This window comes from Allobosea sp. TBD101, from assembly GCF_059817965.1.
In genome coordinates this window covers 3,273,400-3,329,994 of the sequence record NZ_CM187543.1, presented here as the reverse complement: position 1 = coordinate 3,329,994, position 56,595 = coordinate 3,273,400, and the positions used below count along the sequence as shown (strand labels likewise).

At 66.8% G+C, this 56,595-nt stretch carries 49 protein-coding genes (2 of these 49 cut by a window edge); 26 read left to right on the top strand and 23 right to left on the bottom strand.

What is annotated here, in order from left to right; translation table 11 throughout:
* The 4 genes in view from AC6RIC_RS16265 to AC6RIC_RS16250 are tightly spaced (each overlapping or abutting the next) and all read left to right on the top strand, a layout consistent with a single transcriptional unit that may run on beyond the window.
* Window positions 1-703, top strand: the final stretch of a protein-coding gene (locus tag AC6RIC_RS16265) for an FAD/NAD(P)-dependent oxidoreductase (protein ID WP_499733107.1). Its footprint begins 716 nt before the window's first position; only the last 703 of its 1,419 coding nucleotides appear in the window; its start codon lies beyond the left edge, outside the window; its stop codon occupies window positions 701-703.
* Window positions 700-1,830 (top strand): NAD(P)/FAD-dependent oxidoreductase, encoded by a 1,131-nt coding sequence (locus AC6RIC_RS16260; protein ID WP_499733106.1) that lies wholly within the window; start codon window positions 700-702, stop codon window positions 1,828-1,830. Before AC6RIC_RS16265 ends, AC6RIC_RS16260 begins: the two co-directional genes overlap by 4 nt.
* Window positions 1,827-2,771 (top strand): ABC transporter permease, encoded by a 945-nt coding sequence (locus AC6RIC_RS16255; protein ID WP_499733105.1) that lies wholly within the window; start codon window positions 1,827-1,829, stop codon window positions 2,769-2,771. The genes AC6RIC_RS16260 and AC6RIC_RS16255 overlap by 4 nt, the downstream gene beginning before the upstream one ends.
* Window positions 2,768-3,637: an ABC transporter permease gene (locus AC6RIC_RS16250; protein WP_499733104.1), complete on the top strand. Its 870-nt coding sequence runs from the start codon at window positions 2,768-2,770 to the stop codon at window positions 3,635-3,637. Before AC6RIC_RS16255 ends, AC6RIC_RS16250 begins: the two co-directional genes overlap by 4 nt.
* Window positions 3,638-3,788: 151 nt before the next feature.
* On the opposite strand, the gene AC6RIC_RS16245 is transcribed toward AC6RIC_RS16250, so the two are convergent.
* Window positions 3,789-4,694 (bottom strand): LysR family transcriptional regulator, encoded by a 906-nt coding sequence (locus AC6RIC_RS16245; protein ID WP_499733103.1) that lies wholly within the window; start codon window positions 4,692-4,694, stop codon window positions 3,789-3,791.
* 97 nt (window positions 4,695-4,791) lie between these two features.
* On the opposite strand from AC6RIC_RS16245, the gene AC6RIC_RS16240 reads away from it, so the two are divergent.
* Together AC6RIC_RS16240 and mdtI are read left to right on the top strand one after the other, a co-directional pair.
* Window positions 4,792-5,130: a DMT family transporter gene (locus AC6RIC_RS16240; RefSeq protein WP_499733102.1), complete on the top strand. Its 339-nt coding sequence runs from the start codon at window positions 4,792-4,794 to the stop codon at window positions 5,128-5,130.
* Between the two features lie 2 nt (window positions 5,131-5,132).
* Window positions 5,133-5,462, top strand: a complete 330-nt coding sequence (mdtI, locus tag AC6RIC_RS16235) for a multidrug/spermidine efflux SMR transporter subunit MdtI (RefSeq protein WP_499736615.1) — start codon at window positions 5,133-5,135, stop codon at window positions 5,460-5,462.
* Window positions 5,463-5,500: 38 nt separating this feature from the next.
* Here the strand turns inward: mdtI and AC6RIC_RS16230 are convergent, their stop codons facing one another.
* On the bottom strand, window positions 5,501-6,379 hold the full coding sequence (locus tag AC6RIC_RS16230; protein ID WP_499733101.1) for a LysR substrate-binding domain-containing protein: 879 nt from the start codon (window positions 6,377-6,379) through the stop codon (window positions 5,501-5,503).
* Between the two features lie 106 nt (window positions 6,380-6,485).
* Here AC6RIC_RS16230 and AC6RIC_RS16225 point away from each other — a divergent pair, with 106 nt between their 5' ends.
* The 7 genes from AC6RIC_RS16225 to AC6RIC_RS16195 all read left to right on the top strand — a co-directional run bounded on the left by AC6RIC_RS16225 (window position 6,486) and on the right by AC6RIC_RS16195 (window position 15,209).
* On the top strand, window positions 6,486-7,631 hold the full coding sequence (locus AC6RIC_RS16225; RefSeq protein ID WP_499733100.1) for a 2-aminoethylphosphonate--pyruvate transaminase: 1,146 nt from the start codon (window positions 6,486-6,488) through the stop codon (window positions 7,629-7,631).
* A 17-nt stretch (window positions 7,632-7,648) separates the two neighbouring features.
* Window positions 7,649-8,896, top strand: a complete 1,248-nt coding sequence (gene phnA / locus AC6RIC_RS16220) for a phosphonoacetate hydrolase (protein WP_499736614.1) — start codon at window positions 7,649-7,651, stop codon at window positions 8,894-8,896.
* A 1-nt stretch (window position 8,897) separates the two neighbouring features.
* Window positions 8,898-10,349: a phosphonoacetaldehyde dehydrogenase gene (gene phnY, locus AC6RIC_RS16215; protein ID WP_499733099.1), complete on the top strand. Its 1,452-nt coding sequence runs from the start codon at window positions 8,898-8,900 to the stop codon at window positions 10,347-10,349.
* 108 nt (window positions 10,350-10,457) lie between these two features.
* A complete protein-coding gene (locus AC6RIC_RS16210; RefSeq protein WP_499733098.1) occupies window positions 10,458-11,477 on the top strand; it encodes a putative 2-aminoethylphosphonate ABC transporter substrate-binding protein in 1,020 nt (339 codons plus the stop codon).
* 123 nt (window positions 11,478-11,600) lie between these two features.
* Complete coding sequence (locus tag AC6RIC_RS16205; protein WP_454657229.1) at window positions 11,601-12,683, top strand: putative 2-aminoethylphosphonate ABC transporter ATP-binding protein; 1,083 nt, start codon at window positions 11,601-11,603, stop codon at window positions 12,681-12,683.
* Window positions 12,680-14,395, top strand: coding sequence for a putative 2-aminoethylphosphonate ABC transporter permease subunit (locus AC6RIC_RS16200; RefSeq protein WP_499733097.1), 1,716 nt, complete (start codon window positions 12,680-12,682; stop codon window positions 14,393-14,395). Before AC6RIC_RS16205 ends, AC6RIC_RS16200 begins: the two co-directional genes overlap by 4 nt.
* 82 nt (window positions 14,396-14,477) lie before the next feature.
* The gene (locus AC6RIC_RS16195) at window positions 14,478-15,209 is read left to right on the top strand and encodes a metallophosphoesterase family protein (protein WP_499733096.1); all 732 of its coding nucleotides are present in this window, start codon (window positions 14,478-14,480) and stop codon (window positions 15,207-15,209) included.
* Here AC6RIC_RS16195 and AC6RIC_RS16190 read toward each other — a convergent pair.
* Window positions 15,201-16,088, bottom strand: a complete 888-nt coding sequence (locus AC6RIC_RS16190; RefSeq protein WP_499733095.1) for a LysR substrate-binding domain-containing protein — start codon at window positions 16,086-16,088, stop codon at window positions 15,201-15,203. The two genes, AC6RIC_RS16195 and AC6RIC_RS16190, sit on opposite strands and share 9 nt — an antisense overlap.
* A gap of 299 nt (window positions 16,089-16,387) precedes the next feature.
* Between AC6RIC_RS16190 and pbfA the strand changes: the two genes are divergently transcribed.
* Both pbfA and AC6RIC_RS16180 read left to right on the top strand, forming a co-directional pair.
* A complete protein-coding gene (pbfA, locus tag AC6RIC_RS16185) occupies window positions 16,388-17,749 on the top strand; it encodes a (R)-1-hydroxy-2-aminoethylphosphonate ammonia-lyase (protein WP_499733094.1) in 1,362 nt (453 codons plus the stop codon).
* Window positions 17,750-17,759: 10 nt separating this feature from the next.
* Complete coding sequence (locus AC6RIC_RS16180; protein WP_499733093.1) at window positions 17,760-18,770, top strand: 2-hydroxyacid dehydrogenase; 1,011 nt, start codon at window positions 17,760-17,762, stop codon at window positions 18,768-18,770.
* A 2-nt stretch (window positions 18,771-18,772) separates the two neighbouring features.
* Here AC6RIC_RS16180 and purU read toward each other — a convergent pair whose 3' ends face one another.
* From purU to AC6RIC_RS16160, 4 genes are all read right to left on the bottom strand, one after another.
* A complete protein-coding gene (purU, locus tag AC6RIC_RS16175; RefSeq protein WP_454657223.1) occupies window positions 18,773-19,678 on the bottom strand; it encodes a formyltetrahydrofolate deformylase in 906 nt (301 codons plus the stop codon).
* A 115-nt stretch (window positions 19,679-19,793) separates the two neighbouring features.
* Complete coding sequence (locus AC6RIC_RS16170) at window positions 19,794-22,214, bottom strand: GcvT family protein (protein WP_499733092.1); 2,421 nt, start codon at window positions 22,212-22,214, stop codon at window positions 19,794-19,796.
* 74 nt (window positions 22,215-22,288) lie between these two features.
* Window positions 22,289-23,059: a DeoR/GlpR family DNA-binding transcription regulator gene (locus AC6RIC_RS16165; protein WP_499733091.1), complete on the bottom strand. Its 771-nt coding sequence runs from the start codon at window positions 23,057-23,059 to the stop codon at window positions 22,289-22,291.
* A gap of 14 nt (window positions 23,060-23,073) precedes the next feature.
* Window positions 23,074-24,540, bottom strand: a complete 1,467-nt coding sequence (locus AC6RIC_RS16160; RefSeq protein WP_499733090.1) for an NAD-dependent succinate-semialdehyde dehydrogenase — start codon at window positions 24,538-24,540, stop codon at window positions 23,074-23,076.
* Window positions 24,541-24,775: 235 nt separating this feature from the next.
* Here AC6RIC_RS16160 and AC6RIC_RS16155 point away from each other — a divergent pair, with 235 nt between their 5' ends.
* On the top strand, window positions 24,776-26,086 hold the full coding sequence (locus tag AC6RIC_RS16155) for an amidase family protein (protein WP_499733089.1): 1,311 nt from the start codon (window positions 24,776-24,778) through the stop codon (window positions 26,084-26,086).
* Between the two features lie 84 nt (window positions 26,087-26,170).
* Here AC6RIC_RS16155 and AC6RIC_RS16150 read toward each other — a convergent pair whose 3' ends face one another.
* On the bottom strand, window positions 26,171-26,752 hold the full coding sequence (locus AC6RIC_RS16150; protein ID WP_499733088.1) for a hypothetical protein: 582 nt from the start codon (window positions 26,750-26,752) through the stop codon (window positions 26,171-26,173).
* Between the two features lie 45 nt (window positions 26,753-26,797).
* Here AC6RIC_RS16150 and AC6RIC_RS16145 point away from each other — a divergent pair, with 45 nt between their 5' ends.
* Complete coding sequence (locus AC6RIC_RS16145; protein WP_454657217.1) at window positions 26,798-27,259, top strand: hypothetical protein; 462 nt, start codon at window positions 26,798-26,800, stop codon at window positions 27,257-27,259.
* A 55-nt stretch (window positions 27,260-27,314) separates the two neighbouring features.
* Here AC6RIC_RS16145 and AC6RIC_RS16140 read toward each other — a convergent pair whose 3' ends face one another.
* Window positions 27,315-28,010, bottom strand: coding sequence for a transposase (locus AC6RIC_RS16140; RefSeq protein ID WP_454657216.1), 696 nt, complete (start codon window positions 28,008-28,010; stop codon window positions 27,315-27,317).
* Window positions 28,011-28,591: 581 nt separating this feature from the next.
* Here AC6RIC_RS16140 and AC6RIC_RS16135 point away from each other — a divergent pair.
* The 4 genes from AC6RIC_RS16135 (at window position 28,592) to AC6RIC_RS16120 (ending at window position 34,958) form a co-directional block, all read left to right on the top strand.
* Complete coding sequence (locus AC6RIC_RS16135; protein ID WP_499733087.1) at window positions 28,592-29,368, top strand: hypothetical protein; 777 nt, start codon at window positions 28,592-28,594, stop codon at window positions 29,366-29,368.
* A gap of 131 nt (window positions 29,369-29,499) precedes the next feature.
* On the top strand, window positions 29,500-31,485 hold the full coding sequence (locus AC6RIC_RS16130; protein WP_499733086.1) for a hypothetical protein: 1,986 nt from the start codon (window positions 29,500-29,502) through the stop codon (window positions 31,483-31,485).
* Window positions 31,486-31,513: 28 nt separating this feature from the next.
* Window positions 31,514-33,595: a type I secretion system permease/ATPase gene (locus AC6RIC_RS16125; RefSeq protein ID WP_499733085.1), complete on the top strand. Its 2,082-nt coding sequence runs from the start codon at window positions 31,514-31,516 to the stop codon at window positions 33,593-33,595.
* A gap of 22 nt (window positions 33,596-33,617) precedes the next feature.
* Entirely contained in the window at window positions 33,618-34,958 is a 1,341-nt protein-coding gene (locus AC6RIC_RS16120) for an HlyD family type I secretion periplasmic adaptor subunit (protein WP_499733084.1), read from the top strand.
* A gap of 124 nt (window positions 34,959-35,082) precedes the next feature.
* Here AC6RIC_RS16120 and AC6RIC_RS16115 read toward each other — a convergent pair whose 3' ends face one another.
* The 11 genes from AC6RIC_RS16115 to AC6RIC_RS16065 all read right to left on the bottom strand — a co-directional run bounded on the left by AC6RIC_RS16115 (window position 35,083) and on the right by AC6RIC_RS16065 (window position 45,640).
* Window positions 35,083-35,925, bottom strand: a complete 843-nt coding sequence (locus tag AC6RIC_RS16115; RefSeq protein ID WP_454657211.1) for an IclR family transcriptional regulator — start codon at window positions 35,923-35,925, stop codon at window positions 35,083-35,085.
* Window positions 35,926-36,020: 95 nt separating this feature from the next.
* Window positions 36,021-37,226, bottom strand: a complete 1,206-nt coding sequence (locus AC6RIC_RS16110) for an amidohydrolase/deacetylase family metallohydrolase (protein WP_499733083.1) — start codon at window positions 37,224-37,226, stop codon at window positions 36,021-36,023.
* A 1-nt stretch (window position 37,227) separates the two neighbouring features.
* Window positions 37,228-38,100, bottom strand: a complete 873-nt coding sequence (locus tag AC6RIC_RS16105; RefSeq protein WP_499733082.1) for an ABC transporter permease — start codon at window positions 38,098-38,100, stop codon at window positions 37,228-37,230.
* Entirely contained in the window at window positions 38,100-39,041 is a 942-nt protein-coding gene (locus AC6RIC_RS16100) for an ABC transporter permease (RefSeq protein ID WP_488847940.1), read from the bottom strand. The genes AC6RIC_RS16105 and AC6RIC_RS16100 overlap by 1 nt, the downstream gene beginning before the upstream one ends.
* Before the next feature lie 62 nt (window positions 39,042-39,103).
* Complete coding sequence (locus AC6RIC_RS16095; RefSeq protein ID WP_499733081.1) at window positions 39,104-40,627, bottom strand: ABC transporter substrate-binding protein; 1,524 nt, start codon at window positions 40,625-40,627, stop codon at window positions 39,104-39,106.
* 82 nt (window positions 40,628-40,709) lie between these two features.
* On the bottom strand, window positions 40,710-41,909 hold the full coding sequence (locus AC6RIC_RS16090; RefSeq protein WP_499733080.1) for an aminotransferase class V-fold PLP-dependent enzyme: 1,200 nt from the start codon (window positions 41,907-41,909) through the stop codon (window positions 40,710-40,712).
* Window positions 41,910-41,972: 63 nt separating this feature from the next.
* The gene (locus AC6RIC_RS16085; RefSeq protein ID WP_454657205.1) at window positions 41,973-42,461 is read right to left on the bottom strand and encodes a RidA family protein; all 489 of its coding nucleotides are present in this window, start codon (window positions 42,459-42,461) and stop codon (window positions 41,973-41,975) included.
* Between the two features lie 7 nt (window positions 42,462-42,468).
* The gene (locus AC6RIC_RS16080; RefSeq protein WP_499733079.1) at window positions 42,469-43,281 is read right to left on the bottom strand and encodes an amino acid ABC transporter ATP-binding protein; all 813 of its coding nucleotides are present in this window, start codon (window positions 43,279-43,281) and stop codon (window positions 42,469-42,471) included.
* Window positions 43,282-43,293: 12 nt separating this feature from the next.
* Entirely contained in the window at window positions 43,294-43,929 is a 636-nt protein-coding gene (locus AC6RIC_RS16075) for an amino acid ABC transporter permease (RefSeq protein ID WP_499733078.1), read from the bottom strand.
* A 4-nt stretch (window positions 43,930-43,933) separates the two neighbouring features.
* Window positions 43,934-44,602 carry an amino acid ABC transporter permease gene (locus AC6RIC_RS16070; protein WP_499733077.1) on the bottom strand — a complete coding sequence of 223 codons (669 nt, stop codon included), beginning with the start codon at window positions 44,600-44,602 and terminating at the stop codon, window positions 43,934-43,936.
* A gap of 165 nt (window positions 44,603-44,767) precedes the next feature.
* Entirely contained in the window at window positions 44,768-45,640 is an 873-nt protein-coding gene (locus AC6RIC_RS16065; RefSeq protein ID WP_454657201.1) for a transporter substrate-binding domain-containing protein, read from the bottom strand.
* 401 nt (window positions 45,641-46,041) lie between these two features.
* Here AC6RIC_RS16065 and AC6RIC_RS16060 point away from each other — a divergent pair, with 401 nt between their 5' ends.
* Window positions 46,042-47,568 carry an ABC transporter substrate-binding protein gene (locus AC6RIC_RS16060; RefSeq protein ID WP_499733076.1) on the top strand — a complete coding sequence of 509 codons (1,527 nt, stop codon included), beginning with the start codon at window positions 46,042-46,044 and terminating at the stop codon, window positions 47,566-47,568.
* Between the two features lie 281 nt (window positions 47,569-47,849).
* On the opposite strand, the gene AC6RIC_RS16055 is transcribed toward AC6RIC_RS16060, so the two are convergent.
* Window positions 47,850-49,175 (bottom strand): NAD(P)/FAD-dependent oxidoreductase, encoded by a 1,326-nt coding sequence (locus AC6RIC_RS16055; protein WP_499733075.1) that lies wholly within the window; start codon window positions 49,173-49,175, stop codon window positions 47,850-47,852.
* A 54-nt stretch (window positions 49,176-49,229) separates the two neighbouring features.
* Entirely contained in the window at window positions 49,230-50,105 is an 876-nt protein-coding gene (locus AC6RIC_RS16050; RefSeq protein WP_499733074.1) for a GntR family transcriptional regulator, read from the bottom strand.
* An 86-nt stretch (window positions 50,106-50,191) separates the two neighbouring features.
* On the opposite strand from AC6RIC_RS16050, the gene AC6RIC_RS16045 reads away from it, so the two are divergent.
* Genes AC6RIC_RS16045 through AC6RIC_RS16030 form a run of 4 tightly spaced genes read left to right on the top strand, consistent with a single transcriptional unit; the run spans window position 50,192 to window position 55,728 of the window.
* Window positions 50,192-51,205, top strand: a complete 1,014-nt coding sequence (locus AC6RIC_RS16045; RefSeq protein ID WP_499733073.1) for an SIS domain-containing protein — start codon at window positions 50,192-50,194, stop codon at window positions 51,203-51,205.
* Window positions 51,206-51,220: 15 nt separating this feature from the next.
* A complete protein-coding gene (locus AC6RIC_RS16040; RefSeq protein WP_499733072.1) occupies window positions 51,221-52,057 on the top strand; it encodes a PfkB family carbohydrate kinase in 837 nt (278 codons plus the stop codon).
* 15 nt (window positions 52,058-52,072) lie between these two features.
* Entirely contained in the window at window positions 52,073-54,124 is a 2,052-nt protein-coding gene (locus tag AC6RIC_RS16035) for a hydantoinase/oxoprolinase family protein (RefSeq protein WP_499733071.1), read from the top strand.
* The gene (locus AC6RIC_RS16030; protein ID WP_499733070.1) at window positions 54,124-55,728 is read left to right on the top strand and encodes a hydantoinase B/oxoprolinase family protein; all 1,605 of its coding nucleotides are present in this window, start codon (window positions 54,124-54,126) and stop codon (window positions 55,726-55,728) included. Before AC6RIC_RS16035 ends, AC6RIC_RS16030 begins: the two co-directional genes overlap by 1 nt.
* A gap of 178 nt (window positions 55,729-55,906) precedes the next feature.
* Here AC6RIC_RS16030 and AC6RIC_RS16025 read toward each other — a convergent pair whose 3' ends face one another.
* Window positions 55,907-56,595 carry the 3' portion of an ABC transporter ATP-binding protein gene (locus AC6RIC_RS16025; protein WP_454657193.1) on the bottom strand. 409 nt of this gene lie beyond the right edge of the window, so 689 of the gene's 1,098 nt are visible here — the last part of the coding sequence; its start codon lies off the right edge, out of view — the gene reads right to left on this strand; it ends in the stop codon at window positions 55,907-55,909.

The window sequence follows — 56,595 nt, the reverse complement described above, 5'->3', positions numbered from 1 at the left end:
CGACGGGCGCCTCGAAAGCCTGCGCTACCGCACGCAGGACGGCCGGGAGGCACAGGTCGCGGCCGAGGTGCTGCTCGTCCATGAAGGTGTCGTGCCGAATATCCACGCCCCGCTCGCGCTCGGCTGCGCGATGCAATGGAATGCCGGGCAGCATTGCCAGGTCCCGGTGCTTGACGCCTGGGGCGAGACCTCGCAGGCGAAGATCTTCGTCGCCGGCGACGGCGCCGGCATCGGCGGGGCCGAGGCTGCCGAACCGCGTGGACGGCTCGCAGCGCTGCGTGTCGCGAGCAAGCTCGGAAAGCTGGACGAGGGCGCCGCTGAAACCACGGCACGAACCGAACGGGCGACGCTTGCGCGTGCGCTTGCGCTACGCCCCTTCCTCGACGCGCTCTATGCGCCGCGCCCTCAGGTCTTCGCGCCGGCCGACGAGACGCTGGTCTGCCGCTGCGAGGAGGTGACCGCTGGGGAGCTGCGCAGCCGCGCGGCACAGGGGCGGCCCGGCCCGAACCAGCTCAAGGCCTTCACCCGCGCCGGCATGGGGCCGTGCCAGGGACGGCAATGCGGCTACACCATGGCTCATATCGTCGCCGCGGTTCAGGGCAGGCCGGTCGAGCAGGTCGGCTTCTACCGCATCAGGCCGCCGCTGAAACCGGTGACGCTGGGCGAGCTTGCCAGCCTCGACGAACGGGAGCCCGCCGCATGAACGCGGAAAGCTTCGACGTCGCGGTCGTCGGTGGCGGTCTCCACGGCCTTTCAGCCGCGCTGCATCTGGCCCGCGCCGGCCGGCGCGTCGTGGTGATCGAGCGGCGCTGGACCGGCCGGCACGCCTCGGGCGCGACGGCGGCCGGCGTGCGCACGCTCAACCGCGACCTCGCGGAGGTACCGATCTCGCTGGAGGCCATGGCGATGTGGCACCGGATCGAGGAGATCGTCGGCGACGATTGCGGGTTCCAGGCGCAGGGTCAGCTCAATGTCGCGGAGCGGGACGAGCACATGCCGGCCCTCGTGCAACGCGAAGCGAGGATGCGCGGCCTCGGCTATGCGCATGAGGAGCTGATCGACGCGAGGGAGCTGCGCCGCCTGGTGCCCGCGCTGAGCCCGCATTGCGTCGGTGCGCTGGTGGCGCGGCGCGACGGCGCCGCCGATCCGCACCGGACCATCCTGGCCTTTCGCCGCGCTTGCGAGGCGGAAGGCGTCGTCATCGCCGAGGCCTGCGGCGTCGAGACGGTCGACCGGCAAGGGGAGGACTGGCTGCTCGTTTGCGGCGCCCGTCGCTTTCGCGCGCCCGTCGTCGTCAATGCGGCCGGCGCCTGGGCGGGGCGGCTCGCGGCATTGTTCGGCGACGACATCGCGCTCGGCGTGCGCGCTTCCATGATGATCGTGACGGAGCGCCTCGCGCCGCTGCTCGACCCCGTCGTGAGCGTCGTCGGCCGGGCGCTCTCCTTCAAGCAGGCGAGCCAGGGCACGCTCGTGATCGGCGGCGGCCTGCAGGGCGCGGCCGATCTCGACCGGGAGCGCAGCACGGTCAATTTCCGCGAGCTCGCCAAGGGCGCGCGCGCCGCCAGCGACCTCTTCCCGGCCGTGCGCGGCGTGCGCATCGCCCGCTGCTGGACGGGAATCGAGGCGCAGACGCGCGACCGCCTGCCAGTGATCGGCGCCTCGCCCCGTGTCGCCGGGCTGGTCCATGCCTTCGGCTTCTCCGGCCACGGCTTCCAGCTCGTGCCGGTCGTCGGATCGATTCTCGCCGAGCTCGTCGTCGAGGGCCGCACGCGCCGCGAGATCGTGCCCTTCGCACCGCAACGCCTGATGCAGGAAAGGGTCGCCGCATGACGGGCTTCTTCGTCAGACGTCTTCTGCTCGCCATACCGACGCTGTTCGTGATGCTGACGGCGATCTTCGTGCTGGTCCGGCTCGTGCCGGGCGATGCCGCCACCGTCATTCTCGGCGACCAGGCGAGTGCCGCCTCGCTCGCGGCGCTGCGCGAGAAGCTCGGCCTCGACCAGCCGGTCTATGCCCAGTATCTCGCCTTCATCGGCAAGATCCTCACCGGCGATCTCGGCCAGTCGCTCAGCAGCGGCCGCAACGTCATCCATGAGGTGCTGCTCGTCCTGCCCTCGACCATCGAGCTGACGGTCGCCGCCATCGTGATCGGCCTCGCCTTCGGCCTGCCGCTCGGCGTCGCGGCGGCGCTCGCCCGCAACGGCTGGGTCGATTACGTCGCGCGCATCGTCTCGCTGGTCGGCCTGTCCTTCCCGGCCTTCGTCTCGGGCATCCTGATGCTGATCGTCTTCGCGATCCAGCTCGGCTGGTTCCCCGTGCTCGGCAATACCAGCGGCTCCGGCGATCTCGCGGAGAGACTGCGGGCGCTGGCGCTGCCGGCGCTCAACCTCGGCATCATCATGACCGCCTATGTGATGCGGGTGACCCGCGCGGCGATGCTCGGCGTGCTGACCGAGGACTATATCCGCACCGCCCGCGCCAAGGGCGTCAGCCCCGGCCAGCTCGTCGTGACGCATGCGCTGCGCAACAGCCTGATCCCGATCATCACGGTGGTCGGGCTCTATTTCGGCACGCTGATCGGCAATTCCGTGCTGACCGAGATCATCTTCAACCGTCCGGGCCTGGGCAAGCTGATCATCGGTGCATTGAACGCCCGCGACTACACGCTGCTGCAGGGGCTGATGATCATCTTCGCCATCTGCGTGATCGTCGTGAACACGCTGACGGACCTGGCCTATGGCCTCGTCGATCCGAGGGTGAAATACACATGAGCGCCGTCGCCACCACGACCGTCGATATCCGGCCGGGCGGCCTCTGGCTCGCCTTCAGCCAGAACAGGCTCGCCTGGATCGGTCTCGTCCTGCTCGCGTTCATCATCGGCGTCGCGGCGCTCGCGCCCTGGATCGCACCGCATGATCCCCTTGAGCAGAACATCGTCGCCCGGCTCGAGCCGCCTTCGGCCGAGTTCTGGCTCGGCACCGACTCCTACGGGCGCGACGTGCTCTCGCGCCTGATCTACGGCGCCCGCATCTCGCTCTTCGTCGGCTTCTTCGCGATCCTGATCGCGATGCTGGTCGGCACGGCGATCGGCGTCGCCGCCGGCTATATCGGCGGCCTCTTCGACCAGATCGTCATGGGCGTGCTCGACGTGATGCTCGCCTTTCCGACACTGCTGCTCGGCCTGATGATCGCCGCGATGCTCGGGGCGAGCCTTGAGAACCTGATCATCGCGATCGCGGTGACCGAGATCGCGCCCTTCGCCCGCGTCGCCCGCGCTCCGACGATCACGCTGCGCCAACGCGATTTCGTCGAGGCGAGCCGCTCCTATGGCTGCGGCCCGTTCCGGATCATGACGCGGCATATCCTGCCCAACATGCTCTCCGACGTCGTGGTGATGAGCTCGCTCTGGTTGGCCTCGGCCATCCGCACCGAGGCCTCGCTGAGCTTCATCGGGCTCGGCGTGCCGCCGCCGGCGGCGACCTGGGGCGGCATGATCCGCGAGGGCTTCGAGAACATCCTCGACGCCTGGTGGCTCGCCGTTTTCCCGAGCCTCGCGATCCTGCTGACGGTGTTCGCGCTCAACCTGCTCGGCGATGCACTGCGCGATGCCGCCGATCCGCGATCCCGCGCGCGATGACGGCGCGATAAAACAACGACCTGGAGTGCATCCGCGCTTGGAAGAATCGCGGATGCACTCCAGCGCTCAATCGTCGCTTGTTCCCTCGGCGTCCAGGATCTGCTGGACCTCATCGGAAAAGCGGTTTTGTACATATCCTTGCGGTCGGAGCCTATGAAGCGCCGTCCGGATCAGCCCAGCGCTCCGCATTCTCGCGGAGCAATTCGCTGAAGCGCGTCTCCACCCATTTTTCCGGCGGGCGCAGTTGGCGCCCCTGGCGCCAGAGCATCCGCACCGAAAGTGGCGGCAAGGCGAGGGATGGGCAGTCGACCGAGCAAAGAGGCGTCGAGCCGTTCGCCGTCGCCGCGATGTTGGTCGGCAGGATCGCCCAGCCCAGGCCGTCCGCCACCATCTCCGCGATGTTGTAGAAGCTGTCTGAGCGCCAGACCTTGGGACTGTAGGCGATCGCCTCGACATCGTCGGCATGGATCATGAGCTGGCGATGACGGGCGAGGTCCCTGCGGCCGACGGGCAGGCGGTCCAGAACAGGGTGCCCGGCCGCGACGAAAACGCCCTGCGCGACCGTGCCGATATGGCGCCCATCGAACTTGGCGCGCAACGGACCGCGCTCGAAATGGATGGCGAGCTCGGCGCGCTCCTGGTCGATATAGTCCGTGACCTCCGTGGGCGTGCCGTTGAGCAGCGTCAGCTCCAGCGTGGGGTAGCGCGCCGACAGCTCCCGGATCAGCCTGTTCACGGCGGGGCGGGGCAGGGCCTCATCCAGAGCCAGGGCGACTTTGGCATCATCGCCATTGGCCAGGAACTGGGCGCGCTGGCCCAGCTCCTCGGCCTGGCGCAGGACTTCCGTCGCTTCGAGCAGCAGGAGCCGACCCGCATCGGTGAGCTGGGCGTTGCGCCGAGAGCGATCGAACAGTTCTACGCCGAGGTCGATCTCGAAGAGCGAAATGGCGGTGCTGACGGCCGATTGGGCCCTGCCGAGCTTGCGAGCCGCGGCACTGAACGAGCCGCATTCCGCCGCCGTCACGAATTGGCGCAGCTGATCCAGGGACCATTCCATCCCGACAATCTATCGAAATTGATGATGCATTCCATCTTTTTCAATCGGAATGATTGGTGCTTCTGGCCGCCATTGTGAAACTCTATGGGGCTCCTCGATGGGCGCGCGTCCGTGGTTGTTCTTGCTTGCTGCGATCGGTGCCGAGCTGATCGGCGTAACGACGATGAAATTGGTGGCAGATAGTGGTGCGCCATCCGCCGTTGCCCTTGTGTATATCCCGATGGGGCTGAGCTTCTTCTTTCTTTCGCTCGCGGTGAAGGTGCTGCCCGTCGCCATGGCTTACGCGACCTGGGAAACGGTCGGCCTCATTGCCGTGACGGCTATCAGTTATCAGGTCTTCGGCGAGACCCTGGGCTGGCTGAAGCTGGGAGGGATCGCCTTGCTGGTCCTGGGCGTGGTGCTCGTCAATGCCGGCGCGCCGAAAGAGGCGGCGTGACCATGCAGAACGCCCAGTTTGTCCACATTGCCTGGATGGTTGGCGCCATCGGGCTGGAGGTTGCGGCCAACGTCTTCATCAAGCTGTCCGATGGGTTCCGGAAGCTCGCCGCCGGGTTTGCGGGAATCGGATGCATCCTGCTCTCCGTGGCGGCGCTGTCCCAGGCGATCCACGGGATCGATCTGTCGGTCGCCTACGCATTGTGGGGCGGGGCCGGCATCGTCCTGACGGCGTTGGCTGGCTTCGTGCTTTTCAGGCAGAGATTGGCGGGGCGCGGCTGGATCGGCATCGCCTTCGTGGTGGCCGGAATTTCGGTCCTGAGACTGGCTTAAGGGCTGTTCCGGGCGGGAGGACCATCGCACCGTCAGCCTCAGCGCGCGTCGATCACGTCCTGGACCGTTTCGAAGAAGCTGCGCACCAGCGGCAGGCGCTGGCGCTCGGCTCGGCAGACAATGTACTCGCCGACGTCGAAATCGGCCCCTGTGATGATGATGCGCTTCAGGCCGGCTTCCGGCCTGAATTCGGCGGCGAAGACCACGCCGATCCCGAAGCCGAAGGCGACGGCCTCGCGGACCGCTTCGCGCGACTGCACCTCCAGCAGATTAGCCGGCTTGATGCCAGCCGTGGAGAGCCGGTTCTCGAAGACCTCGCGCGTGATCGAGCCGCGCTCGCGCAGCACGATGTCCTGGCCGGCGAAGGCCTCTATCGGAATCTGGTCGTGCCGCGCCAATTCATGCTGGTCGGAGACGAAGGCGACGAGATCGTCGGAGCGCAGCCGGACGCTGTGGATGCGCGGATCGGAATTGGCGCGGGCCGTGATCGCCACATCGGCGGCGAAATCCATGATCTGGTCGACGACTTCCGAGGAGTTGCCGATCGTCAGAGAGAAGGTCAGGCCGGGATAGCGCTCGCGCATGCGGGCGAGTGCCGGCATGACATGGGTGGCGCTGTCGGCGGCGATCCGCAGATGGCCGCGCTGGAGCGTGCGGCTGCCGGCGAGAAGCGATTCCGCCTCGTCCTCCGCAGAGAACAGTTTGGTCGTGATGACGAAGAGGCTCTGGCCCAGCGGGGTCAGCTTCACCTGCCGGCCGGCCCGGTCGAAGAGCCTCACGCCATAGGCATCCTCCAGCCCGCGCACCTGGGCGGAGAGGGTGGGCTGGCTGACATGGCGCGTCTTCGCGGCACCGGTAAAGCTCTGCGCCTCGGCGACCGCATGGAACGCGGCAAGGCCGGAATAGCTGATGGCCATTTTCCATAGATCCTATCTATATGAGATATGGAAACGATGTATTGGACCTATGTCAATCGCGGTCCTAGCGTCCGAGTCACCCGCCGCAACACATCGCGAGACCATCATGGCCCAGGCCCGCCGCCCTGCCTCTTCCGAAACCGGTGATCCGCTTCTCCTGACCCCCGGCCCGCTGACCACCAGCAAGGCCATCAAGGAAGCGATGGTGCATGACTGGGGTTCGCGCGACGCGACCTTCGTCGGCATCAACAAGGCGGTTCTGGAAGAGCTGCCGAAGATCATCCATGGCGGCGAGGATTTCGTCACCGTGCCGATGCAGGGCTCCGGCACCTTCGCCGTCGAGGCGATGCTGACCACCTTCGTGCCGCGCGACGGCAAGATCCTGGTCCTGATCAACGGCGCCTATGGCCAGCGCGCCAAGCGTATCCTGGAGATCGCCGGCCGCGCCGTCGCCGTGCACGAGACCGCCGAGGACACCCCGCCGGATCTTGCCGAGGTCGACCGCATGCTGGTCGCCGACCCCGCGATCACCCATATCTTCACGGTCCATTGCGAGACGACCAGCGGCATCCGCAACCCGGTTGAGGCGATCGCCGCGCTGGCCAAGCGCCATAGCCGCCGCTTGCTGGTCGACTCGATGAGCGCCTTCGGCGCCCTGCCGCTCGACAGCCGCGAGGTCTATTTCGACGCCGTCGCCGCCTCCTCGAACAAGTGCATCCAGGGCGTTCCCGGCCTCGGCTTCGTCATCGCCCGCAAGAGCGCGCTGGCCGAGACCCAGGGCAACGCCACCACGCTGGTGCTCGATCTCTACGACCAGAATGCCGGCTTCGAGCGCACCGGCCAGTACCGCTTCACCCCGCCGATCCACGTCATCGTCGCCTTCCACGCAGCTTTGCAGGAGTTCTGGGCCGAAGGCGGCGTCGCCGGCCGCGGCGAGCGCTATGCCGAGAATGCCCGTATCCTGATCGAGGGCATGGAAGGGCTCGGTTTCCGTACGCTGCTGCCGGCGGCCCGGCAGGCGCCGATCATCGTCACCTTCCACATGCCGGAGGATAAGAACTTCGTCTTCCAGCGCTTCTACGACGCGCTGAAGGATGCCGGCTACGTCATCTATCCCGGCAAGCTGACGGTCGCGGACAGCTTCCGCATCGGCTGCATCGGCGCGCTCGGTTCGCAGGACATGCGCGCCTTCGTCGCCACAGTGTCGGATGTCCTTGATGAAATGGGCGTCGGCCTGAAGTCGGCCGCGTAAGGAGCCCTGAGATGACAATGCACACGAAGATCGGCGCGGATGTCGTTGCGAACGGCCGCAATTATGCCCGGCCGCAGCGCCCGACGGTGGTGATCTGCATGGACGGTTCGGAGCCGGCCTATATCGAGGCGGCCAGCGCCAAGGGCCTGACGCCGAACCTCGACCGGATCATGAAGACCGGCGCCAGCACCCATGCCTATTCGGTGATCCCGAGCTTCACCAACCCGAACAACCTCTCGATCATCACCGGCAGGCCGCCGGCCGTGCACGGCATTGCCGGCAACTTCTTCTACGACCGCGAGGCCAAGGAAGAGGTGATGATGAACGACGCCCGCTTCCTGCGGGCGCCGACCATCCTGGCCGAGTTCCAGAAGGCCGGCTTCAAGGTCGCGATGGTCACCGCCAAGGACAAGCTGCGCACCCTGCTCGGCAAGGGCCTCGATTTCTCGTCGGGCAGCGCCATCGCCTTCTCCTCGGAGAAGGCCGACAAGGCCAACAAGGCCGAGAATGGCATCGAGAACGTGCTCGATTTCGTCGGCATGCCCGTGCCGTCGGTCTATTCGGCGGATCTCTCGGAGTTCGTCTTCGCCGCCGGCGTCAAGCTGCTGGAGACGTTCAAGCCGGACCTGATGTATCTCTCGACCACGGACTATGTGCAGCACAAGGCTGCTCCCGGTTCGGAGATGGCCGATAGCTTCTACGCCATGTTCGACGGTTATGTCGGCAAGCTCGATGCACTCGGCTGCACGCTGGTCATCACCGCCGATCACGGCATGAACGACAAGCACCTCGCCAATGGCGAACCGGATGTCGTCTATCTCCAGAGCCTGATGGACGAGTGGTACGGCAAGGGCACGATGCGCGTGATCCTGCCGATCACCGACCCCTATGTGGTCCATCACGGCGCGCTCGGCTCCTTCGCCACGGTCTACCTGCCCGATGGCGCCAGCCAGGAAGAGGTCGCGGCCCGCATCTCCGGGATCGAGGGCATCGCGCTGGCGGTGACCTCGGCGGAAGCCTGCGAGCGCTTCGAACTCCCGGCCGACCGGATCGGCGATGTCGTGGTCGTCTCGACGCGCCAGAAGGTCATCGGCACTTCGCCGGACAAGCACGACCTCTCGGGCCTGACCGAGCCGCTGCGCTCGCATGGCGGCATCACCGAGCAGCGCGTGCCGATGATCGCCAACCGGCCGATCACGGTGCCGGAGGGCCGAATCTTGCGCAATTTCGATGTCTTCGACGTCGCCCTGAACCTGGTGAACTGAGATGAACGCGACGGTGAAGCCGCCGGTGCGGCGCGAGGCGATGCGCATCGCCGGCAAGCTGGTCACGACCGACGACATGGTCGAGGTCAGGAACCCCTATGACGACAGCCTCGTCGGCCTGATCCCGGCCGCACGGCCGGAGCATGTCCGCGAGGCCTTCGCCAAGGCGAAGGCGTTCAAGCCGACGCTCTCGCGCTACGAGCGTCAGCAGATCCTGCAGAAGACCGCCGAGCTGCTGCGCGACCGCAAGGAGCTGTTCGCCAGGCTGATCACGGCGGAAGCGGGCCTGTGCTGGAAGGACTCGCTTTACGAGGCCAGCCGCGCCTACGACGTCTGGTCGTTCGCGGCACAGCTCACCATCAAGGACGATGGCGAGATGTTCTCCTGCGACATCTCGCCGAACGGCAAGGCGCGCAAGATCTTCACGACGCGCCAGCCGCTGCTCGGCGTGATCTCCGCGATAACGCCCTTCAACCATCCGCTCAACATGGTCAGCCACAAGCTGGCTCCGGCGATCGCGACCAATAACCGCCTCGTGCTGAAGCCGACGGAACTCACCCCGCTGACCGCGCTGGCGCTCGCCGATGTGCTCTATGAAGCCGGTTTGCCGCCGGAGATGCTCTCGGTCGTCACCGGCAATCCCTCGACCATGGGCGACGCCATGATCACCGACCCCGACGCGGATCTGGTGACCTTCACTGGCTCCGTCCGTGTCGGCAAGCACATCGCCGACAAGGCCGGCTACAAGCGCATCGTGCTCGAACTGGGCGGCAACGACCCGCTGATCGTCATGGAAGATGCCGATCTCGACAAGGCGGCCGAACTTGCTGTCACCGGCGCGACCAAGAACTCGGGCCAGCGCTGCACGGCGGTGAAGCGCATCCTGGTGGTCGAGAGCGTCGCAGACGCCTTTTCCAAGCTGGTCGTCGAGAAGGCCAAGAAGCTGAAATGCGGTGACCCGATGGATCCGGAAACCGATGTCGGCTGCGTCATCAACGCCCGCTCGGCCGCGCTCTTCCAGGCCCGCGTCGACGACGCCGTGACCAAGGGCGCAGAGGTGCTCCACGGCAAGCGGGCGGAGGGAGCGCTGTTCCATCCGACCGTGGTCGACAAGATCCCCTACACCTGCGAGCTGGTGCATGAGGAGACCTTCGGCCCGGTGATCCCGATCATCCGCGTGCCCGACGACATCGCCGAGGTCATCAGGATCTCCAACTCCACCGCCTATGGTCTCTCTTCCGGCATCTGCACGAACCGCTACGATTACATCCAGCGTTTCGTCGCCGATCTCGAGGTCGGCACGGTCAATCTCTGGGAAGTGCCGGGCTACCGGATCGAGATGTCTCCCTTTGGCGGCATCAAGGATTCCGGCCTCGGCTACAAGGAGGGTGTCGTCGAGGCCATGAAATCCTTCACCAACGTCAAGACGTGGTCGATGCCCTGGACCGCGTGAAACAAGAAAAGCCAACGCAGGCGGAGCGATCCGCCTGCGTTTTCGTCTGTCAGGGGAAGAAAACGTCGCAAGAGCGTTCAAACCAATCGAAAAACAGGGGATGAGAACATGAAGAACTGGCTTGCTTCCTGCGTCATCGGGGCTATCGCGCTCGCGCTTCCCGGTATGGCTCACGCACAGAAGACGAAAGTGACCGTCTACACCGCCCTGGAGAACGACCAGCTCGCGCCCTTCAAGGCCTCGATCGAGAAGGCCGTGCCCGAGGCGGAGGTCGTCTGGGTCCGCGACTCCACCGGTGTCATCACCGCCCGCTTCCTTGCCGAGAAGGACAATCCCCGTGCCGACATGGTGATGGGGCTGGCGGCGTCGAGCCTGCTGATGTTCGAGAAGGCCGGCCTGCTCGAGACTTACAAGCCTGCCGGCGCCGACGCGCTGAAGCCGGTCTTCCGCGACAGCAAGGAGCCCTATACCTGGACCGGCATGGACGCCTATCTCGGCGTTGTCTGCTACAATACCGCCGAGGCCAAGGGCGTGGCCGTTCCCAGCTCCTGGAAGGACCTGCTGAACCCGGCCTTCAAAGGCAAGATCGTGATGCCGCACCCGGCTTCGTCGGGCACCGGCTACCTCATGGTCGCCGGCTGGCTGCAGAGCATGGGCGAGGCCGAGGGTTGGAAGTTCATGGACGGGCTTCATGAGAATATCGGCGCCTACCTTCATTCCGGCTCGGCGCCTTGTGTCCAGGCCGCGCGCGGCGAGCGCACGATCGGGCTGGCGCTCGACATGCGTGGCGCCTCCGAGAAGAGCAAGGGCGCGCCGATCGAGGTCGTGATCCCGAAGGAGGGCGTCGGCTGGGAGATGGAAGCCAGCGCCATCGTCAAGGGCTCCAAGAACCTCGCGCTCGCCAAGAAGATCGCCGACTGGTCGACGACCAAGGACGCCAACGAACTCTACTCCAAGACCTATGCGATCGTCGCCGCGCCGGGCGTCGGGACCAAGCCGGCGAACTACCCCGCCAACGCCGAGGCGGGCATGATCAAGAACGATCTCGGCTGGATGGCCGATAATCGCGACCGCGTGCTCGCCGAATGGTCGAAGCGCTACGAGTCCAAGGCTGCGCCGAAGAACTGAGCCTCAGCCATGCCGCCGTCCGTGCGGGCGGCGGCATGGTCTGTGCAAGACGCAAGAGAAGCCTCGCCGCCAGTGCGGGGCGGGTCTCTGCCCGTTCATATGAAGGCCGGCACGATGTCCACGATGACGACCCCATTTCTTTCGGTCCGCAACCTCGCCAAGAGTTTCGGCGCGTTCCGGGCGCTGCACGACATCGACCTCGACATCCATCGCGGCGAGTTCGTCTGCTTCCTCGGCCCGTCCGGCTGCGGCAAGACGACCTTGCTGCGGGCGGTCGCCGGCCTCGATCTCCAGGATAGCGGCACCATCCATATGGGCGGCCGCGACGTGTCGCGGGCGAGCCCGTCCGAGCGCGATTTCGGCATCGTCTTCCAATCCTACGCGCTCTTCCCCAATCTCACCGTCGCCGACAATGTCGGCTACGGGCTGGTCAACCGCCGCCGCACCCGCGATGAGATCACCAAGCGCGTCGCCGAGCTGCTGACGCTCGTCGGCCTGCCTGAGCAGGGCAAGAAATATCCGGTCCAACTCTCGGGCGGCCAGCAGCAGCGCGTGGCGCTGGCGCGTGCTCTCGCCACCTCGCCGGAACTGCTCCTGCTCGACGAACCGCTCTCGGCGCTCGATGCCAAGGTCCGGGAGCGCCTGCGCGACGAGATGCGCTCGCTGCAGCAGCGGCTGGGGGTGACCACGATCATGGTGACCCATGACCAGGAGGAGGCGCTCGCCATGGCCGACCGCATCGTCGTGATGCGCGACGGCGCCGTCGAGCAGGTCGGTTCGCCCGAGGAGATCTACCGCCGCCCCGCAACGCCCTTCGTCGCCGATTTCGTCGGACACATGACCTTCATGGATGCGATCGTGACCGGACCCGGCAAGGTAAGGGTCGACGAACTCGACCTCGTCGTCGCCAATGCCGCGCCCTTCGCCGCAGGCACGCCGGTGCGGCTCGCGATGCGGCCCGAGGAGGTCCGCACCCGCGGCATCGGCGCGGAGACGCCGAACCGCTTCGAGGCGACGATCGGGGATCTCGCCTTCCTCGGCTCCTTCTGCCGGGCGCATCTCCAGCCTACGGGCTCGCGCGCGACCCGGATCGCCGCCGACTTCTCGTCCAATGCCATGCGCGATCTCGGGATCGTGCCGGGCCAGGTGCGCACCGTCGCCTTTCCGCCCGAGGCCCTGCACGTCTTCGCCGGGGAGGGACGATGAGCGATCTCGCACAGCCCCTGCCGATGACCGATACGCCCGTGAAAGTCTCGGCGCCGCGGATCAGCGAACGCCATGTCGCCGGGGCGCTGATCCTGGCGCTCTGCGCGGTGCTGGTCCTGATCATCGCGCTGCCGCTCTGGGCGCTGCTCTCCAAGAGCCTGGAGAACACGGACGGCAAGTTCGTCGGGCTCGCGAATTTCGTCAGCTACGCGACGACGCCCGCGCTGTTCTATTCGCTGCTGAACAGCTTGCTCGTCGCCGGCGTGACCACGGCGATCGTGGTGCCGCTCGCCTTCCTCTATGCCTATGCGCTGCGCCGCAGCTGCATCCCGGCCAAGGGTGCCTTCTATGCCGCGGCGATGGTGCCGGTCTTCGCGCCCTCGCTGCTGTCGGGCCTCGCGCTGATCTATCTCTTCGGCAACCAGGGCATCCTGAAATCCTGGATGATGGGTGCCTCGCTCTACGGCCCCGTCGGCATCATCGCCGCCGAGGTGCTCTATTGCTTCCCCCACGCGATGCTGATCCTCGTCACGGCTTTGGCGCTCTCCGACGGGCGCCTGCGCGAGGCGGCGGATGCCATGGGCACCTCGCGCTGGCGCATCTTCCACACGATCACCCTGCCGGGCGCGCGCTATGGCGTGATCAGCGCGACCTTCGTCGTCTTCACGCTGGTCATCACCGATTTCGGCATTCCCAAGGTGATCGGCGGGCAGTTCAGCGTGCTGGCGACCGACGCCTACCGACAGGTCGTCGGCCAGCAGAACTTCCCGATGGGCGCTGTCGTCGGCATCATCCTGCTGGTGCCGGCCGTGCTCGCCTTCTTCGTCGACCGGGTGGTGCAGCGGCGCCAGAGCGCCATGCTCTCGGCCCGCGCCGTGCCTTACGTCCCCAAGCCGGATCGGCGCCGGGATCTCGCACTGCTCGGCTTCGTCAGCGTGGTCGCACTCGCCATCGTCGGCCCTTACGCGGTCGCTTTCTGGGGCTCCTTCGTCAAATACTGGCCCTATAATCTCTCGCTGACCCTGGGCAATTACGACTTCTCCACGGTCGAGCCGGATGGCTGGGGGCCGTATCGCAACTCGCTGCTGCTGGCTTCGCTGACGGCGGTGATCGGCACGGCCTTGATCTTCACCGGCGCCTATCTGATCGAGAAGGTGAAGCTGTTCCCGCGGCTGCGCGGCTTCGCCCAGTTCCTGGCGATGCTGCCGATGGCGGTGCCCGGCCTCGTGCTCGGCCTCGGCTATGTCTTCTTCTACAATGCCGGCTGGAACCCGCTCGGCTTTCTCTACGGGACGCTGGCGATCCTGGTGATCAACACCGTCGCGCATTTCTATACGGTCGGCCACATCACGGCGCTGACCAGCCTGAAGCAGCTCGACGGCGAGTTCGAGTCGGTCTCGGCCTCGCTCAAGGTGCCGTTCTGGTCGACCTTCCGCCGCGTGACCGCGCCGATCTGCCTGCCGGCGATTCTCGACATCGCGGTCTATGTCTTCGTCAACGCGCTGACCACGGTCTCCGCCGTGATCTTCCTCTACGGGGCCGACACCAAGCTGGCCTCGATCGCGATCGTCCATATGGACGAGGCCGGCGCGATGGCCTCCGCCGCGGGCATGGCGAGCGTCATCATGGTCACCGCCATCGCCGTGAAGCTCCTCCATGTCGGCCTCGACCAACTGGTCTTCGGCCGCCTGCAGCAATGGCGCCAGCGCTAGGCATGGGTTGCGGCAGCGGGCATTGCCCTGCCGCCGCGGCTCGCTAGGCTGCGGAACCGAACCACTGGGGATAGAGACCAGCGTGCGCCTTGGAGTGATCGCCGATATCCATGGAAACCTGCTGGCGCTCGAAGCGGTGCTGGCGAGGCTCGACGAGATGTCCGTCGATCGCCTGATCAATCTCGGCGATTGCGCCTCCGGCCCGCTCTGGCCGGCCGAGGCGGTCGCCTTGCTGCGCTCGCGCGAGATCACCCATGTCCGCGGCAATCACGACCGGGCGTTGGGCGCGGCCTCGGCCCTGGGGCTCGGCGAGTCGGACAGCTACGCCTGGCAGGCGCTCGACCCGGAAGCCCGCGCCTGGCTCGCCGGATTGCCGGTCGAGATCACGGTCGAGGGCGCGCTCTGCTTCCATGCCAGCCCCGGGGATGATGAAACCTACCTGATGGAAGAGGTGCATGACGGCCATCTCATGCCGTCGCCGATCGCCACGATCGAGCAGCGCCTCGCCGGGCGGACGGCGCCGCTGATGCTCTGCGGGCACAGCCATCTGCCGCGCGCGGCGCGCCTGAGCTCCGGTGCGATCGTGCTCAATCCCGGCAGCGTCGGGAACCCCGCTTATCGCGACACGAATCCGGCCCATGTCTCCGAGAGCGGCATGCCGCATGCCCGCTTCGCCGTGGTCACGTTCGGCGCGGAGATCGCGATCGAGCACCATCTCGCCGTCTACGACTGGGCGCATGCCGCGCGTCGCGCCGAGCAGAACGGTCGCGCCGACTGGGCGCATGCGCTGCGGACGGGCAGGGTGCTACCCTAGCGTCGGAGACTGGCCGCGCAGGGACCGCGCCAGCGCGAAAAAGGCCTGAATCGCCTTGCTGTTGCGGCGTTCGTGCAGGCAGATCAGCTTCTCGTGCATCAGCAGCGCCGGCCCGTCGAGTGGGATGCGGACGAGCCGCGGATCGTCCTCGCCGAACTCGGCAGCCGAGACGAAGCCGATGCCGCCGCCCGCCACCACGATGGCGCGCACCGCTTCGCGGCCCTCCGCCTCCACTGCGTAGCCGAGCGCAACACCCTGTTCCGCCGCGCGCTGCTCCAGCAATTGCCGCGTGCGCGATCCGCGTTCGCGCATAACTAGCGGCCAGACCGCCAGTTCTCGAATGGAAAGCATCGGACGCCCCGCCGCCGGGTGGTCCTTCGCCGCGAAGGCAATGATCGGTGAGACATTGAGCGGCAGCACTTCGAACGGCCGCTCGTCGGCGAGTTCGCCGAGCACGCCGATCTCGGCATCGTAGCCGATCAACGTCTCGACGATGCTGCCGGTATTGCCCTGCGAGATCGAGACCTGGATGCCGGGATGGCGCTCGCGGAAGGCCGTGAGCACATCAAGCACATGATGCACGGAATCGGCGACGATCCTGAGGGCGCCGGTCCGCAGCGAGCGCTCCTCCTGCAGCAGTTCCAGCGCTTCGCCCTCGGCCCCGAACAGGCGATGCGTGACGGCGAGCAGCCTCTGGCCGGCCGGCGTCAGGACGACCTGTCGATGGCGACGGCTGAACAGCGCGACATCGTATTCCTCCTCCAGCTTCCGGACCTGATCGGAGATCGCCGGCTGGGTGAGGTTGAGCGCGAGCGCTGCTTTCGAGAAGCCGCCGGATAGCGCGACCTGATGGAAGGCCCGGAGCTGGACATAACGCATGGCGGGCGGAACCTCGGAAAAATCGATCCGGAATGATATCGCTAGAATTTATACTTGGATATGAAATAGCGATTTTTCAGATCAACGAAGCAAGGGCATTCTGAGACGAGAGAGTCCCCCTGGAGCCTGCTGATTTCCGACAGAACCACCGCGTCATCCCGGGCAAGCGGCGAAGCCGCGCAGATCCGGGATCCATTATGGGGCTCCGGAGCCCTCCGATGGATCCCGGGGCAAGCCCGGAATGACGCCGTGGTTCCGAGAGAAATCATCAGGCGGCAGGGACAAAACGGGATCCTGCCATGCGCGCCGAAACCGCCGCCATCGTCCATACCGAGGGCGAATCCAACACCTCCGCGGCGCGCAGCGATTGGTCTGCCGGGATCGGCGATGCCGGAACCCGCGCATTGCTCGCGCGCGACTCCGCCGCCTTCCTGCATCAGAGCCTGTCGAGCCCCTGCCTCACCGCCATCGCCAAGGCGGAGGGCATCTGGATCGAGGATACGATGGGGCGGCGCTACATGGATTTCCATGGCAACAGCGTCCACCATATCGGCTACGGCCATCCGCGCCTGAAGGAGGCGATCAAGGCACAGCTCGACAATCTCTGCTTCGCGCCGCGCCGCTTTACTTGCGAACCCGCCGTCGAACTGGCCGAGACGCTCGGGCGGATGGCGCCGGGCGATCTCGGCAAGGTGCTCTTCACCACCGGCGGCTCGGATGCGATCGAGGTGGCGCTGCGGCTCGCGCGTGCCGCGACCGGCCGGTTCAAGACCCTGTCCTTCTGGGACGCCTTCCATGGCGCCGGCTTCGGCGCCTCCAGCGTCGGCGGCGAGGCGACCTTCCGCTCCGGGATCGCCGGACCGCTCCTCCCCGGCGCCGAGCATGTCGCGCCCTGGGGCACCCGCAACTGTGCCTATGGCCATGACAATCTGGAGGATTCGGCCCGCGCCTGCGCTCGCATGATCTCCTATGTGCTGGCGCGGGAAGGGGATGTCGCGGCCGTCGTCGCCGAGCCGATGCGGGCGACGCCCTATCCGCCGGCGCCGGGCTTCTGGAAGAGCGTGCGCGAGGCCTGCGACCGTCACGGCACGCTCCTGATCTTCGACGAGATCCCGACCGGGCTCGGCAAGACCGGGCGCTTCTTCGCCCATGAGCATGACGAAGTGCAGCCCGATATGGTCGTGCTCGGCAAGGCGCTGGGCGGTGGCATCCTGCCCATCGCGGCGGTGGTGGCGCGGCGCGATCTCGATGTCGCCGGCGGCTATGCGATCGGCCACTACACCCATGAGAAGAACCCGGTCACCACCCGCGCGGCGCTGACGACGATCAACATCATCCGCGAGGAGGGGCTGACCGAGCGCGCGGCCGAACTGGGCGCCTATGCGATGGAGCGCCTGCGGAGTTTCGGCGCGGGCTGCCCGGCCGTCGGCGACGTGCGCGGGCGCGGCCTGCTCTTCGGGGTCGAGCTCGTTTCGGATCGCGATGCCTGGACGCCTGACAATGCCTTGGCTGAGCGGGTCTATTACCGCTGCCTGGAAGCGGGCCTGAGCTTCAAGATCAGCCAGGGCAACGTGCTGACCCTGTCGCCGCCGATGGTGATCGCGCGGGCCGATCTCGAACGCGCGCTCGGCATCGTCGAGCAGGCGATCCTGGCGGGCTGAGGAGGCGGTGATGAAGGCTGTCCGCACCGACCGGGAACTGGAATGCCCGGAGATCGACGCAGGGCTTCGCGCCCGCGGCATCGAGCTCGTCACGCTCCCCGACGGGATTTCCGAGGAGGCGCTCGTGCGAGAGGTCGCCGACGCCGATCTGCTGCTGATGTGCTACACGCCCATCACTGCGCGGGTGATCGCGGCGGCGCCCAAACTCAAGGGCATCGTCAAATACGGCGTCGGCATCGATGCCATCGACATCCCCGCCGCGAGCGCGCGCGGCATCCCCGTCGTCAACGTGCCCGAATACGCCGAGGAGACGGTCGCTGAGGGCGCCTTCGCCCTGATGATCGCGCTGGCGAAGCGCCTGCCGGAGATCGGAGGCGCTATTCAGAGCGAGGGCTGGATCTGGCCGGCGGCACGCTGGCTAGGCCGCGATATCGCCGGCGCGACGCTGGGGCTGGTCGGCACTGGCAAGATCGGGCGCAGCATGGCGCGGATGGCGGGGCAGGGGTTCCGGGCGCGCGTCCTCGGCTACGATCCGTATGTCGATGCCGCGACCATGGCGGCGGCCGGGATCGAGAAGGTCGACGACCTCCACGCGATGCTCCGGCAATGCGATCTCGTCTCGCTGCACAGCGTCCTGAACGACGCGACACGCCATATCATCGGCCGGGCCGAGTTGGCTTGCCTCAAGTCGGATGCGATCCTCGTCAATGTCTCGCGCGGCGCGCTGATCGACGAGGTGGCGCTGGTCGAGGCGGTGCTGGCGGGGAAGCTCGGCGGCGTCGGGCTCGACGTCTACAGCCAGGAGCCGCTCGCCCGCTCCGGCCACCCGCTCAGCCCGCTGTTCGGCCGCAATGACGTCATCCTGTTCCCGCACCTGACCTTCTTCACGCTCGAGGCGATGCGGCGCCTCTCCGACGACACGCTGGCGCGCTGCTTCGAGATCCTCGACGGCAGGCCGGTCCAGATCCGCTCGCACGACCCGCGCCTGCGGGCGCAGACGCGGAATGTCGCCTTCGCCTGAGCCTAGCGGAAGATCACTGTGCGGCGGCCGGCCAGCATCACCCGGCGCTCGATATGGAGCCTCAGCGCCCGCGCCAGCACGACGGCCTCGATGTCGCGGCCGGCGCTGACCAGATCGTCCGGCGCCAGCGAATGGTCGGCGCGGCCGACGTCCTGGTCGATGATCGGGCCTTCGTCGAGATCGGGCGTGACGTAATGCGCGGTCGCGCCGATCAGCTTCACGCCGCGATCATAGGCCTGATGATAGGGCTTGGCGCCCTTGAAGCTCGGCAGGAAGGAATGGTGGATGTTGATCGCCCGCCCATCCAGCGCCCGGCAGAGATCATTCGACAGCACCTGCATATAGCGGGCGAGCACGACCAGCGATGAATTCGTCTCCGCGACGATCTCCAGCAGGCGCGCTTCCTGCTCGGCCTTGGTGGCGGGCGTGACCGGCAGGTAGTGGAAAGGAATGCCGTAGCTCTTGGCCAGCGCTTCAAAATCACGGTGATTGGAGACGATCGCGGGAATTTCGATGTTGAGATTGCCGGTCGCCTGCCGGAACAGCAGGTCGTTCAGGCAATGGCCGAAGCGCGAGACCATCAGGAGCACCCGCGCCGGCGCGGCAGCGTCGATCGCGTCCCAATCCATGCGGAAGGTGCCGGCGACGCCGTCGAACTCGCGCCGGAACGCGGCTTCGTCGAAGCGTTCGCCCGTCGCGAAGGCGACGCGCATGAAGAAGCGGCCGTCGCGCGGATCGCTGAACTGCGCGCTTTCGAGGATGTTGCAGCCATGGCGGTAGAGCACACCGCTGACGGCATGGACGATGCCCGGCCGGTCCTCGCAGGACAGCGTCAGGATGCGGTCGGGCTTCTGCACCTTGAAGTCCCGCCCGAGGGCCGGGGCATGCGCGGAATGGGCCTCAGTCATGGTCTCGTTTCTCTAGTGCATCGGACCGAAAAGTGGAATCCACTTTTCGGATAAATCCGATGCAACGCCAATGAGATAGATCATCGTGATCGCGTCCTTCAGGACGCGCGATGATCTAGAGCGCCTTGCGATCGAGCGGCGCCGTGAGGCTCGCGCTGACCGGAACAGTGGTGCCGGCGAGGTCGATAGACCAGCTCCGTGCATCGAGCCAGCCCTGGTCGATCGGCTGGTCGCTTGAAGCCCAGCCCAGTGCCACGATGCCATCTAGGCTCGCGCCGAACGCGGCCGAGGTGATCTCGCCGACCGGCTTGCCATCCGCCAGGATCGCTTCGCCGCCCCAGGCCATCTGCCCGTTCGGGCGCGGTCCGACAAGAGCGATCAGGCGTTTGGTGCGCGGCGCGGCCTTGGCAGTGATGAGTGCCTCGCGGCCGAGGAAGTCGCCCTTGCCGAGCTTCACCGCGAAGCCGAGCCCGGCCTCGTAGGGGTTCACATCCGGCGTGAGTTCGCGACCCCAGGCTCGAAAACCCTTCTCGATGCGCAGCGAGTCGACGGCGTAATAGCCGGCATCCACCAGCCCGAGATCGGCCCCGACCTCGTGCAGCGCGTCATAGATCGCGGCGGTGAACTCGACGGGGGCATAGAGCTCGAACCCGTCGCCGAGATAGGAGCGGCGGCAGGTCCAGGTCGTGGCATAGCCGATCGTGATCTTGCGGATCGCGTTGGCCGGGAAGTCCGCGAGGTCGAAGGAGGTCGGCGAGAGGCGGGCCAGAAGCTCGGGTACCTTCGGCCCGGCAAGCGAAAGCACGGCATAGGACGATGTCACGTCGGTCAGCGTCACGCCTTCAGGCAATTGGCGCCTGATCCAGTGGGCGTCGCGCGTCGCCTGGGCGGTGCCGGTGAGCAGGAGATAGCTGTCGGGCGCGATCCGCGCGGCGGTGAGGTCGCTTTCGAACGTACCTCGGGCGTTGAGCAGGGCCGTATAGACGGAAGTCCCGACCGGCACGGCCACGTCGTTGGCGGCGAGGCGCTGCAAGGCAGCCTCGGCCTGAGGCCCCTGCAGCAGGAACTTGGCGAAGCTCGACATGTCGACGAGCCCGGCCGCCTCGCGGCAGGCGCGATGCTCGACTGCCACCGTCTCGAACCAGTTCTGCGGGCCGAAGGAATAGCCGATCGTGCGCTCCGCCTCGGTGCGGGCGAAATAGTTCGCGCGCTCCCAGCCCATCTTCGAGCCGAAGACGGCGCCCTTGGCGGCGAGGCGGTCATAGAGCGGCGAGCGTCGGAAGGGGCGGGCGGTGTCCAGCTCGCGGTTCGGCCAGGGCATGGCGTAGTGGAGGCCGAGCGTCTCCTTGATCCGGTCCTTCAGCCAGGCCGGGTTGTTGTTGAAATCGGCGAAGCGGCGGATATCGACCGGCCAGAGGTCGCTGGTCGCCTCGCCCTCGACGATCCATTCGGCCAGCGCCCGGCCGGCGCCCCCGGCCGACGCGATGCCCATCGAGTTGAAGCCGGCGCCGACATAGATTCCCGCCACCTCCGGCGCCTCGCCGAGCAGGAAGTTGTTGTCCGGCGTGAAGCTCTCGGGGCCGTTGAGGAAGGTCTTGATCTCGGCGGTCTCCAGCGCCGGCACGCGCTGGAGCGCGTTCTCCATCAGGATGCCGAACTGGTCCCAGTCGTCGGGCAGGAGCTGGAATTCGAACGGGTAGGGGATGCCGTCCATGCCCCAGGGCTTCGCATCCGGCTCGAACCCGCCCATGACGAGCCCGCCGACCTCTTCCTTGAAGTAGATGTAGCCGTCGGGATCGCGCATCACCGGCAGATCGGGCGAGACGCCCGCGATCTTGCCGGTGACGATGTACATGTGCTCGGCCGAGTGCAGCGGCACCGAGACCCCGCACATCTGGCCGATGGTGCGCGACCACTGCCCGGCGCAGATCACCAGAACCTCGCATTCGACCCGGCCCTGATCGGTCTGCACCGCCTTGACCCGGCCCTTCTCCGTCTCGATGCCGGTGACGCGAATGCCTTCGCGCACGGTCGCGCCGCCGCTGCGGGCGCCGCGCGCCAGCGCCTGCGTGATGTCGGAGGGGTTGGCCTTGCCGTCGCCCGGCAACCAGACGCCGCCGACCAGATCGTCGGTGCGCATCACCGGCCATTTGTCGCCGGCCTCCTGCGGACTCAGCTCCTCGATCTCGACGCCCTGCGCGCGCGCTGCCGAGATCGTCCGGCGGAGCTGCGTCATGCGCTCCTCGGTCCGGGCGACTGAGACCGAGCCGCAGCGTTTCCAGCCGGTGGCGAGCCCGGTCTCGTTCTCCAGCGAGGCGTAGAGCTCGGTCGAATAGCGGATCAGCCGTGTCATGCTGGACTGGCTGCGGAGCTGTCCGACAAGGCCGGCCGCATGCCAGGTCGTGCCGGAGGAGAGCCGCCCCTGTTCCAGCAGCAGCACGTCGCGCCAGCCGAGCTTGGTCAGGTGATAGGCGACCGAGCAGCCGATGATGCCGCCGCCGATGATGACGACACGGGATTGGGTGGGAATGGACATGAGCGCCTCCGCGATGGAAGGCAGCTTAGCGGGTCGAATTCAGAAAACAACAAAAAACCACAAAAACAGTCAAATCATCCAACGTGAATCCTGATCCCTTGCTCCGCCAGTTTCGCAGCGAGCTGGGCGGGCGGAGCCTGATCGACCAGAAGCCCGGCGCAAGGCTTGTCGCCGCCGATGCGGCTGGGCAGGACGAGCCCGAACTTGCTGTTGTCGGCCATCAGGAAGCCTTGCTCGGCCGCGTTCAGCAGGGCTGTGCGGGTGGCGGCACCGGCACGGGTATAGTCGGTCGCGTATCCGCCCGGATCGACCCCACCGACGCTGACGAAGGCGAAATCGGCCGAGAGCCGCGCGATCGCCCTGAGCGTCTCCGGGCCGGTCGTCGCATCCTCGTTGCGGTCGAACTCGCCGCCGATCAGGAAGACGCGGGCGCCACCCAGCCGGCTGACGAGCCGAGCATTCTCAAGCGAGGTCGTATGCACGATCAGGCGCTTGCGGTCGGAGCGGGCCAGCGCCCGCGCCAGCGCTTCGGTCGTCGTGCCGGAATCGAGCAGGATGGTCATGCCGTCGCCGATCAGCGAGACGGCGAGATCGGCGATCACCTCCTTGCCGGCGCGGTTCACGGTGCGCCGGTTGGCGAAGGACGCTTCCGAGCGTTCGTTGCGGATGGCGCCGCCATGGACGATCGCGAGCAGGCTGCCGGCCGACAGAGCCTTGAGATCACGCCGGACCGTCTCGCGCGACACGTCGAGCACCTGCGCAAGCTCCTCCACCGTGACGGAGCCCGTCTCGTCGAGCTTCGCCAGGATGGCGTGGTGTCGTCGTGCTGCGATGTCGCGCGTCATTCAGGCGGGACCAGCTAGGCCGTGGCCCCGGCGCCAAGTCCGCCGATGCAGGTGTACTTCACGTCGAGATAGTCCTGCAGGCCGTATTTCGAGCCTTCGGAGCCCAGCCCGGATTCCTTGACGCCACCGAAGGGGGCGACCTCGGTGGTGATGATGCCTTCGTTTACGCCGACAATGCCGTATTGCAGCGCTTCCGAGACGCGGAAGGTGCGGCCGAGATCGCGGGTGTAGAAGTAGCAGGCGAGCCCGTACTCGGTGTCGTTGGCGAGCCGGATCGCCTCCGCCTCGGTCTCGAAGCGGAAGACCGGAGCGACCGGTCCGAATATCTCCTCGCGGGCGAACTGCATCGCGCTGGTCGCGCCCGCGATCACGGTGGGCTCGTAGAAGCTCTGCCCCAGTTCCGAGCGCTTGCCGCCGGTCGCGACGGTGCCGCCCTTGGCCTTGGCGTCCGCCACCATCTCCTCGACCTTGACGAGTGCCTTGTCGTCGATCAGCGGACCCTGCGTCACGCCGACCTCGAGGCCCGAGCCGAGCTTGAGCTTGCGGGCTGCGGCCGCCAGCTTCTCGATGAAGGCGTCGTAGATGCCGGCCTGCGCATAGAATCGGTTGGTGCAGACGCAGGTCTGCCCGGAATTGCGGAATTTTGCGGCGATCGCGCCTTCGACCGCCCGGTCGAGATCGGCATCGTCGAAGACGATGAAGGGGGCGTTGCCGCCGAGTTCCATCGAGACCTTCTTGACCGTCTCGGCCGCCTGCTTGAGCAGGACCTTGCCGACCGGGGTCGAGCCGGTGAAGGTGATCTTGCGCACGAGCGGATTGCCGGTGAGCTCGCCACCGACGGTGCGGGCGTCACCTGTCACGACATTGACGACGCCGGCCGGGATGCCGGCCTTCTCGGCGAGGATGCCCCAGGCCAGCGCCGAATAGGGCGTCTGCGAAGCAGGCTTGGCGACGACGGTGCAGCCAGCGGCCAGCGCCGGGCCGATCTTGCGGGCGAGCATCGAGGAGGGGAAGTTCCAGGGCGTGATCGCGCCGACGACGCCGAGCGGCTGCTTGGTCACGATGATGCGCCGGTCGGCCCAGGGGGAGGGGATGACGTCGCCATAGACGCGCCGTGCCTCCTCGGCGAACCACAGCACATAGGCCGCGCTCATGCCGACCTCGCCCCTGGCTTCGGCCAGCGGCTTGCCCTGTTCGCGGGTCAGAAGCTCGGCGAGCGCGTCCTGGTGCTTCAGGATTTCGTCGGCGAGCTTGCGTAGAAGTGCCGCGCGCTCCTGTGCGGTCTTGGCGGCCCAGGCCGGGAAGGCTGCATGCGCGGCCTCGATCGCGGCGCGCGTCTCCGCCACGCCGGCGGAGGGAACCGTGCCGATGGACTTGCCCGTCGCCGGATCGGTGACGTCGATCGTTCCGCCCGATGCCTTGTCCAGCCAGCGCCCGCCGACGAAGATCGCGTCGCGCTTGAAATCGCTCCACTGGGACATGTTTCAGCCTTTCAGAAATGCGGGGAGGCACGGCCGCGTGCCTTGCAAGCAAGGCACGTCAGGGCGGCGAGGTTCTGCCCGCGGAATCTCGCGAGCCATTTCTAGCCGCCGATCGGCGCAATGTGAACAAGAGCCATTTACGGCGCGGTTGCAGCGGATACGCTCGCACCGATTCTGTCCGGTGCTGATCCCAAGCTTTTCATCGTCGGCGTCGTGGTTCGAGAAAGGTGTTCCGATGACCGAAAGCTCCCGCCCGTCCGCCGCCATGCGCCTCGACCAGGTGCTCGCCCGGATTCGCGACCCCAGGCTCGAAGGCGGGAGGGTCTTCACGACGCTCTATGAAGCTGCGGCGCGGCGCGAGGCCGAGGCTTCCGACGCCCGGATCGCGGCCGGAAAGCCCTTGGGACCACTCGACGGCCGGATCGTCTCGATCAAGGACCTGTTCGACGTGGCGGGCGAGACGACGCGGGCGGGAGCAGCGGTCCTGCGCCGCCAGCCGCCGGCTGCCGCTGACGCCCCGATCGTCCAACGCCTGCGCGCCGCCGGCGCCGTTATCGTCGGCAAGACGCAGATGACCGAATTCGCCTTCTCGGCGCTCGGCACCAACGCGCATGATCCCGTCGCCGGCAATCCGCACGATCGCAGCCGTGCGCCGGGCGGGTCATCTTCGGGCGCCGTGGTCTCGGTGGTAGACGACATGGCCGAGATCGCGATCGGCAGCGATACCGGCGGCTCGATCCGCATCCCGTCGGCCCTGACCGGAGCGGTTGGCTTCAAGCCGACTTCGGGCCGCGTTCCGACGACCGGCGCCTTTTCCCTCTCCAGCACGCTCGACACGGTCGGCCCCATCGCCCGCAGTGTCGCCGATTGCGCCATCACCGACGCCGTCCTCGCCGGGGAGGCGCATGCGCCGCTGGCACCGCGGCCGCAGGCCCGCTTCGTGGTCGCGCGCGGACGGCTGTTCGATGCGATGGAGAGCGAGGTTGCCGAGGCGTTCGAGGCCGGCCTGGAGCGGCTGCGGCGTGCCGGCCTCAACGTTGAGGACGGCTCGCTCGACCCGCATCTCGATGCCCTGGCGGCGCTCGACAAGATCGGCGGCTTCCCCTCGATCGAGCTTGGCGCGACCTTGCGCGATCTCGGCGTTGACGGCCTCGGCGAGGTCGATCCCAAGACGCGCGCGCGCATTGAACTGGGTGCCGGCATCCTCGGCGTCGATTATGTCCGCATGCAGCGCCGGCGTGCCGCGGCGGTCGCGGCTTTCGAGGCGGCGATGACCGACGATACCGTCTATCTCCTGCCGACGACCCCGATCCGGGCGCCGCTTCTGGCGTCCGTCGCGGATGATGCCGGCTTCCACCATGCCAACGGCCTCGTGCTGCGCAATCCCCGCGTCGGCAACCTGCTCGATACGCCCTCGCTCTCGCTGCCTTTGCCGGTTCCCGCAGGCTCGCTCCCGGTCGGGATGATGCTGATCGGCCGGCGCGGTGCCGACCGCTCCTTGCTGGCAATGGCGGCGAGCGTCGAGGCGGCGCTCTCTCGCGCTTGAGGGCTGAGGCGGGGAGGCCGGACATCCGGCCACCCCAGCCTGGCCAGGAATGGCAATCCAGCCGGGGCCTGGGTCCGGCCGGGCCTATTTCTCCGGTCCGGCCATAGCCTGCTCCAGCACCGGCATCAGGTCCCAGATCCGGCGGTTGAGCGCTTGGAGGTCATGGATCGTCCGGGAGATTTCCTCCAGCCGGCCGTGGTCGACGGCCTTGCGCAGGCCGAAGCGCAGGTTGCCGCGGCTTTCCTCCACCTTCATGTGCTGGGTATGGGTGATCTCGCCCTCGGCATCGATGACGAAGGTCGCGTGGCTGAGGTCGTTGCGCAGCCGCGTCGCGGCCGAGAAGCGCTCGACGATGTCGTTGATCTCGCCGCGCACCGCCTTGTCGAGCGGAGCGATCTTGGCGAGGCGCTGCACCAGGTCGAGCCGCGCCCGCGTCGTGTTCAGCGTGGCGAAGACGATGGCCGCCGCCCGCTCGTTCGTGCCGAGCAGGAGCATCAATATGTAGATGAACAGGCTCTCGTCGTTCGACCATGCAAGATTCAGGTCGCCTACCAGGTTCATGAAGGCTAGCCTGCGCTCGGACGATCGCCGCGCGGAGACGATCTCCAGCGCGTCGAAATCCGGGCGGGGCGGCAGGACCGATGTTCCCTTCGCGGGCCTGCGCATAGCTCCCCCCCTTCAAGGCGAGGTTTCGGGTGGGGCGAGGAGGCCATGTTCGAGCTGCTCAAGATCCGCAGGGCACGGCGGCTGGCTCACGCCACCCTCGACCCCTTTCTGCGTGGAGCAGCGGGCACTGCCGACGGCCTGCAGGCGGGCGACTGGCTGCACCCCCAGATCATCGGCTTCCTCGCGACGCTCGTCACGCTGGTCGCGCAACGTGATTGCGGCCCGATGCGCAGCGATACGCTCGCCGCCGTACAGGCCGATGTTCTGAATGCGGTGACCGGGATCGGCCCCGAGCTGATCGGGGAGGAGATCTGTCTGTGGAGCAGCCGCGCCGATCCGGCCTTCGCCGCCGGTGTCGGTGGCGCGGCTGCGTTCCTGGAGGCGATGTCGGGACGTGGCGGCGATCCGGACGACAACGAAGCGATGGATGCGACGCTGGTGCTGCTCTGGGAGGAGCATGTCGATCATCCGCTCGCGCGGGTGCAGGGCGGGCGCCTGGGTGTTTGACGACGTCACGGCAGGCGGCGTGGCTGAAGACCCGCGCCGCGGCCGCCCTGGCGCACTAGAGCCGGGCATCGTCTTGCCCGCAACAGTCCATCTGCTGTTCCGGCTCGTCGAACAGGCTCAGTTCGAGCTGCTGCTCTCCGGCCGTCACGAAACGTGCGGCGGACGGGCGGGCGGGAGAGGAATAGGCCAGCAATCGGTGAAGCGCGTCGAAGAAGGCGGTGTCGCTGCACGGTGAGGCGAGATTGTCGAGAGCGTTGAGGAAGCGCTCGTAGCGTGCCCGATAGACCGCCTGTCCAGGCTGCGGCGGCGATGCCACTTCCTGCTGCAGGGGCGCCCGGATATCGAGTGGCGGCCAGGTTCCCGCCGGTGGAGCATCGACATTGCCCTCTTTTGCCGCGAGCCCTGCTGCGATCTTGCCTTTCAGATGCCAGGCCGTTCGGACGGAAATGCCGAGAATCTGCCCGAGCTTCTGCGAACTCAGGCGGTGGCCGCTCGACATCAGGAGGTAGAGCCCCTGCAGCCAGACATGCATCGGGACGTGACTGTTCTGGAAGATCGTGCCGTGCCTCACCGTGAAGGGCTTGCGGCAGGCGTAGCATTTCCAGGTGCCGATCGAGCAGCTTGACCCACTCAGCCGGCCGAGGCGGGAGTTTTCCCGGCAATGCGGACAAACCGGCCCGTCGCGCCAGATCAGCGCTTCCAGCGAGAGGAAGGCGGCTCGTTCGTCGTGCAGGCGGACGGCGTAAGGCATAGCCAGCCTCCGGCGCGCAGCAAGGGGACGATCCCTGGGTCGATGAAAGTCAACAATCGGTTAACGCAGGGTATTTATTCGACACGTTGACTCACCCGGTGCGTCATGGCTCTTTATAGCAACGGACTGCCTCCGATGGAACAAAAATCACAAAAGGCATCCGAGTTTAGTTTCTAATCTCACGGGCTTGTTAAATTAAAGCCCGCGCGATCTATGACGGCCGCGAGGAATATTTATTCTGATCTTGTAGGCATCGGTGCGGGTTGACGCTCGCGCATATGATCGATGCTACGTTTTTTCGCTTCATTCCGGTTGAATGCTTCAGAATAAAAATATCACCCGAGGGTTCATTCGGAATGAGAATTCCACAATGAGTGATCGGGAGGGAGGCCAATGATTTAGGACCGCGTCTATCCGGGCTCCATACCCCGGGGAAGGAAGTTTCGCTGTATCGGCGCGACGAAGTTCCAAAAAGCATGACGTTTTCATTCAATCGGCATCGTTTGTGACGGAACGCGCAGCGCAGAAGAGAGGCGCATATCCGGCACGTCGCGATGTTTCCTGAACATCAGGAGCGTGTCATGCCTAAGCCTCAGAAACATGACGACAATCAAGATCAGGCCCAATTGCAGGCTCAGGCCGAACTCCAGGCCCAGCTACAGGGTCAGGGTCAGGGTCAGGGACAAGGCCAGGGGCAGGGCCAGTTCCAGTATGCCGGGCAGGCCGTCGAGACCGAAGTCTGGAACGCTAACGGTAACCTGAACGGCAACGGCAACCTGAACGGTAACGGCAATCTCAATGCCAACGGCAACCTCAACTACAACGAGGTCACCAACGACATCAACAATCACGTCAACACCCGCGTCGACGTGAATGTGAGGGTCGATGTCGATGCTGAAGCGCCTGAGCCGGATGGCCCGATCGATCCCGACGCGATCGACATCGAGACCATCAGCGGCCTCACTAACTCGATCGTCATGCCGGATGTCGTCACCCAGTCGCTCACGACGGGTAACCAGTTCAATCTCGACCAGATCAACAACCTGACCGACAACGACTCGCTGTCCAGCGCGACCGTGAGCTACACGGCCGGTGGCTTGGCCGATGCGGGCTGCTGGGATGATCCGAACTCGGTGGGCGATTTCAGCATGACCGCCACCGCGAGGGGCGGCACGGCTGAGGCCTATATCGGCTCGCTCACCGGCGATGACGGCGACTTCGGCGGTGCTGCCGCGGCGACCGCCGCTGCCAGTGTCAGCCAGGAAGCCTTCACCCAGTCGATCGTCCAGGGTGCGAACATCCAGTTCAACTCTGTCGATGCGACGATGGTTTCCGGGGACGCGTACGATTCCCTCTAAGACCTGACCAGGTCAGCGACCGCGCGGGTTCGGCCCGCGCGGTTTTCGCTCTGTAATCCTTCTCCTCATGCGCGAGATGCGCGTGGAATCTTCCCACCCGGTGCGAGCCGGACGCAGCGGAGGATTATGCCATGCAGGCTGGCGGCATCACCGAGACCATCTGGCACTTCATCGGGTATCTGCATCTCGCCGATTCCGTTGCGCGTACCCCGACCTTCTACGAAGGTGACCAGTGGTCGCCACTGCCGCCGGATTTCCACGATTCCGCACGCGAGCTGCTTCGCGGGCTTGCTTTCGATGAATTGGTCTCGGTTCCGACGACGATCCAGGAGACGCTGGCGTCGCGTCCGCCGGGGAGCCTGGGCCAAGACCTGTCGCCGGCGGGCTTCGGCGCCCTGAGCCGGCCTCTGGCGCCGGTCTCGCCGCCGCTCAAGCCCCTTCCGCTTCAAGCCGATCAACTCGGTTTCGGCATGGGCGCCTCGCCGCGCGTCATCACCGTCGAATACCGGGAAGGCGGTACCGAGAACCTGACCCAGATTCGCCAGGTCAACATTCTGAGCGATCGCGATCTCATCACCTCGGACGACATCCGCTATGCCGATGGCAGCGTCGTGGTTCCGCCGGAACTGCAACTCGGCGATCGTTTCGCCGAACTGGTGACGCAGGCGAACGACGTCGTGCCGGACGGCATTCCCGATATGGCGACAGCCTTCCGGTTCGGCACCGAGAGCGCCGTCGCGCTGATTTCCGGCCGCGACGCTGCTTGGGCCGAGACCGGCAGCCCCTATCCGGAAGGCACCTCCGTGGACGCCGCGCGGGTGGGGCGCATCGTCGATGGCGTCGCCAATGCTCCCGAGCCTTACGCCCCGACATTGCTCGACATCGCGCCCTGGCGGCCGGTCGAGGCGCCGGCCGAGCTCGTCGTCGAGGCGAAACTGGACCTTGCGGGTCCGACCGGAGGCGTCGCGACACTGGCCGAAACCGGCCTGAACACGCAGGTCAATGCGGCCGTGATCGTCGATGCCAACGAGGCCGTCGGCTCGATGACGGTCGGCGGCGATTATTTCTACAGCCGCGGCATCGTCCAGGTGAACATCCTGGTCGACAACGACGATGTCGACATCGCCGTCGCGGGGGATCTCTCACCGATCGTGAAGACGGCGGGCAACGAGGTCCACAACATCGCCGAGTTCATCACGCATGAATCGACGATCAGCGTCCGCGGCGCGGCCGGCACCCCGCATTGGGTCGTCGACGTCATGTCCGGCGACTTCTACGACGTGAAGTCGATCGTTCAGTTCAACGGTCTCGACGACAACGACCGGACGGTGCAGGCGGAAGGCGGCACCTATTTCACTCTCGGCACCGGCGAGAACCTGCAGATCAACCTGACCAAGGTTTTCGGGTTCGACAGCTACGACATCATCATCATCGGCGGGAATTATCATCGCGCGGACTGGATCTACCAGTACAACGTCATGCTCGATCCCGATTCCGCCAAGCTCTACAGCACCGGCGGAGAGGATAGCGAGACGATCGTCACCACGGGCTTCAACAGCCTGGCCAACCGAGCCACCATCGAGAGCTACGACGCGCCGGCCTTCAAGCCGATGCTCGACGCCCATCACGATCTGATGGGTCTGCTCGCGGACGGTGCGACCATCCTCACCCCCAATGCCGACTGGCAGCTCTATGGCAGCGCCTCGGGCACGCTGAAAATTCTCTACGCTTCCGGCGACTACTACGATGTCAACGTCATCACGCAGGTGAACTTCCTGATCGATGGCGACCAGAGCATCCAGGCCAGCGCCAGCGCGGGGACCGAGCAGGGCTTGGCGGCGGGCGGCAACAGCGCGCTCAACGAAGCTGTCATCGTCGATCCCGGCCTCCTCTCGACCTCCAACTATCTCGGCGGCGATGCCTATGAGGAAGCCGTGCTGATCCAGGTCGACATCGCCACCGACAGTGACACCGTGACGATCCACGACACGACCACGCTGGTGCCGGAGCTCGTCGCCTTCGCCGAGCAAGCGGCGCACGAGCCGGAGCCCGATTGTCCGCACGCGCACACTGTCGATCCCCAGCAGGATCATCTGACGTCGAGCATCATGGTCTGAAGCGTAACAACAGGAACGGGGCAGGGGCATGAGCGAGAAGAGCGAGGCACCACCGCCAGCCGCACCGCTTCAGGCCGGTCCCGTGCCGGTCCGGGTGCTTGGCCTGCCGCTTGCGATGGGCGTGGCGAGTGCCGGGCCCGAGCGCACGGCTAACAGCAATAGTCGGGTCGCTCTGGCGCCGGTCGGGCCGGCGTCGTCGCCACAAGGCGACACCGTTCGCGCCGATGCGCGCCGCGATGGCCGGCCGGCTCCCGAGCCCGCCCTGCTGCGTCCGAAGCCGCAGGCCGAGGCGTCCAAGACGGCCCATGACGGCGACCGCGGCGGCAAGGGCGGTGGCAGCGGCGGCGGCGGTGGTGGTCGCGGCGGATCAGGCCGTGGCACGCCGATCGAGCAGCGCCTTGGCGACCGGGACTTCAAGCAGGTCCTTGGTCAGGGGCTCTCCGGCGCACGGCATAATCTGATGATCGTCGCCTTGTTCTCCGTCGTGGTGAACACGCTGGTGCTCGCCGTGCCGATCTATCTCTTCCAGATGTCGGATCGCGTGCTGACCAGTCGCAGCCTCGACACGCTCATCATGCTGTCGCTCATCGTCATGGTCGCGATCGGTGCGCATGTGCTGCTCGACATGGTGCGCCGCTTCATCCTGATGCGCGTGGCGGTCGATGTCGAAAGCCGGCTCGGCGGGCCCGTGCTCGCGGCGGCGGCCAAGGCCGCTCAGACCGGTTCGAACCGCGAGTTCCAGACGCTGGCCGATCTCCAGCAGATCCGCAGCTTCCTGACCGGCCCGGTCATCCTGACGATGCTCGACGCGCCGACGGCGCCGATCTACCTGCTGGCGGTCTACCTGATTCATCCGCATCTCGGCTACATCGTCACCATCGCGGCGGTCATTCTGTTCGTCATCGCCTATTTCAATCAGCAGTTCACCGCGGTGCCCTTCGCACGCTCCAGCGCCTTCACGACGCGCGCGAACCTCCAGTCGGAGGCGATGTCCCGCAACGCGCAGGTGATCAATGCGATGGGCATGATCCCCGAGGGGGTGCTGATGTGGGGGCGCGAGACGGCCGAATCCCTCAAGGCCCAGGTCAGCGCGCAGGACCGCAACATCCTGATGACCGGCGCCTCCAAGTTCTTCCGGCTGGGCACGCAGGTCGCGATGCTCGGCTGGGGCGCGATGCTCTCGCTCGAAGGTCAGCTGACCGGCGGCATGGTCATCGCGTCATCGGTCGTTGCCGGTCGCGCGCTGGCGCCGATGGAGGGGACGATCGAGGGCTGGCGCAGCTTCATCCATGCGCGCGCCGCCTTCCAGCGCGTCAAGGCGCTGCTGCAGGCCTCGCCGCTCAATCTCGACCGGCTGAGGCTGCCGAACCCGAAGGGCCGCCTCGATGTCGAGCGCATCCTCTACGTGCCGCCGCCGAACAAGAAGGTCATCCTGAACGGCATCAGCTTCAGCCTCGAGCCCGGAGATTCGCTCGCCATCGTCGGCGCCTCCGGCTGCGGGAAATCGACGCTCGCCCGCATGCTCGTCGGCTCGATCTCGCCGACGGCAGGCACGGTGCGGCTTGACCGGATGGAGCAGCGCAACTGGGACCCGCGCCAGTTCGGCGAGAATGTCGGCTATCTCCCGCAGGACGTGCAGCTTTTCCCGGCATCGATCAAGGCCAATATCGCCCGCATGCGGGAAGACGCCTCCGATGCCGATGTCTTCGAGGCTGCCGAGATCGCCGATATCCACGAGATGGTCGCCCAGTTCACCCATGGCTACGAGACGCAGATCGGTATCGACGGCGCCCCGCTCTCGGGCGGGCAGAAGCAGCGTCTCGGCCTGGCGCGGGCGTTCTACGGCAATCCCCGGCTGGTCGTGCTGGACGAGCCGAACTCCAATCTCGACGTGCTCGGCGAGGCCGCTCTCGCCCGCGCCTTCCAGCGGGCGAAGGCGCGCGGCATGACCGTGGTCGCCGTGACGCAGCGGCCGTCCCTGCTGCGCAGCGTCGACAAGATCATGATGATCAAGGACGGCGCGGTGCAGGCCATCGGCACCCGCGACGAGATTTTGCCGATGATCGTCGGCCAGCGCAGCATCGATGGCGGCGCGGCGCGGCCGCAATAGCGCATGGATGGGGAGCGGGCACATGAGCGTCCAACTGATATCGCAGCCCTGGTACAACGATGTGCCGCGCAGCACGCGATCGGCGACGATCGGCGGCGCCGTCATCGTCGCCGTGACCGTGATGGGCTTCGGCGTCTGGGGCAACACCGCGCCGATCGCGGGCGCCGTCATCGCCACCGGTGTCTTCGTCACCACCGGCCAGAACAAGACGATCCAGCATCTGGAAGGTGGCGTGATCCGCGAGATCCTCGTTCGCGAGGGCGATGTCGTCGTGCCCGGCCAGCGTTTGGTGAAACTGGACGACACCTCGGCCCGCGCCGAACTGCGCCGCCATGAACTGAAGCTCTATCGCCTGGAGATGATCGCGGGGCGGCTCAGGGCCGAGATCGCCGGCCTCGATGACTTCACTGGGCCGCCGCATCTGCTCGACAAGCGGGCTGATCCCGATATCGCGGCCTTGCTGGCGAACCAGCGCAGCGTCTTCCGCGCCCGACAGAACAACATGGCGAGCGAGATCGCGGCCCATCAGAAGAGCATCGACGCGCTGGAGGAGAAGGTTGCCGGCAGCAAGGTGCAACTCGCCGGCGTCGAAAAGCAGTCGCAATTGCTGAAGGAGGAGCTGGAGGGCAAGCAGGCCCTGCTGCAGCGCGGCTACATCCGCAAGCCGGAAGTGCTCTCGCTCCAGCGGCTTGCCGCCAATCTGGGCGGCGAGGCCGGCCGCATTACCGGCGATATCGGCGATGCCCGCGAACGGATCGCGCGTTCGGTCGAGCAGATCGACGGCGTGCGCAAGAACGCGCAGAAGATCGCCTCGGACCAGCTCCAGGAGATCAGCGCCGATCTCAACGACGTGCGTGAGCGCATCCACACCGTGAAGGGCGTGCTCGACCGCTCGAACATCACCGCGCCGGTGAGGGGCACCGTGGTCAAGCTGCGCTATCACACCTCCGGCGGAGTCATCGAGGCCGGCAAGAACATCATGGAGATCGTCTCGCTACAGGACGAGCTCATCATCGAGGCGCGCGTACGCCCGCAGGACATCGACAAGATCAAGCACAGCCAGGTCGCGACAGTGCGCCTGACTGCGCTCAACCAGCGCGTCACGCCCATGGTCACTGGCCGGGTGATCTATATCTCGGCCGATGCGCTGCCCGACGAGAAGCAGCGCGCCTATCCCGGTGTTTCCGATCTCTACGTCGTGCGCGCCCGTCTCGATGCGAACAGCGTCGCCGGCATCCGCGACTTCCAGCCGACACCGGGAATGCCCGCCGACGTCTATATCCAGACGCACGAGCGCACCTTCTTCGAGTATCTGATGCAGCCGCTGAAGGACAGCATGGCCCGCGCCTTCCGCGAGAGCTGACATCCAGGGCGTCGACCGGCAGGATCGCCCTCAGGCCGGTCGGGACGGCGGTTTCCCTGGTGCTGACCGCACCAGGGAAACCGTGTGCTGTCCGATGGGCGCCGTCGTATGTCCGCGGAAGAGACTAGCCGTACTTGCGGCCGGCGCTGAAAGGGCCGACGCGCCAGCCGAGCTTGTCCTCGATGCGCCGGGCCGCGTCCTTCACCGCCTCGACGAAACTCGCGTGCTCCTCGTTCACCCGGAACTCGGGCAGCACGATCGAGACGGTGATCGGGCAGGCACCGCTCTCGTCCAGCACGGGTGCGGCGATGCAGGCGACGGCGTAATCCGACTCGCCGGCCTGGATCGACACACCCGCCGCGAGCGCGTCGCGCGACTGGGCGAGCAGGGTGGCGGAATCGGTGACGGCGCGGCCGGTCGGCGAGGCCTTGGCGCTCTTGCGAAACAGGGCGGCGCGCTCCGTCTCATCCAGTCCGGCGACGAGCAGCCGGCCGGAGGCTGTCCAGTTCAATGGCACGCGCGTGCCGACGCGCGAGGTGATGACGAAATGGCCGGGCCCCTCGGCCATCGCTTCGACCACCATCATGCCGTCGTCGCGGCCGCAGATCTGCACGGTTTCGCCGACTTCGCGCGCCAGCACATGCATCTCATGCGTCGCGACATTGATGACTTGGAGATCGCGGGCATAGGCGAGGCCATAGTGGTAAAGCCGCGGACCCAGCCAGACGCCGCCCTCGCCGGTGCGCGCCAGCAGGCTCTTGTCGAGCAGGTCCTCGACGATGGCGTAAACCGTCGAGAGCGGCGCGCTGATCGCGCGGGCGACCTCATAGGCGGTCTGGGCCCGGCCTTCCTGCTGGAGATGGTCGAGGATCTGTACGGCGCGGTCGATGCCGCTGACGCGCGAGCGCCGCGGCCCGGCGGGCTCCGGCGTGTCTCCGCTGGCTGGCATCGTCGTGGCTTTGCTCATGTCCGGGCTTTCATGCCTGCCGCATACCGCTTCGAACGGCGCTGCCCCGCTGGGTTTCCATCGGGGCTAACCTCTCTGCCTTGCCGGCCGTTTCGTCAACGCCAGGACAGCCCGTGGCTGTGCCGGACAAGACGGCGCGGACGCGGCACATAGCGGCTGGCGGCGATCGCATCAGTGCCGATCACCGCATGGCGCGGCTCGAACAGCCGGGTCAGCTTCGAGACGTCGCCATTGGAATCGGTCGCCTCCAGATCGCTGTCGATCAGGTCGAAGATCGTGAAATCGGCGCGTTCGCCGATGGTCAGCCGGTCCGTCATGTCGAGCTTGATCACCGAGGCCGGCGCATGGGTCACGGCGTGGATGATGGCGTCGAAGGGCATGCCGACGCAGAGCAGCTTCGACATCGTCGTCGCCAGGTCCCAGACCGGGAAGTTCATGCAGCGGTTATGCAGGTCGGTCGAGATCGAGAATGGCATCAGCCCGCGCTGGATCGCCGCCTCCGCCACCTTGAAGGAGAAGGAGGCGCCGCCGTGGCCGATATCGAGCCGCACGCCCTCAGCGGCGCAGCGCTCGGCCAGCTTGAACAGGTCCTCGTCCTCCAGGATGCTCGACCCGGCCTTGCCGTTGAAGCAGTGGGTGACAACGTCGCCGGGCCCGAGGATCTCCAGCACCTCGTCATAGAGGGCGGGCGGCTCGCCGACATGGACCATCATCGGCAGCTTTAGGATCTTGGCGATCTTCTTGCCGAGCTTGACCGGCGTCACGCCCCAGGAGCCGGTGATGACATGGCTCGCACGCACCTTGAGGCCGACGATATGCTCGCTGTTCTCGGCATAGCATTCGATGATGCGGTCGAGATCGATGTCCTTGATGTCGCGCAGTTCCGGCACGCGGTTGCAGGCGACGAGCCCGATCGAGCCGAGATTGAGGAAGGCCTTGATCCGCTCGCGCGCCGGCTCGATGACATATTCGCGGAAGCCGTGGAAGTTGGCTTCGCCGGCCGAGCCGGCATCGACCATGGTGGTGACGCCGCGCTCGGCTCCGCAATCGCTCGGCCTGAGCGAGATGTCGGTGCCGCCATGCCAGACATGGACATGGAGATCGACCCAGCCCGGCGAGACGAAGGCGCCCTTGCCGTCGATGCGCTCGGCATCGGCCGGCGCCGCCAGACCGGCGCCGATCGCGGCGATCCTGCCGTCGCCGCCGACGAGGATGTCCGTGGCCGCCGTGGGGATCGCCGGCCCGAAGGAGACCGGCTTCACATTGGAGATCAGGAGCGGCTGCCGCGTGGCAGGTGTCATGTCAGAGATCCTTCCGCAGGCGCGGATCGAGCAGGTCGCGCAGGCCGTCGCCCACCATCTGCAGGGAGAGCACGGCGAGCACGATGGCGAGGCCGGGGAAATAGGTCATCCAGTCGGCCTGGCCGATATATTGCCGGCCGGACGAGATCATCGTGCCCCAGGTCGGGATATCCGGGCTGACGCCGAGCCCGAGGAAGGAGAGGCCGGCTTCCGCCAGCATGGCGCTGGCGAAGATGAAGGTGGCCTGCACCGTGATCGGCGAGACGATATTGGGCAGCACATGCCGGAACATGATCCGGGAGGTCGAGTTGCCGAAGGCGCGGGCGGCCTCGACATAGGGCAGCTCGCGGATCACCAGTGTCGCGGCCCGGACGATGCGCGCAAGCCGCGGCGCATAGACGATCGAGAGCGCGATGATCACCGTCATCAGCGAGGGGCCGAGCGCCGCGACCAGCGCGATCGCGAGCAGGATGTCGGGGAAGGCCATCATCGCGTCGATCAGGCGTGCGATCGGCGTGTCCAGCCGCTTGAAGAACCCGGCCAGCAGCCCGAGCGTCACGCCGATCAGCGAGGACAAAACGACGACGGCGGCGCCGACCGAAAGCGACAGCCGGCCCGCATAGAGCATGCGCGAGAAGATGTCCCGGCCGAACTCGTCCGTGCCGAACCAGTAGATCCCGGAGGGCGGCTTCAGCCGGTTGACGACCGAGAGCCGGCCCGGCGCATAGGGGGCGAGCAGCGGCGCGAACGCCGCCAGCAGCACGAAGACGATGAGGATAGCGAGGCCGATCGCCACCATGCGGCGCTTCAGCAGATCGCGGAGGAAGATCCGGGCGCGGTTCGGCGCCGGTGCGTCGGGAGCGAGATCGGTCATCAGTAGCGCACCCTGGGATCGACCAGCAGATAGAGCATGTCGATCGCGAAATTGATCAGGACATACAGGCCGGCGATGACCAGCAGCGCGCCCTGGATCACCGGGTAGTCGCGCCTTAGCACGGCCGAGACCACGAGATTGCCGACACCCGGCAGGCCGAACACCGTCTCGGTCACCACCGCGCCGGAGACCAGCACGGCGGCGGTCAGGCCGAGCACGGTCAGGATCGGGATCAGCGCGTTCTTCAGCGCATGTCGAAGGATGACGGCCTGCTCGCCCAGCCCTTTTGCGCGGGCTGTGCGGACATAGTCGTCGCCGAGCACGTCGAGCATCGAGGCGCGGGTGAAGCGCATGATCAGCGCCGAGGAAACGAGTCCGAGCGCCACTGCCGGCAGGATCAGGTGGCGGATGCGCTCCAACAGGCTGGTATCGGGGCCGCCATAGCCGGAGACGGGCAGGATGCCGAGACGCACCGCGAAGACCTGCATCAGGATGAGGCCAAGCCAGAAGCCGGGGATGCTGGCGCCGAGCATGGCGAGCGTCGTCGCCGCCTGATCGAGGAAGGAGCCGCGCCGATAGGCGGCATAGATGCCGACCGGCAGGGCGATGGTGCTGGCGATCGCGAGCGACAACAGCGTCAGGAAGAAGGTCGGCTCCGCCCGCTCCATCAGCGCCGAGGTCACCGGCATGTTCAGGAAGATCGACTGGCCGAGATCGCCGCGCAGCAGCTGCCCGACATAGATCACGTATTGCGAGATGATCGAACGGTCGAGACCGAGCCTTGTGCGCAGGTCGGCGACGTCCTGGGCCGTCGCCTCGGGGCCGAGCATGACCGCAGCGGGATCGCCGGGCGTCACGCGAACGATCACGAAGACGATCGTGACGACGAGCAGCATGACCGCGATCATGCCGGAGAGGCGCTGAAGGATGTAGCCGACCATGACCTGACCGTCTCGTTGCTCTCCACCCGGCCGCGATCACGCGGCCGGGTGGAGAGGGGGGATCATTTCTTGAGGGTGACGTTCCAGAAATACGGCCAGGGCGCCGGCACGACGCCGTCGAGCTTGGCGGATTTCGCCGAGAGGGCGTTGAAGTCGCCGATCTTGATGAAGGGCACCTCGTCATAGATCGTCTTCTGGACGTTGGCCCAGAGCGCCGCGCGCTTCGCCGGATCGGCCTCCGAGGTGAAGGCGTCGACGGCGGTCTTGCGGGCCGGCGTATCCCACCAGCCGGGCGAGCTGGTCGAGAGCGAGCCGATCAGCGCCGGTTCCGGCAGGAAGGGGCTGTGGGTGATGTAGATCTCCCAGAGGGCCTTGTCGGTGCGGCGCTGGGTCAGCGTCGCCCAGTCGACGACCTGCAGGTCGACGGTGAAGCCGGCGAGCTTGAGATACTCGGCCGCGACCTGCGCCATCTTGTAGTGGAACTCGTACTGGCGGCTGGTCAGGATGCGGACCGGCTCGCCCTTGTAGCCGGCAGCCTTTGCCGCGGCCTTCGCCTTGTCGGCATCGCCGACATTGTAGTTTCCGGCGACGCCGGCATCCGTGTTCCAGACATAACCCGGCGGGTAGATGTTGCCGTCGAGCGCGTAGAACTCCTTGCTGCCGAACGCGGCCGCCAGCATGTCTTCCATGCTGAGCGCTGTGCGGATCGCCTTGCGGACGCCAAGGTCCTTGGCCGAACCCTCGGCGGTGTTGAACACGAAGACGGGATAGCCGAAGGGCTTCAGCACGACGGGCTGCGAGGCCGCGCCCTTCAGCCGGTCGAAGGATTCCACCGGGATCGAGTCGACATAGGAATACTGGCCGGAGACGGCCGATTCGACACGGGTATTGGCGTCCGGCACCGGCACGAAGCGGACTTCGTCGAGCAGCGGACGCCGGGCCCCGCCATAGCCGTCGCCGGCGCCCTCGCGCGGCTTGTAGCCGGCGAAGCGGACGAGCTGGATATACTGATCAGCCTTGCGCTCCTTGAGCATGTAGGGGCCGGTTCCGATGAATTCCTTCATCGGCTCGTCCTGCTTCTTCGCCGAAATGATGATCGCGGCGGAGTTGTTGAAGGCGAGCAGCGACATCAGCGGCGCATAGGGCTGCTTCAGCGTGATCTTGAGCGAGCTCGGGCCAGCGGCCTCGACGCTCTCGATGAAGCCGGCCGCCTGCTTGCCGCGCGAGGCGAGCTTCATCCAGCGCTTCAGCGAAGCGACGGCGTCCTCGGCGGTGAGATCCGAACCATCATGGAACTTCACGCCGGCCCTGAGCGCGATCGTGTACTGCTTGCCGTCCGCGCTGATCGTGGGCAGCGCGTCCGCGAGCAGCGGCGTCACCTTCCAGCTCTTGTCGAAGGTGTAGAGCGTCTCGAAGACATGCTGGGTGATCGTCCCGACCAGGTCGGCGGTCGAGACCATCGGGTCGAGCGTCGGCGGCTCGCCGATGGTCGCGACCGTGGCGATGCCGCCCGCCTCCTGTGCGAAGGCGAGGGACGGCGTGGTGAGCAGGCTGCAGGCGAGCAGGCATCCAAGTAGGCGTTTCATGATCCCTCACATTCTTTTATTATGTAATAGAGTGCTTAATAAGAGAATATTGCTCTGCAGCAAATGTCAAGACCGCTGGCGCTCAGTCAGGCCATTTCGCCAGCGCGGCGGCGCGCCGGTTGCGGCGTTCGATCAGCGGGCTCGCGATGATCGTGTTGCTGCGCCGTGCCGTCTCCAGTTCGGCAACGATGCGCTCGGCGACGATGTCTTCCTGGCCCGGATGCAGGTTGCAGGGGTCAAGGTAGAAATAGCCGTGCTCGACCTCGTGGTCCCTGACGATCACCGGCTGCGGGCCGCGCGCCAGCGCGTCGGCCAGATCCCAGGCGGTGATATGCGCCTGCTCGGGATCGACCGAGAGCCTCATCCGATCGAGCGGGTTATGCGTCGGGTCGGGTTCGATGACGGCGGTCACGCCGGGGCGGTCGGCGAAGCGGGCGAGCCAGAGGTCGAGCGCGCGCTGCTCGCGCGCCCGGATGCCGGCATGGTCGCGCTTCTCCCAGGCTTCCAGCGCGGCCATCGTGCCGAGCACGCTCTCCTTGCCGACCTTCATGCCGCGGCCGATGCCGCCATTCTGGATGAAGGCGGCGCGGACGAGGTCCTTGTTGCCGGCGACGATGCCGCCCGTCGGCCCGCCCAGGAACTTGTGCGAGGAATAGAGCACGATGTCGGCCCCGGCTTCGAGGAAACCGCGCAGGTCGTATTCGGAGGCCGCGTCGACGATCACAGGCACGCCGTGCTCGTGGCAGACCGCCGCGAACTCGTCGAGCGGCATGAGCCCGTACTGCACCGTATGGTGCGAGACGACATAGAGGGCGGCGGCCGTCCGCTCCGAGATCGCGCCGGCGAGCTGGTAGGCGCGGGCGCTGGTGGCCTGGCCGACGACGACCGGCGTCGCGCCGGCGAGGCGGATCGCCTGGTCGACGGGCGCGCCATAGCCGACCATGTGGCCCATCATCACCACGACCTCGTCCTGGAGGCCGCTGGCATCCGGCAGTTGCTCGACGGCATAGAGATCGTCGCCCGTCATGGCGCCGGCGATCGCCAGCGTGATCCCGGCCGAGCAGGAGGCGGTGACGAAGCCGGCCTCGCTGCCGCAGAGCCGCGCGATCACGGCGCTGGCCTTGCGCTGGAGGTCGTCGATCTCGACGAATTGCGGCAGGATCGCCGTCATCGCGGCGATCGCCTCGGGCACGACGATCGAGGCGCCGAGCCCGGTCATCGTCCCGGAGACGTTGATGACGGGGCGCAGCCCGAGGGACGGGCGGATATCGGAAGCGGACATTGTGTTCTCCTGGAAGACGGACAGTGGGGCGAAGGGCCCCGGTCAGAGCATCGTGCCGATGCTCTAGGACACGGCGACGATCGCTTCGATCTCGACGGTGATCTGGCGGGGCAGCGAGCCGAAACCGACTGCCGAACGGGCATGCTTGCCGGCCTCGCCGAACACGGCGACAAAGAGGTCGGAGCAGCCATTGATGACGGCGGGATGGTCGCTGAATTCCGGGGTGGCATTGACCATGCCGAGCAACTTGACGACGCGCCTGACACGGCCGAGATCGCCGAGCGCTTCATGCAGCACGGCGAGCAGGTTCAGGCCGGTCAGCCGGGCATGCTCATAGGCCTCGGCGACGCTGACGTCGCGGCCGACCTTGCCGGTATGGAGCCGGCCGTCCTCATGCGTCGGCCCCTGGCCGGAGAGGTAGATCAGGCCGCCTTCCTGGACATGGGTGGCGAAATTGCCGATCGGCCGCGGCAGCTCGGGCAGCGTAAGGCCGAGCTCCGCCAGCCGCCGGTAGGGCGTGGTGTCGGGGAGGGTGGACAGGACTGCGTTCATGGGTTCCTCAGGCCGGATTGGGACGGAACCCGGCGAAACGTGACAGGAAGGAGCGCAGCCGCTCATGCGGCTGCTCTCCGAAGACTTTTGCGGGCGGTGCGTCGATGACGATCCGGCCCTGGTCGGTGAAGACGATGCGGTCCGCCACGTCCCGCGCGAAGGCCATCTCATGGGTCACGAGGATCATGGTGCGGCCCTCGGTGGCGAGTTCCTGCACCACGGCGAGCACCTCGCCGACGAGTTCGGGGTCGAGCGCGGAGGTGATCTCGTCGAGCAGCAGCACCTTCGGCTCCATCGCCACGGCCCGCGCGATGCCGACGCGCTGCTGCTGGCCGCCCGACATCTGCGAGGGCATGGCATCGACCTTCGCCGAAAGCCCGACGCGGGCCAGCCATTTCTCGGCGATGGCGCGCGCCTCGGCCTTCGAGCGACCGCGCGACTTCATCAGGCCGAGCATGATGTTCTGCGCGGCGGTGAGATGCGGGAACAGGTTGAACTGCTGGAACACCATCGCCGCGTCGACGCGGATCGCGGCCAACTCCCGGTCGCTGCGGCGTTTGCGGGCGCCCGCGCCATCGCGATAGCCGACCTCGGTGCCGTCGATCCGGATCGAGCCGCCGTCATATTCCTCGAGGAAGTTGATGCAGCGCAGCAGCGTGGTCTTGCCGCTGCCGGAGGGGCCGATGATCGCGACGACCTCGCCCTTGCCGACGGAAAGGTCGACGCCCTTCAGCACCTGGTTGGCACCGAAGGACTTGGTCAGACCCTCGATCGCGATCACCGGTGTCCCGGCGGTAGCACGGGCATCCGTCTCGGCCATGAATGCTTCCTTTCAGACGAAGCGCTTCTCGAGCCGGCGGCTGAGCGCCGAGAGTGGGAAGTTGATGGCGAAATACATCAGCGCGCCGATGAGATAGAGCGGCAGCGCCACATGGGTGCGCCCGATCACCTGCTGCAGCGACAGCATCAGGTCGACGATTCCGAGCAGCGAGACCAGCGACGACCCCTTCACGGTGTCGACGACGCTGTTGACGAAGGGCGGCAGGAAGCGGCGCACGGCCTGCGGCGCCAGCACATGCGTGAAGCGGTCGAACAGGGTGAGCCCGATCGCTTTCGCAGCCTCGGTCTGGCCGGTGGGGATCGACTGGAACGAACCGCGCGTGATCTCGATGATCTGCGCCGATTTGAACGCCGTCAGCGCCACGATCGCGGCGAGCAGGCTCGGCAGATTCACCTTGATCGCCGGTAGGCCGTAATAGACGAAATAGAGCAGGACGAGGATCGGCACGCCGCGCACGAAATCGGCATAGAGCCGGATCGGCACGCGCGCCCAGAGCGGCCCGAAGGCGAGCACGCAGCCCAGCGGCAACCCGACGATGAGCGACAGGACGATCACGCAGGCCGAGACCAGCAGGGTCATCAGCAGGCCGTCGACGAGGAAGGGCAGGGTCTGGATCAGTGTCGCCATGCCGTCACCGCGCGATCGCGTAGCGCCGCTCGGCGAGGCGCAGCAGCAGCAGGATGGCGTAGCTGGTGATCAGGTAGATCGGTGTCGCCAGGAGATAGACCTCGACCGTGCGGAAGGTCTGGGTCTCGATCCAGCGCATGCCGTAGGCGAGTTCGGGCACCGCGATGGCCGAGGCGATCGAAGTGTCCTTGAACAGCGAGACATAGGTGTTGGAGAGCGAGGGCAGGGCGATGCGCATCGCGGTCGGCAGGCGCACATGCCAGAGCACCTTCATGGGTGTGAGCCCGATCGCCTTGCCGGCCTCGATCAGCCCGCGCGGCACGGCCTCGAGCCCCGCGCGCATCACCTCGACCAGATAGGCGCCGGAATAGATCGCGAGCGTCGCGACGAAGGAGGTGACCGCATCATATTGCAGGTCGATGGCGCTGGGGATGCCGTAGAAGACGAGATAGACCAGCAACAGCAGCGGCACGTTGCGGACGAATTCGACATAGGCCGCGATCAGGGGGCGCGCCCATTTCGGGCCGTCGAGACTGATCAGCGCGAGCACGAGCCCGATCGTCATGCCGATCGCGATGCTCGCGGCAGCGAGTTCGAGGCTGAGCAGAAGCCCCTCGAACAGCTTGCCGGCATAGCGCCAGACGATCGCGAAGTTGAAATGGTAATTCGCCATGGCCCCGAGGACTTGAGCATCGGCCCGAGAAGTGGAATGCGGTTTCCGGCAAAGCCGGTGCAGGATCAAAGGGTTGGAGTGTCGGGCGGGAGCCCGATACTCCAACCCGGCATCGGGGAGGGAAGGGCGTAAGGCACGCCCTTCCCTGTGCGAAGCGTGGGGCGGTCAGAAGCGCGGCAGGCCGGGCTGGCGCGCCGGCGGCTCGGCGCCGAAATAGTCCTTCGCCGCGGCGTCGTAGAGCTCGTTCTGGTGGCCGAACATCGCGATGTCGAAGGTGGTGTTGACGAAGCGCACCCAGTCCGGGTCGCCCTGCTTCATGCCGGCGCCGTAAAGCATCGTGTTCCACGACTTGCCGGCATCGGCGTACTTGTCGGGGTGGCGCTTGGCGAGCCACCCGACGGTGGAGAGATCGACCGCAGCGGCGTCGACGCGCTTGGAGTCGAGCGCCAGGATGACGTTGGCCTGGCTGTCGATCTGCATCACGGTCGCCTGCGGCAGAACCTTCTTGACCGAGGCCTCCGCATCGACATTCTGCAGGATCGAGACGCGGGCGGAGGAGCCCGCCTTGAGCAGCGCGTCGAAGCTCTTCTTGTCGCTGTCCGGCCGGGTCAGCAGGGCGATGCCTTCGACATAATAGGGGCGCGAGAAGGCGATGAGCTGCGCGCGCGCCGGGGACATGGTCATGAACTGGATGACGATGTCGACCTTGCCGGTATTGATGTTGGGGATGCGCTGGGCCGCGTCCTGCCGGACGAACTCGACCTTGCTGGCATCGTCGAACAGCCCCTTGGCCAGGATCCGGCCCATGGTGATGTCCATCCCGACGAGCTGGCCCTTCTCGTCCTCGAAATGCCAGGGCGCATTGGTGGAGCCCGTGCCGACGATCAGCTTGCCGCGATCCAGCACCGTGCGCAGCAGGCTGTTGGGCGCGGATTGCGCCGCGGCCTCCCGGGCCGTGCTTGCGGCTGCGGCCAGCGCGAGCCCGCCGACCAGTCCACCCTTCAGCAGAAGCCTTTTGCCTTCATCCGTCCCGCTCATTGGCGATACCCCTCTTTGCAAGATTAATCCATAATTGTAGAATATATCTTGTAGTAAGGGATGCTAGAGACGCTTTCGCCTCGAAGTCAAGCGTTGGGACGGCCGGCGTCGACGACAAGGCTGGTGTACTCCAATAGCGCGGCACCGGCCAGCCGGGCCGGTGCGGCAACGCTGCAGGTTGCTGAGGCTGAGGCGCGGACAACGCGATCGGCCGATGTGGCGCTGCGCAATCTTCCGCACTGCAGCAGGAAAGCCCTCGTGCGGCGGGAAACTATCCTGCGGGCTGCCGTATCCGAGCTGCTGCCGTCAGGCGAGCGCGGGAAGCATTGACAAACTGGTATACACCAACTCATTCTGCCCTCTCGGCCGTGTAGGCCGCCATAAACAGGGAGGGGTATTCGATGGTGCCGGTCTCTCGCCGTATTGTGCTCGCCGCCGGTGCAGCCCTGCCTCTCCTGGGCTTGCGAGCCCAGGCTCAAGCCGGGGGGAAGATCCTTCGCTTCGGCCTGTCGAGTTTTCCGCCCAGCCTGCAGCCCTGGCTTCATACCGGCACGGCCGCACTCACGGTCAAGCTCCTGATCTTCCGCGGCCTGACCGGCTTCGACGAAAAGGGCGAGGTCAGGCCCGAACTCGCCGAATCCTGGGAGCGCGAGGGCGATACGACCTGGGTCTTCAAGCTGCGCCAGGCGACGTTCCAGAACGGCAAGCCGGTCACGGCCGAGGACGTGAAATGGACGCTGGAGCAGGTCGCCGCGCCCAATTCGACAGCCTTCATGAAGGCCGAGTTCGGCGGCGTCGAGCGCATCGAGACGCCTGACGCACGCACCGTCCGCATCGTCATGAAGCAGCCGACCGTGACGCTGCCGATCTGGCTGGCAAGCCCGCATATGCCGATCATCGCCAAGGACTCGATCGAGGGCCGGGCCGGGCTCGGCGTCGGCGCGGGACCGTTCGTGCTGAAGGGGCAGGAGCGTGGCGCCTCGATCGAGGTCGTGAAATTCGACAGATACTACAAGCCCGGCCTGCCGAAGCTCGATGGCATCAAGCTCGTCGCCTATGCCGACGAGAACCTGCGCGTCGCCGCCCTCCAGGCCGGCGATGTCGACCTCATCGAATATGTGCCCTGGCAGTCCATGGGCACGATCGAGAAGGATTCCCGTCTGCGCCTCGTCGCGGTCGACGGCCCCTTCATGGGCCTGAACTTCAACGGCGGCGCCGGGCCGTTCAAGGATATGCGCCTGCGCCAGGCTGTGGCTCATGCCGTCCGCCGCGAGGATATCGTGCAGGCCGCCTTCTTCGGCCGTGGCAGCAAGCTGGAAGGCATCCCGATCCCCTCGAGCAGCCCCTATTTCGACAAGGGACGCTCCGGGTTCTGGAGTTACGACCCGGCCAAGGCCAAGAAGCTGATGGCCGAAGCCGGCGTGCCGAACGGGTTCAGCTGCACCCTGCTCTCGACCGCGCAATACGGCATGCACAAGTCGACGGCCGAGGTGGTGCAGGCCAATCTCGCCGAGATCGGCATCCAGGTGACGCTGAACCTGCCGGACTGGGCGGCGCGCGTCGATCTCGCCGGCAAGGGCCGCTACGATTTCATGATCCAGGGCACGACCGCCGACAATAACGACCCCGACGGCCTCGCGCCCTTGCTCGACGGCGATCTGCCGCCGAACATGTCCCGCAGTTGGCAGATCCCGACGCCCGAAATCCACGCGCTCTTCGCCAAGGGTCGCGCCGAGTTCGACGCAGCCAAGCGCAAGACGATCTATGCCGAGCTGGAGAAGTACGCCCTGGAGCAGGCGCCGATGGTTGGGTTGGCCTGGCGCTCGCAGGGCTACGCGATGGTCACCGGCCTGAGCGGCTTCAAATGCTATCCGGGCGGGACGAACTTCTTCTCGGCCTATTCGCTCGACGAGGCGGCGCTCGCCTGAGCGCCTGCAGCGGGCTTCCCTTCTCCCCTTGCGGGAGAAGGTGGCTCGGCGCAGCCGAGACGGATGAGGGGTCGGGCTGTCCTATCCGTCATTGCGAGCGCCGCGAAGCAATCCAGGGGGACCGGGTGAGGGCTTCAACCCGGTCCCCCTGGATTGTTTCGTCTCTTCGCTCCTCGCAATGACGGCAAGGGTTGCGCGACCCCTCACCCCAACCCTCTCCCGCAAGGGGAGAGGGGGCAGGTCGAGCTTTCCGCAAGGTCTCGCAAGACCGGGATCGGCCGCTAGGCCGCCCGCGTCGTCCGCTCCAGTCGCGAAAACCGCTCCAGCCGGAAGGGCTTCGGGTCGATCAGCGGCGTGCGGCCGCTGACGAGATCGGCGATCAGGCGCCCGGCGCCAGGGCCGATGCCGAAGCCGTGGCCCGAGAACCCGGTGGCGAGGAAGAAGCCCGGCAGACGCGGCACCTCGCCGATAACAGGCACGGCGTCGGGTGTGGCGTCGATCAGCCCGCCCCAGCTTTCCTTGATCCTGAGGCCGGCGAAGGCCGGGAAGGCCGCGATGAGGTTACGCTGCGCTTCCTGCAGGATTGCCTCGGATGGCTTGGGATCGAGGATGCGGGTTCGTTCGAACGGCGCTTCCTGATCAAGCGACCAGCTTTTCGGCGTGCGGGCTTCCTCAAGGAAGCGCCCGCCGAGCCGCAACCGCAATTCATGGCGCTGCTTGGCCAGCGACGGCAGGAAATCGAAGAGCAGGCGAAAACTGTCCGGCACGATCTCGGCCACGCTCGCCCCGCGATGGGCGATGGTGTAGCCGCCGTCCTGCCGCTTGCGGAAGGCGAAGTCGGAAGCGCCCACGGCATGGGTCGGCGGCCCGTCGAGTGGTTCGGTCCGGAACACTGAGCCGAGCACCTTCAGCGCCGGCAGGTCGATGCCGAGATTGCCGAGGAACAGGCGCGACCAGGCGCCGCCCGCCAGCACGACACGCTGACAGGCAATGCGGCCGCGCTCGGTGACGACGGCGCTGACGCGCCCGCCGGCCGTCTCGATGCCGCGTACGGCACAGCGCGTCAGCACGGTGCCGCCATGGCGGCGCAGCGCCCGCGCCATGGCCGGCACGGCCTTCTGCGGCTCGGCGCGGGCATCGCTCGGCGTGAACATGGCCCCGGCGTAGGCGCGTTTTCCCCCTGGCAGGACGGCGTCGATCTCGCGGCTGCTCAGGAGGCGCGAGTCGAGCTGGTAGGTCCTGGCATGCTCGAGCCAGGCCTCCTGCTCGGCGAATTTGGCAGGCGTATCGGCGACATAGACGATGCCGGAGCGGGTGAAGCCGGTGTCGCCGCCGACGAGCCGGTCCATGTCCTCCCAGAGGCGCATGCTTTCGAGCCCGAGCGGGATCTCGCCGGGGTCGCGCCCCATGACGCGCACCCAGCCCCAGTTGCGCCCGGACTGCTCGTGCCCGACCTCGCCCTTCTCGCAGACGGTGACCGAGATGCCCTCGCGCGCCAGGAAGAGCGCGGTCGTGATGCCGATGATGCCGCCGCCGATGACGACGACGTCGCTGGCGGCGGGCAGGGACGGATCCGGCTCGATGGTCTCGATGGTGATGCCCATCACGATGGCTCCGGCGGCAGGATTGCGAGGCGGGAAGGCGAGCGGTCGGCGCTCCGCTCAGGCGCGGGCAGGGGGCGCGGAACTGCGGAAGACGACGTGATGGGGGTGGTTGACCGAGCGCATGTACTCGACCGGCCGGCCCTCGCCGTCACGCGCCACGATCCGTAGCACCAGAGTCGGCGAGCCCGGCGCCAGCGCGAGCAGCCGCGCTTCCTGCTCCGTCGCGGTGCCGACGCTGATCTCGCGGTCGCGGATGCTGATCTCGATGCCGTAGCGCTGCCGCAGTAACTCATAGAGTGATTGGCCGGAGATCAGGTCCTCGGCCGACAGGCCGGGCACGCTGCTGGCCGGCAGATAGCTGGTCTCGATGCAGAAGGCTTCGTCGTTCACGCTGCGCAGTCGCCGTGCCATCAGCAGCGCGCTGCCGGGCGCCAGTTCCAGGCGCTGCGCGATGCTCTCGCTCGCGGCTTCCTCGCCGAAATGCAGGAGCTTGCTGCCGGGCTCGCCGCCGGCATTGCGGATGATGCGGGTGATGCCCAGCGAAGCCGGCGCATCGATCGGCCGCGATACCTGGACCAGCGGGATGCGCGTGCCGCTGGTGCCGTTGCGCTCCAGCACGTTGCGCTCGACCAGCCGGTCGATCGCTTTGCGCACCGTCATCCGGTTGATGCCGAGCGCGTCAGCCAGCGTCCGCTCCGAGGGGATGCGATCGCCGGGCCCGTAATCCGGTTCGCCGATCAGGTCGAGCAGGTAATCCTGCACCTCGACATAGATCGGCTTGGCCCCCTTCAGCGGGTTGGCCGTGCCCGGTGCCTCGATTCCCGTGCCTTTCGGCGCGCGCGCCGGTCGGAATCCGAGGCGCGGCGCCTTCTTCGTCTTGAGGGCGAAACGGTCGCGTAGCGCTGTAGGGCGGGAGGGGCGTTTGGTCGGCATCTCAACAGGCTTGACAGTGATTGGTATATGGAATTGGTGTATACCAATTCCGCTGCCCAGTTTAAAGCCCGCTCGGGAGCCCGTCCATGTCCATCGCCTTCGACCGTGACGCGGTCCTGTCCGGGCTGGAGCAGACCCGTGCCGCATTGCCGAAGGCTTACGCGCTGGGGCAGGAGCTGGCTCCCAAGATCGACCGCGTCTACCTGATCGCCTGCGGCTCCGCGAACCGGGCCATGCTCGGCATCCAGTACTGGCTGGAGCGCTATTCGCCGGGCATCGAGGTCAGGCGCTATTTCCCGGCCGAGTTCATGGCGATCGACCCGCCGCGCCTGAACGAGCGGACGCTGGTCCTGCTGGCCTCGAAATCCGGCACGACGCCGGAGACGGTGGCCGCTGCGCATTTTCTCAGGGACAAGCCCTGCCAAATCGTCGCCTTCAGCCAATATGGCGAGAAGCCGCTGGCGCAGACGGTGCCCCGGCATTTCCTCGTCGGCGACACCAGCGAATCCTTCGCCGCCATGTTCATGCTGATGCAGGCGCTGATCGGCGGCCTGATGGCGGCCAGGGAAGGCTGGCCGCTCGGCGCCAAGCTCCTCGCCTCGCTCGACGCGTTGCCGGCGGCGATGTGCGATGCGGCCGAGCAGAACGAGGCTCGCGCGGCGGCGGACGCCGTGACCTATGCCGGCGATGACAGCATCTACCATGTCGCCTCGGGGCCGGGCTTCACCACGGCCTATGTCTTCGGTGTCTGCATCCTCATGGAGATGCTCTGGCTGCACAGCTATCCGATCGAGGCGGCCGAGTTTTTCCACGGCCCCTTCGAGATCGTCGACAAGCAGACACCGATGATCCTGATCACCGGCGAGGATCCGAGCCGGCCCCTGATGGAGCGCGTCGTGAAGTTCTGCGACACCTATGCCGGGCGCGTGATGAACTACGATTCCCGTGCTTTCACGATGAAGGGCATCGACCCGGAGATCCGCCCGATCGTCGCGCCTTATATCCTGCAGGCAGCGCTCAAGCGCTTCTCGGCGCATCTCTCGGTGCTGCGGAACCAGCCCCTGACAACCCGCCGCTACATGTGGAAGGTGGCGTACTGATCGGGAGTTGCCGCGATGGTGCAGAGGCTTCTGGGGCTGGGTGACAACACGGTCGACACCTATGTCGATCGCGGCCTCCAGTTTCCCGGCGGTAACGCGGTCAATGTCGCGGTGCAGGCGAGGCGTCTAGGGGCGGAAACAGGTTACCTCGGCTGCCTCGGCTCGGATGAGGCCGGCGGAATCCTGAGTGATGCCCTGCGGCAGGAGGGCGTCGATACCGCGCGCTGCCGTATCAAGACCGGCCCCAATGCCCGCGCCTTCATCGGCCATGACGGGCAGGACCGGCGCTTCCTGCGCTCCGAACGCGGCGTGCGCGGCGAGTGGGGCACCTTCGATGCTGAGGACCGCGCCTATATCGCCGGCTTCGACCTCGTTCATTCCAGCATCTATGGCGAGCTTGGCGACGCCTTGCCGGTGGTCCGCAGTGCAGCCCGGCGCCTGTCCTACGACTTCTCGGAACGCTGGACCGACGAGAACCTCGCCGCGACGCTGCCGGCCGTCGATATCGCCTTCCTGTCGCATCCTTCTGCTTCCGATGCGGAGTGTCGCGCCCAGCTGGAGCGCTGTATCGGCTGGGGCGCAGGGATGGTCGTGGCGACGCGCGGCGCGAAGGGCGCCCTCGCGCTCGCCTCGGGCCGCTTCCACGAGCAGCCGGCCAGCCCTGCATCCGTGGTGGACACGCTCGGCGCGGGTGACGGTTTCATCGCGGCCTGCCTGCTGGCTCTTCTCGACGGAGCCGGCATTGCCGCCGCCCTGGCGGCGGGAGCCGATCAGGCGGCGCAGGTCTGCGGCTATCAAGGCGGCTTCGGCCATGGCGTCGCGTGGACGCCTGCCGAGGCGGCGGTGACGTAAGGGAGGAAGGCAGAGATGGCGTGGCGGATCGGGATCGATTCCGGGGGCACATTCACCGATGTCTGCCTGTTCGAGGACGCGACCGGCATGGTCGCGGTCTGGAAAGTGCCCTCGACGCCTGACGACCCCTCCCGCGCCATCGCGCGCGGCACGCAGGAAGGCGTAGAGCGGGTCGGTGCCAGCCCCGCCGACATCGCCTATTTCGGCCATGGCACGACGGTCGGCACCAATGCCCTGATCCAGCATCGCGGTGTGAAGACCGGGCTGATCACCACCGAGGGGTTTCGAGACCTGATCGAGATCGGCCGGCAGAAGCGACCGGACCTCTATGATCTCCAGGCCGACAAGGCCCCGCCGCTCGTCACCCGCGACCTGCGCTTCGGCGTCGCCGAACGCGTCCGCCATGACGGATCGGTCGAGACGCCGCTCGACGAGGGCGCCGTGCGACAGGCAGCGCAGACGCTGAAGGCGGAGGGCGTCAAGGCGGTCGCCATCGGCTTCCTCTACGGCTTCGTCCGGCCGGAGCATGAGGAAGCCGCCAAGCGCATCGTCACCGAGGAGTTCCCGGAGGCCTTCATCTGCGCCTCGCATGAGGTCGCACCCGAATTCCGCGAGTACGAGCGCATCTCGACGACCGTCGTGAATGCCTATCTCGGCCCGGTCATGCAGGGCTATATCCGCCGCTTGGCCGACCGCCTGAAGGAACTCGGCCTCAAGGCGGTGCCGCATCTGACGCAATCCAATGGCGGCGTCATCGGCTTCGACATGGCGGCGCGCCTGCCGGTAAGGACGGTGCTCTCCGGTCCCTCGACCGGCGTTGTCGCGGCTCAGGCGATCGGCGCGATGATTGGCATTCCGAGCCTCATCACCTTCGACATGGGCGGCACCTCCTCGGACGTCGCCCTGCTCGACGACGGCGAGGCCAAGCTTGCCTCCGAAGCCAATGTCCATGGCTATCCGATCAAGGCACCGATGCTCGATATCCACACGGTCGGCGCCGGCGGCGGCTCGCTCGCGGCGATCGATTCCGGCGGCCTGCTCAAGGTCGGGCCGCGCTCGGCCGGCGCCGATCCTGGCCCCGTCTGCTACGGGCGGGGTGCGACCGAGCCCGCCGTCACCGACGCCAATGTCGTGCTCCAGACCCTGAACCCGACGCATCTGCTCGGCGGGCGCATGCCGATCGACCAGAGCCTGTCGAGACAGGCGATCGGCCGCCTGGCAGACGAGCTCGGCCTCGACCTGATGGCGACGGCGCAGGGCATCATCTCGGTCGTGACCGCGAACATGGCCAAGGCGATCCGCGTCATCAGCGTCCAGCGCGGGCATGATCCGCGCGACTACGCGCTGGTCGCCTTTGGCGGGGCAGGGCCGTTGCATGCCGCACGGCTCGCGCGCGAACTCGACATGAAGCGCATCGTCGTGCCCCGCAATCCCGGCATCGGCTGCGCGCTCGGCCTGCTGCTCACTGACCTGCGCGCGAATTTCGCCACGACGCGATTGGCGACGCTGTCCGAAGCGTTGGTTCCCGACATGGCGGATATCTTCTTCGCCCTGCAGGAACAGGCGGATCACTGGTTCGCGGAGGAGGGCGTCGCCGCGGCCGATCGCCGGCTGAAGCGCACCGCCGACCTGCGCTATCACGGCCAGAACTACGAGCTCGCCATCGACGTGCCGGACGGGCCGATCACGCCCGCGACCGTCACGGCGTTGGCCGAGGGCTTCGCCGCCGCCCACAAGCGGCTCTACGGCTTCGTCGCGGAAGGCGAGGCGGTCCAGCTCGTGACCTATCGCGTCGAGGCGGTCGGCCTCGTGCCGAAGGCCGCCTTCCGGCCGGAGCCCGATGCCGGGCCCGACGCCTCGCACGCCGTCATCGGCAGCCGCGAGGTCTGGTTCCCCGAGGCCGGCGGCTTCGTCGTCTGCCCGATCTACGACCGCGACAAGCTCAAATCCGGCAATCGTTTCGCCGGGCCGGCCATCGTCGAGCAGATGGATTCGACCACTGTGCTGCTGCCGGGCATGACCGCGACGGTCGAGCCCTATCTCAACCTGATCCTGGAGATGCCGTGATGACCGCGACCGCATCCGTCAGCGTCGACCCGATCACCGTCGAGGTCATCGGCTCCTCCTTCGCCTCGATCGCCGAGGAGATGGGCGAGGCCCTGGTCAAGGCGAGCTATTCGACCAACATCAAGGAGCGCCGCGACTGCTCGACCGCGCTCTTCGACGTCGAAGGCCAGACGCTCTGCCAGGCCGAGCATATCCCGATGCATCTCGGGTCCTTCATCGGCATCATCCCGCATATCCTGAAGCGCCACTCGGTCGCCGACATGAAGCCGGGCGACGTCTTCATCGGCAACGACGCCTATGAAGGCGGCGGCACCCATCTGCCGGATATCGTGCTGGCCGAGCCGGTCTTCCACGAGGGCGTGATGATCGCCTGGGCGGTCAACACGGCGCACCACTCCGATTTCGCCGATCGCGGCCACGCCCATATCTACCAGGAGGGCCTGCGCATCCCGCCGATCCGCCTCTATGACGGCGGCGTGCTGATGAAGGACGTGCAGGAGCTGATCCTGCTCAACTGCCAGGTCCCGCGCGAGCGCCTGTCCGACCTGCGCGCCCAGATGGCGGCGAACCGCCTCGGCGTCGAGCGGCTGCGCGCGCTCTGCGACAAATACGGCCGCGACACCGTGCTCGCCGCCGGCAAGGCCTTGCAGGACTATGCCGAGCGCAAGATGCGCGCCGGCATCGCCTCGATCCCCGACGGCACCTATCGCTTCTCGGATTCCTTCGACAATCCCGAGATCGACGAGCCGCTGACCTTCTCGGTCGCGATCACCGTCGCGGGCGAGGAGATGACGCTGGCCTTCGACTCGCCGCCGCAGATGCGGGCAGGCTTCAACATGGTCTACACCGCGCTGCTCTCGACCGTGTATTACGCGGTCAAGACCGTCGCCGACCCGACCATCCCGCCCAATGCGGGGCTCGCGCGGCCGCTGACCGTTACCGCGACGGAGGGCACGGTGCTGAACTGCGTGCATCCCGCCGCCGTCAACGGCCGCATTGCCGCCTGCCAGCGTGTGGTCGACCTGATCCATGGCGCGCTCGCGCAGGCGGTGCCGGATCGCGTCATCGCAGCCTGCTCGGGCGCGGTGGCTTCCGCGACCTTCGCCGGCGAGCAGCCGGGCAGCGGCGAACTCTGGGTCTATCTGGAGACGATCGGCGGTGGTTCCGGTGCCCGCGCCAACAAGGACGGTCTCCACGGCGTCCATGTCCACATGACCAACACCTCGAACCTGCCGGTCGAGGCGCTGGAACTCGAATATCCGCTGACCCTGCTGCGCTATGAGCTGGTCGATGGTTCAGGGGGCGACGGCCGCCAGCGCGGCGGCATGGGCCTGCGCCGCGTCTACCGTGCGGAAGCACCATGCCGGCTCAACGTCGACAATTCGCGCCTGACCTCGCGGCCCTGGGGCCTCGCGGGCGGCGGCGAGGGGCAGGGCGGCTCGTTCTCGTTCAGCGATGGCGTCGTACCCTTCTTCAAGGGTGACGGCGCGCTGGAGAAGGGCCAGATCGTCGAGATCATCACCCCCGGAGCCGGCGGTTACGGCCCGGCTGCAGAGCGCAGCGCCGAGGCGAGGGCGCGCGACAAGGCCGAGCAGCGGGGGTGAGATAGCGCCGTTGCTCGACCAGGCGCAAACGCTTGTCATTCCGGGGCTTCGCGTGAGCGAAGAACCCGGAACCCACGACCGGGCGAACGGCCCATTACGCGGCATAGGATATCTCACCCCGTCGTGGGTTCCGGGTTCGCGCCTGCGGCGCGCCCCGGAATGACAAGGGTAGTGCCCTCTAACCCGCCAACCACAACAACGCATGCGGCGACAGCCTGAGCGTCGCCCTGCTCTCGACCTCGAACAGTCCGCTGCCGGACTGGAACGGCACGTCGACCGCCACTTCCGTGGTTCCGATGCGGACGCCGTAGCGCACGCTGGCGCCGAGGAACTCGCGGTTGGCGACGACGCAGGGCAGGGCCAGCATCCCATCGCCGGCCGGGCCCGCGTCACCGAGACTGGCATGCTGCGGCCGGAAGACCAGCTTGGCCCCCGCCGGTACCTGCGCATCGGCGGGAACCGGCACGCGCGTCCCGCCCTCAATCTCGAAGATCCGATCCGCGCCGCTGCCGATGAGCTTACCGTCGAGGATATTGGCGGTGCCGAGGAAGCCGGCGACGAACAGGTTGGCCGGCCGCTCATAGAGATCCATCGGCGTCCCGACCTGCTGGACGATGCCGTCATTCATCACGGCGATCCGGTCGCAGATCGTGTTTGCCTCTTCCTGATCGTGGGTGACGAAGATCGTGGTCAGGCCCAGCCGTTGCTGCAGGTCGCGCAATTCGCGTCGCACCTGAACGCGCATCTTGGCATCGAGATTGGAGAGCGGCTCGTCGAGCAGCAGCACCTTGGGTTCGACTGCCACGGTGCGCGCCACTGCGACACGCTGCTGCTGGCCGCCCGAGAGCTGCGAGGGCCGCCGCTCGG

Bases quoted from the DNA above. Each gene is read 5' to 3' on its own strand.
- AC6RIC_RS16260 (WP_499733106.1), top strand. From the start codon at position 700: ATGAACGCGGAAAGCTTCGACGTCGCGGTCGTCGGTGGCGGTCTCCAC.
- AC6RIC_RS16255 (WP_499733105.1), top strand. From the start codon at position 1,827: ATGACGGGCTTCTTCGTCAGACGTCTTCTGCTCGCCATACCGACGCTG.
- AC6RIC_RS16250 (WP_499733104.1), top strand. From the start codon at position 2,768: ATGAGCGCCGTCGCCACCACGACCGTCGATATCCGGCCGGGCGGCCTC.
- AC6RIC_RS16245 (WP_499733103.1), bottom strand. From the start codon at position 4,694: ATGGAATGGTCCCTGGATCAGCTGCGCCAATTCGTGACGGCGGCGGAA.
- AC6RIC_RS16240 (WP_499733102.1), top strand. From the start codon at position 4,792: ATGGGCGCGCGTCCGTGGTTGTTCTTGCTTGCTGCGATCGGTGCCGAG.
- mdtI (WP_499736615.1), top strand. From the start codon at position 5,133: ATGCAGAACGCCCAGTTTGTCCACATTGCCTGGATGGTTGGCGCCATC.
- AC6RIC_RS16230 (WP_499733101.1), bottom strand. From the start codon at position 6,379: ATGGCCATCAGCTATTCCGGCCTTGCCGCGTTCCATGCGGTCGCCGAG.
- AC6RIC_RS16225 (WP_499733100.1), top strand. From the start codon at position 6,486: ATGGCCCAGGCCCGCCGCCCTGCCTCTTCCGAAACCGGTGATCCGCTT.
- phnA (WP_499736614.1), top strand. From the start codon at position 7,649: ATGCACACGAAGATCGGCGCGGATGTCGTTGCGAACGGCCGCAATTAT.
- phnY (WP_499733099.1), top strand. From the start codon at position 8,898: ATGAACGCGACGGTGAAGCCGCCGGTGCGGCGCGAGGCGATGCGCATC.
- AC6RIC_RS16210 (WP_499733098.1), top strand. From the start codon at position 10,458: ATGAAGAACTGGCTTGCTTCCTGCGTCATCGGGGCTATCGCGCTCGCG.
- AC6RIC_RS16205 (WP_454657229.1), top strand. From the start codon at position 11,601: ATGACGACCCCATTTCTTTCGGTCCGCAACCTCGCCAAGAGTTTCGGC.
- AC6RIC_RS16200 (WP_499733097.1), top strand. From the start codon at position 12,680: ATGAGCGATCTCGCACAGCCCCTGCCGATGACCGATACGCCCGTGAAA.
- AC6RIC_RS16190 (WP_499733095.1), bottom strand. From the start codon at position 16,088: ATGCGTTATGTCCAGCTCCGGGCCTTCCATCAGGTCGCGCTATCCGGC.
- pbfA (WP_499733094.1), top strand. From the start codon at position 16,388: ATGCGCGCCGAAACCGCCGCCATCGTCCATACCGAGGGCGAATCCAAC.
- AC6RIC_RS16180 (WP_499733093.1), top strand. From the start codon at position 17,760: ATGAAGGCTGTCCGCACCGACCGGGAACTGGAATGCCCGGAGATCGAC.
- purU (WP_454657223.1), bottom strand. From the start codon at position 19,678: ATGACTGAGGCCCATTCCGCGCATGCCCCGGCCCTCGGGCGGGACTTC.
- AC6RIC_RS16170 (WP_499733092.1), bottom strand. From the start codon at position 22,214: ATGTCCATTCCCACCCAATCCCGTGTCGTCATCATCGGCGGCGGCATC.
- AC6RIC_RS16165 (WP_499733091.1), bottom strand. From the start codon at position 23,059: ATGACGCGCGACATCGCAGCACGACGACACCACGCCATCCTGGCGAAG.
- AC6RIC_RS16160 (WP_499733090.1), bottom strand. From the start codon at position 24,540: ATGTCCCAGTGGAGCGATTTCAAGCGCGACGCGATCTTCGTCGGCGGG.
- AC6RIC_RS16155 (WP_499733089.1), top strand. From the start codon at position 24,776: ATGACCGAAAGCTCCCGCCCGTCCGCCGCCATGCGCCTCGACCAGGTG.
- AC6RIC_RS16150 (WP_499733088.1), bottom strand. From the start codon at position 26,752: ATGCGCAGGCCCGCGAAGGGAACATCGGTCCTGCCGCCCCGCCCGGAT.
- AC6RIC_RS16145 (WP_454657217.1), top strand. From the start codon at position 26,798: ATGTTCGAGCTGCTCAAGATCCGCAGGGCACGGCGGCTGGCTCACGCC.
- AC6RIC_RS16140 (WP_454657216.1), bottom strand. From the start codon at position 28,010: ATGCCTTACGCCGTCCGCCTGCACGACGAACGAGCCGCCTTCCTCTCG.
- AC6RIC_RS16135 (WP_499733087.1), top strand. From the start codon at position 28,592: ATGCCTAAGCCTCAGAAACATGACGACAATCAAGATCAGGCCCAATTG.
- AC6RIC_RS16130 (WP_499733086.1), top strand. From the start codon at position 29,500: ATGCAGGCTGGCGGCATCACCGAGACCATCTGGCACTTCATCGGGTAT.
- AC6RIC_RS16125 (WP_499733085.1), top strand. From the start codon at position 31,514: ATGAGCGAGAAGAGCGAGGCACCACCGCCAGCCGCACCGCTTCAGGCC.
- AC6RIC_RS16120 (WP_499733084.1), top strand. From the start codon at position 33,618: ATGAGCGTCCAACTGATATCGCAGCCCTGGTACAACGATGTGCCGCGC.
- AC6RIC_RS16115 (WP_454657211.1), bottom strand. From the start codon at position 35,925: ATGAGCAAAGCCACGACGATGCCAGCCAGCGGAGACACGCCGGAGCCC.
- AC6RIC_RS16110 (WP_499733083.1), bottom strand. From the start codon at position 37,226: ATGACACCTGCCACGCGGCAGCCGCTCCTGATCTCCAATGTGAAGCCG.
- AC6RIC_RS16105 (WP_499733082.1), bottom strand. From the start codon at position 38,100: ATGACCGATCTCGCTCCCGACGCACCGGCGCCGAACCGCGCCCGGATC.
- AC6RIC_RS16100 (WP_488847940.1), bottom strand. From the start codon at position 39,041: ATGGTCGGCTACATCCTTCAGCGCCTCTCCGGCATGATCGCGGTCATG.
- AC6RIC_RS16095 (WP_499733081.1), bottom strand. From the start codon at position 40,627: ATGAAACGCCTACTTGGATGCCTGCTCGCCTGCAGCCTGCTCACCACG.
- AC6RIC_RS16090 (WP_499733080.1), bottom strand. From the start codon at position 41,909: ATGTCCGCTTCCGATATCCGCCCGTCCCTCGGGCTGCGCCCCGTCATC.
- AC6RIC_RS16085 (WP_454657205.1), bottom strand. From the start codon at position 42,461: ATGAACGCAGTCCTGTCCACCCTCCCCGACACCACGCCCTACCGGCGG.
- AC6RIC_RS16080 (WP_499733079.1), bottom strand. From the start codon at position 43,281: ATGGCCGAGACGGATGCCCGTGCTACCGCCGGGACACCGGTGATCGCG.
- AC6RIC_RS16075 (WP_499733078.1), bottom strand. From the start codon at position 43,929: ATGGCGACACTGATCCAGACCCTGCCCTTCCTCGTCGACGGCCTGCTG.
- AC6RIC_RS16070 (WP_499733077.1), bottom strand. From the start codon at position 44,602: ATGGCGAATTACCATTTCAACTTCGCGATCGTCTGGCGCTATGCCGGC.
- AC6RIC_RS16065 (WP_454657201.1), bottom strand. From the start codon at position 45,640: ATGAGCGGGACGGATGAAGGCAAAAGGCTTCTGCTGAAGGGTGGACTG.
- AC6RIC_RS16060 (WP_499733076.1), top strand. From the start codon at position 46,042: ATGGTGCCGGTCTCTCGCCGTATTGTGCTCGCCGCCGGTGCAGCCCTG.
- AC6RIC_RS16050 (WP_499733074.1), bottom strand. From the start codon at position 50,105: ATGCCGACCAAACGCCCCTCCCGCCCTACAGCGCTACGCGACCGTTTC.
- AC6RIC_RS16045 (WP_499733073.1), top strand. From the start codon at position 50,192: ATGTCCATCGCCTTCGACCGTGACGCGGTCCTGTCCGGGCTGGAGCAG.
- AC6RIC_RS16040 (WP_499733072.1), top strand. From the start codon at position 51,221: ATGGTGCAGAGGCTTCTGGGGCTGGGTGACAACACGGTCGACACCTAT.
- AC6RIC_RS16035 (WP_499733071.1), top strand. From the start codon at position 52,073: ATGGCGTGGCGGATCGGGATCGATTCCGGGGGCACATTCACCGATGTC.
- AC6RIC_RS16030 (WP_499733070.1), top strand. From the start codon at position 54,124: ATGACCGCGACCGCATCCGTCAGCGTCGACCCGATCACCGTCGAGGTC.